The following is a 57,671-nucleotide window of genomic DNA, read 5'->3' on the forward strand; positions in this document are numbered from 1 at the left end:
AAGGTTCTTGTGTCGGACAAGAGTTAACATTACCAGAAACACCATTAATTAAACTAATTTTTTTACCATTACTAGTCGCTGTCCAGCCTTTTAATACTGCATCAAAAGTTTCTGGAATACGATTCATTAAATCATCATCACTAAAACCTATTACATCTTGTGCAGAGGTAATTGAACCATTAATAACCTTTGGTTTAACTAACGTTGCTAATACGGTTATTGCACTTTGCCCATCTGCTGGATTCATTGCTAAAGCAGTTTTATTCCCACCTTTATCTACAGCCCAAACTCCAATTTTGCGCATTGAAGGATTAGGCAAAACTTCGAAAGTAACAGAGTTAGATGTCGCCGATTTACCTTTACCATCAGTCACTGTAACAGATAAAGTATATTTACCATTAGTACTGATTGGGTGACGCTGACCGTTTGCATCAACATAATTCGGCGCGACAATCTTCCAATTATTTGTATCAGCAGGAGGCGTCATCCAACTAGAAGCTGTACATATTCCAACAGTAGAGCATAGAAAGCCGCCTCCAGCATCAATTTCCATCATGTCACCAGACCATGAAAGGCTATTTAAACCTTTAGCATTATGTACACCAATAGTAACGCCGTAAGACTCACCTTCAAGTAACTGAAGTGCTTCAAGTCCTAGATCGACACTCATTTTTTTATCTTTATATTCAAGCACAATATAGTTATTACGATCGACAAGATCATAACGGCTACCTTTAACTGAACGAGCAGCCTGAACCATATCAGGATCCAACTGATCTTTTAAAGGTGTACCAATACGATAGTTCATCGTCAATTCAGCTTTCGTTGCTTTTTTATTATCTTGACCGCGTTTATGTTCAGCTTTGATCGTAAAAAGCGGAACTGGCGTATAATCAATACTAGCCGTGATTGCTCTTGGGTCTTTTTGCAAATTATCTTTGCCAAACAATGCGACTTTATCACCATAGTATTGTTCATACATTAAAGAACCACCAAGATGTGGATATTGAGGTAAATAGCCTTGGAAACGGATATCAAATCCCCTAGCTGCTCGTTCTAAATAATCATCAAAGTCTTTAGATTCTTTCCAATCTGATAATGGATGATAATAGTTAACAGCAAACTTCATGTAATCGGTCCAAGCTTCAGCACCTACCCCTAAACGGTTATGAGATCGTTGAAAATCATGGTCGAAAAATACGTTATAACCCAATAACCACTTTTTATCTGCTACATCCCAACGTTGACCTATACCAAAGTTACCAATACGCCGATTATGTTCATATTCTTGAAACGAAAGTTGAGTAAATATCAACGTATCTTCTGTATCCAACCAAGGGCTAAACAATTTAAGATTGACGTTATTAAACGTACCTTTATCGCTTAAATCGAATTGCAATTGCGCAGTACCAAAACGACCTAAAAAGTCTTGTGCTGCACTTTTGATTGGATCAACAACTTGGTTTCTAACACCACCGCGGACATAATCCTCAGCATAATCTTTAGCTTTACTCTTTATATGACCTGACAAACCGCCATTATCTGGAGAGGTTATTTGTTTCCAATCTTGACTGGCTAAAGTTTGAATTGTTGATGCAACTTGGCTGGCTAAAGCACTTTTATCCACTTTAGGATCATATGTATCATCGGATCCTAATTTAGGCAGATTAGCATATTTATTTTGGCTATCAGGATCCACTTTCTTTATTGCTGGTAATAATGGCGAATTTTCAGGAAGAACCAATCGTTCGCCAATCTCAACCACATCTTTCTTGTCATAACGACCAGCATTCATTGCTCTTAATTCAGCAATAGATATACTACTTAGTAAAGCAATTTGATATAAGCTTCGTTGTTGGTTATTCACCATTTCACGAACTTTAGTACCATCTTTTAACTCAATTATCTTATTGCTATCAACAGCAGTTACTGGGCTAGAAGTGTTACTACCCGTAGCCCATGTTGTTTGACAACCTAGAGCTATAACAATTAGTGCAGAGATAACTTTTAAATTAAGATTGTTTCTCATCTTAATTATTCCTTATATTTCACCGGCAACATTGCTACAAAGTAACAAGTTATTTTTATTCTAAATAAGCATAGTTATAATTAAACCTTGTACACTTACGGTTCAAATTTATTGTTTTTCTATACTTAAATTTATTTAAAGATTGTGGATTTTTTTACAAAACCTCTTATTGGGTAGGATCATATTACAAAACTGTCATTTATCAAAATGATTTTATAATTTTTTTTTGATTTTTTTTTGTAAAAATATTAAATATTGTTTTTTTTCAGGTAATTAATATTATTTAATTATTAAAAGGCTCTTTTACATAAAATTATAATTAATTGATTTATATGAATATTATTTTTATGACTTTTTTGTTATTGAAAAAAATCGAGAGGGAATAATAGAAAATAAATAAAAAAAACAGACAAATTAGCAAAAATTTATCTGTTTTTGAGATGTCTTCAACTGATCAATTATACGATTGATCTTCATTATAAATTTCTAAATTTTCCGATTCCTTTTGGCAAAACACTTTTTTATCATCGTTGCGTTTTTTTTCTAAAAGTGACAAATAAGTATCATTTATACCTTGAGTAATATACTTGCCATCAAAGACCGAACATTCAAAATGAGTAATGTTAGGATTTAATTCTCGTATCGCAGCAATTAAATCATTAAGGTTTTGGAAAATAAGTTTATCTGCACCAATATCTTTAGCGATTTGATCAACGTTACGATTATAAGCAATAAGTTCTCTGGCAACAGGCATATCGATGCCATAAACATTAGGGTGTCTTATTTCTGGTGCAGCCGAAGCCAAATACACTTTTTTAGCACCACAAGAGCGTACCATTTGAAGTATCTTTTCTGACGTAGTGCCTCGTACAATTGAATCATCTACCAGAAGAACATTTTTTCCTTCAAATTCTATACGATTGGCGTTGAGCTTTCTTCTTACTGAAAGTTTACGTGCACTTTGCCCTGGCATAATAAATGTACGACCAATATAACGATTTTTAACAAATCCTTGTCGATAAGGTTTATTTAAAATGCGTGCAATTTCGAGCGCAGCATCACATGAGGTTTCAGGAATGGGAATAACGACATCAATATCGATATCTTTCCATTCTCTCGCTACTTTTTGACCTAACTTTTGCCCCATTAAAATGCGAGATTGATAAACAGATACCCCATTCATTAGCGAATCAGGTCGGGCAAAATAGACATATTCAAAAATACATGGATAATATTGGGGGTTATCTGCACATTGTTGTGCATAAAATTGGCCATCTTGGGTAATGTAAATAGCTTCCCCTGGTTCAACATCACGCATCAATTCAAAATCAAGAATATCTAATGCAACGCTTTCTGAAGCAACCATATATTCAGTTTTACCATTATCAAGTACGCGTTTTCCTATCACTAAAGGACGAATACCATATGGATCACGAAAAGCAACAAGTCCATGTCCAATAATCATAGCAACACAGGCATAAGCACCCTGAATAATATTATGTACTTGATGAACAGCCTGAAAGATATTATCAGCCGTTAACGGGTAAGTTGGAAATTTATCCAGTTCATTAGCTAAAATATTTAATAAGACTTCTGAATCCGAATTAGTATTGATATGGCGGCGTGCAAGTTCAAATACTTTATGGCGTAATTGGTCGGTATTAGTCAAATTTCCATTGTGCGCAAGCGCAATACCGTAAGGTGAATTAACATAAAAGGGTTGAGCTTCGGATGGACTAGAACTACCTGCTGTAGGGTAACGAATATGACCTATACCCAGTTTGCCTTGAAGTCGTTGCATATGATGTTCTTGAAAAACATCTTTAACCAAACCATTAGCCTTACGTAGACGAAAGCGATTTTGCTCATCAATAGTAACGATTCCGGCCGCGTCTTGCCCTCGATGTTGTAACACCGTTAGAGCATCATAAATTGATTGATTAACTGTACTACATCCTACAATACCAACTACACCACACATATAACAATTACCTCAAATCTAATGCGCTAAAAAAGAAGACGAATTTTGGATATAATCAAAAAACCAACGAATAATAAAATGAAAATGTGGAATAAGCTGAGACTGAGTCCAATATTGAGATTGTGATAAAGGAGTAAAAGTATCAATAAAGAAAAGTACTGCAGCAACGACTAAAATACCACGTAACACACCAAAACAAATTCCTAAAACGCGGTCTGTACCTGATAACCCCGTTTTTTGAACCAACTGACCAATAATATAAGACACTATAGTACAAACTAATAATGTAGCAATAAACAAAATAGCAATAGCAACCGCAATTTTAACCACATCACTATCAAAATAGGTCAAATACTGGGTAATATGAGAATAAAATCGGCTAGCAATAAAAAAAGCAAGTATCCAACTGATAAGGGATAACGCTTCTCGAACAAAACCTCGAACAATGCTAATTAATGCAGAAAAAACAATGACCCCAATAATCGTAAAATCAACCCAATTCATCATCATAATCACTCACAATCTTATGTTAAGAATTTATTTTATTATAGTTACTGTATTTAATTAGCCACTATAATACCTTTAAGTTTTGTCAAAGTATCTAGATCAACAATAACTTGTTCTGCTTGTTCTCTTTTAGCGTAAGGCCCAATCTGCAATTTAATAAGCTGGTTGGGTTCAGGATTTTTGGGAATTAGCCTAACGTTATAGTTATTTAATCGTAATAAAGCTACAAGCTCTTCTATTTTTTGTCTATTTTTTAACGCAGTAAGTTGAATCATGTAAGGTTTAGTTTCTTGACTTGATACAACTGACTTATTATTTACTGATGAAACACTATCATCACTTGTTGAAATATTATTTGAAGATAACGTATTTGAATTTTGGTCATCTTCCGGAATATAAGGAATATCAGCAACCTCATTATTTGGATTACCAAGTTGGCTTCCAGATTCAGTTGGTGATGTCATAACTTGATTTTGCTGGTTAACAATTTCAGGTTGTAAAATAGGCGTTGAAGAAATGGGTAAATTGGATTTATCGGTTAAAATCGATGGCGCTACTGCTGCTAAAATTAACAATAAAGTAGCAAAACCGACCCATCGATTTCGAACCCTATTTGGAGTGCTATTATTTTTTTTATTTTCCATAAAATTAATCATCAATTTCAGCTAAGACTGCAGATACCGTATGAAAAGATCCACATACCACAATAATATCATTTTTTTGAGCATCTTGAAGTGCTGCTCGGTAAGCATCACAAACATGATCAAATGTTAAAACGTTTTGGGCATTATTCTCGACTAAATATTGTTTTAATACATCACAACCACATCCTCGATCGCCATAAAGTGATGCACAATACCAAGCATCTCCATTTAATAACGACAATGTACCTTTGATATCCTTATCTTTCAACATGCCAATTACAAACAGGACTCGACCAATATCCTTATTTTCGGTTTTTAAAGAATTTAACTGATTAGCTAAATAATGAGCTGCATGAGGATTATGTGCAACGTCTAAAATAACAAGTGGATGAGTTTTTACAATTTGAAATCGTCCCGTTAGGCTTGCTTTACCTAATCCTTCATTTATTTGTTGCTCAGCAATCTTAAATGATGAATAATTTAGGGCTGCAATAGCAGTGGCTGCATTTGCTAACGGCACATGAGGAGTCGCTAAAGATGAATATTGACATTTATCAGAACAAAATTCCCAAACATTTTTATCTTTTTGCTCATAAGACCAATTTTGGTTTACCGCATATAAAGGACAATCGACAGCATTTGCCACATCAAAAATTGATTGAGGAATGTCTGGCTCCCCAACAATAGCAATACTTTTAGGCTTAAATATACCTGCTTTTTCTCGACCAATGCTTTCACGAGTATTACCTAAATAATCGACATGATCTATAGCTATCGAAGTAATAATAGCCACATCAGCATCAACAATATTAGTCGCATCAAAACGCCCACCTAACCCGACTTCTAAAATAACAACATCTAAATTGGCTTGCTTAAATTGATATAAAGCCGCAAGTGTTGCAAATTCAAAATAAGTCAGTGATATATCACCTCGAGCATTTTCAATTTCAATAAATGCATTTATTGTTTCTGCCTCGGTCGATTCTTGATTATTGATTCGTACGCGTTCAGTAAAACGTAAAAGGTGAGGAGAACTATACACACCTACTTGCATATCTGCTGCAAGCAATATCATTTCAAGTGTTTTACACGTTGTGCCTTTACCATTTGTTCCTGCAACAGTAAATACATAAGGAGCTGGTTGTAATAAGTTAAGCCTTTGAGCAACGGCTCTAACACGATCTAACCCCAAATCAATGGTCAATGGGTGTAGTTGCTCTAAATAACTAAGCCATGATTGTAAATCAGACTTAGCATTAGGTTTCGTATATTGTATGCTCACTTAATTTGTCTCGTTATTGGTGACATCATAAAAAGGGCTTGGTAATTTCATTAATTTAGCTAATAAACTGGCAATTTTAGAACGCATGTCTTTACGATGAATGATCATATCTAACGCGCCTTTTTCAAGTAAAAATTCGCTACGCTGAAAACCTTCAGGTAAGGTTTCACGTACAGTTTGCTGAATGACTCTGGGACCAGCAAAGCCAATTAATGCCTTAGGTTCAGCAATATTAATATCACCTAGCATAGCTAAACTTGCTGATACGCCGCCCATAGTAGGATCGGTCATCACCGAAATATAAGGTAAACCTTCATCTTGCATTTTAGCTAAAATTGCACTTGTTTTTGCCATTTGCATGAGTGAAAAAAGTGCTTCTTGCATGCGAGCACCACCACTAGTTGAAAAACAAATTAATGGGCATTTATCAGCAATGGCTTGTTCTGCTGCACGTGTAAATAAAGCTCCTACAACAGAAGACATTGACCCACCAATAAAAGCAAATTCAAAACAAGCTACCACAACAGGAATTCCCAATAAAGTGCCTTTCATTACAACCATAGCTTCTTTTTCGTGCGTTTCTTTTTGAGCCGCTAATAAGCGATCTTTATACTTTTTAGTATCTTTAAATTTTAGAATATCTTTAGGCGCTAATTCAGATCCAATTTCAACATCAGAACCTTCATCTAAAAACCGATATAATCTTACACGTGCAGGAATATGCATATGATGATCGCATTTAGGACATACCTCTAAGTTACGATCTAATTCAGCTTGATAAATAATTTGCTCACAGTTACTACATTTGGTCCAAACACCACCAGGAATATTCGCTTTTTTATGATCTGACGATATATTATTTTTACTTAGAATTTTCTCAATCCAGCTCATTATGATTCTCTCATTTGATACGCTTTTAGAAATATCGGGGTATTGTATAATATTTTGGAATAATTCTTAATAGTTGTTTTAACTTTTATCTTTTTAATCAATTTTTTTCGAAAATTATCTGCATTTAAATATAAAAATAATCAAAATAAAAGCTATAAAAGATAAATATATCTATAACAGCATAATGACGAAATAAAATCACCATACCATCGTGATAACATTAAAAATATAATTAATATGATCTTGAAAAATTATTAGTATATAATTGCCTTTAATATATTTTTCCATTTTTTTGAAATAAGGGGTTACAGATGGACAAGGAAAAAGCAAGCGCACCATCGTTTCAAGATGTTTTAGAGTACATTCGTCTATCACGTCGATTAAATAAATTAAAACGTGAAATAGCAGACAACGAGAAAAAGATTCGTGACAACCAAAAACGCGTTCTATTACTTGAAAACTTAAGTGAATATATTAAGCCTGATATGACATACGAAGAGCTTCAAGCGATTATTGCTAACATGAAAAGTGACTATGATGATCGTGTTGATGATTATATTATCAAAAATGCTGAAATTTCTAAAGAACGCCGTGATATTAGCAAAAAAATGCGAACATATCGCTCAAATTAATTGCAATTAAATAACTCCCACAATGGGAGTTATTTTTTTAGCTAATAACGTTAACCACCTGCTAGTTTTACCTTAAAACCTTTTTCTTCTAACAATGTTTTCAGTAAATCTCGTTTATCACCTTGAATCTCGATGATTTCATCTTTGATAGACCCACCACAACCACAGCGTTTTTTAAGTTCTGCTGCTAACTTTGATAATTGGGCATCATCCAAATCAAAACCCGAAATCACACAAACACCCTTGCCTTTACGCCCCGAAGTTTGCCGTTGAATACGAATAATACCATCACCTTTATCACGAGATAATTGTGTCTCTTTCGGTTTTATTCGACCTTTATCGGTTGAATATACAACTAGATTATCAGACATGCTTTGCTTAGCTCTTAGTTAAATCAAGTGTAGTTAAAATAGACTGTAATGCCTTAGCAGGATCTTCAGCTTGAGTAATTGGTCGACCAATGACAAGATAATCAGCACCTGCAGCTTGAGCTCGTTGAGGCGTCATGATACGACGTTGATCATCTGGCGTCGAACCGGCTGGACGAATACCTGGAGTAACTAATTTAAAATCACTGCCAAGCCGAGTTCTAAAACTTTGAACTTCTTTCGCCGAACATACGACGCCATCAAGCCCACAATTCTTAGCTAGTATAGCTAATTTTGTCGCCTGTTCTAAAGGTGAAACATGAATACCAATTTCTTGAAGATCAGAAGACTCCATACTCGTCAATACTGTCACTGCAATTAATATTGGTGCTTGTTTACCATAAGGATAAAGTGCATCTTTTGCTGCTTGCATCATGCGAGCACCACCACTTGCGTGTACATTAGTCATCCAAACCCCTAAATCGGCAGCGGCAGAGACGGCTTTAGCTACCGTATTTGGAATATCATGAAATTTAAGATCTAAAAAAATATCAAAGCCTTTATTCATAATTTGTTTAATAAATTCAGGCCCGGCATGGGTAAATAACTCTTTGCCAATTTTAAGACGGCAATCTTTTGGATCAACACGATCAATAAAATTCCATGCTGATTTAACATCAGCAAAATCAACAGCAACAATAATTGGAGATGACATAACTTAGTTATTCCTTTTTAGTCTTAAATTTTGTCTATTTTTTTTGTACAAAGTCATTCAAATCAGCATAAAACATTCGAGCACTCTCTTTATAACCTTGTAATGTTTGATGAACTAAATCTGCACGAGCCAGTCCCCGCTGTCGCCACTCTTTAACTGCAAATTTACCCCCCATTGCCAGTTGCCAATCCCAAAATAATGTCTTTTCGGATTTAGCGACTTGTCTTTGAATATTTTTAATTGTTGAAAAAGATTTCGGGGTATCTTTTTCATTCGCCATGGTATCTGGAGGTGACATTAATAAAATCGTTGCATCAGGCAAAGATTTACGAATTTGTCTTATACTATTCACTAAATTTTTGCGATAAGCAGTAGGATCTAACGTTTCATCAAAACTCTCATTTGTTCCATATTCAAGAATCACTAAATCAGTTTTTGATAAAGCTAATTCTTTAAACCAATTAGGGCTCCATTTTTGCCATATGGTTTGCTTAGCGCCATTAGTGGCTATAGCCGATACAACTACGCCAGGTTGTTGATAACGCGTTAACCATATTCCACCGAGTTCAACATCATTTTGCCCTTTTATCATTAAAGGCATTTTCGACACAATAGAAGCCGTTTGCCACACATTCGCTTGAGGCACATAATTAAAATTAATCTTTTTATTATTAACATCATAAATTCCAAATACATTAGGCGTATTTTTTGATGTTTTAAAAGTGAATTTTACTTGCCAATCTTTATTGGCTAATGATTTTGGTGAAATTTGTATTACAGCAGAATCCTTCAACGGTTTGGCAATAAACCCCCCCATAGGAAAATCTAAATTGCTTAGTGTTCTACTACTTAATACATCCCAATTTTTATTTTTCCAGGTAACCGCTGCATGGCTTTGTCCTTTAATTGCAACAGGCGTTATCCAGCCAATACCCGCATCACCATATTTTCCTTGCATTAACGTTCTAAATTCACCAGTGAAAAAATCTGCTGCGGTATGCGAATCACCAAATTGGGTTATATTAACAACATCATCGCTATTTCTGTTCGCTGCTAACGATTTTAACCGTGTTGCAAATTGTTTAGCGTTGGGATCGCCAAAATCAATAATCCCCGATACAGTTGTTGTGGTCGTACTTTCTGCTACACTACATCCAACAGTGAATGTCACCGCAATAATAGCTAGAATATACTTTAAAAACTTAATCACTATGGGTACCCTCTAATTCTTTAAAAATTATTTTTTCCATAATGGCCTTTGCCAGAATTTTTTGGCCAGTTGGTGTAAAATGAACCCCATCATCCACCCTTACTTTTATTTTTTCATTATTTGTTTCAATAAAACTATTGAATTTTTCGTATGTACAACCAAGTAACTCATTGGTTGTTAAAAAATGCTGTTGCGTTTTGTCAATCTCAGATTTATATAATGTATTAAGGTAAACCATGCCATCATTTAATTTAGGTTTACGCATACATGGTGCAGCTAGCCAAAGCACTTGTATATGATGTTCACGAGCATTACTCAAAATATTGGCTATACGTAAACGGTATTGTTCTTCCCATAATTCAGATTTGAATTTCGCGTATTTAGCGTATCCTTTAACGGGAAAATCCCAAGGGTCATTAGGCCCTAAAAAAACCACAAGCAGCTTTATTGTAGGATCGTCGGCTAGTGTATCACTAATAGTTTTTGGCCAATCAAAAGCATTGGGATAAGCAAGTCCGGTGCTTTGTTTACTCAAATCTATACTTTCTATTTTATACTGTTTGAATAACATTTTTTTAACATATGGTGCAACACCTTGCATTAATGAGTCACCCGCAAAAAAAACCTTATCATTTTCAGTTAAAACAATTGGCAACGGTTGATGAATCAACGGGACATCATGTATTTGAACTTTTGGTAATTCATCTTTTTCTTTTGCTGGTAATAACGTTGGCGCTTTGTTAGATTTTTCAAGTGGTTTTTTAATACTACTTTCAACCTGTTTATTTTTATCTGATAATGATTTATCTTTTGGTAAGATTTCATCTTTAATCTTATCTTTACTTAATCGTTTAATCGCATCAGGTTGAATAATTATAGGTTTAACAGTATGGCTTTGCTCTATTGGATTTACATTTTTATTAACTTGTGGTTCATGTTTACTATCTTTTGTTATAGTTGAATCTTGGGTTTGAGCTATAGCATCTTCACTCGATTCTTCACCTTGTTCTTCTGGAAAAGAGTCTTGTATTAAAGTATTAGAATGAAATAGATCAGAATGGTAAGTTTGCTGCCAATAAATCAGTATTGATTTATAATAAAGCACCATTAAAGCTATTCCAGTTACAAACAATAAAATAAAAATATATCTTGCTGATAAACAAGTATTGATATTTACCGCAACATCTCTCTTTTTATAAGACTTATTAGCTACTTCTTTTTTATTGATCGTATTATGACGTCGCCGTTTCACATTCGATCTGTTTTTTTTCTTATTTTTAGAAAACGATTTCTTATATAGCATAATGAGTTAACATCATAATTAAAAGTTAGCATAAATAAAGTTTGGCACACCTGATGGTGCAATATATATAGTAACCCACAATATCAAAATAAAAATGAAAGGCAAATACCATGGTTTTATTTTACCTAATTGCAAAGTAAACCAATCAGGAATATTTTTAAACAATGGATAAGTAAAAAATATAATACATATAAATAAAAAAGCACCAATATAATTGGGTTCAATAAAGAAGTTATGTGTTAATGCAGTTAAATAATCGATGGCATCAGGCAAACTTTCACTATTAAAAAATAGCCATGTAAAGCAGACATAATGCCAAGTAATTAACCTTGCTATTATTGGTGAACGTGCAGTTATCCAATTTCGACCGAAATAACGATCACCAATATTAAGGACAATAATACCTATGCCATGACACGCACCCCAAATGATAAAGTTAATGCCTGCTCCATGCCATAACCCAGATAATAACATCGCTAACAAGACATTTATTTGTGTACGAATAAATCCTTTTCGACTACCACCTAGTGGTATATAAATATAATCACGAATCCAATGTGATAAACTGATGTGCCAACGATCCCAAAATTCACGTAAATTCAGAGCTAAATAAGGAAAGTTGAAGTTGATTGGTAAACGAAAACCTAATAATAAAGCTATTGCTGTCACTAAATCGGTATAACCAGAAAAATTCAAATAGATTTGCATTGCATAACCATAAAGGCCCACTAACAAATCAATAACATTAAATTCCAATGGATTAGCAAAAATTGGTTTTACCCAGTTTTCACTAACTAAACCACCTAAACAATACACTTTAATCACGGCTAAAATTATTAAAGTAAAAGCTCGAAACGGTTGTAATATTTCACGAGGTTGACTCACCGCAATTTGAGGCAGGAAATCTTTAGCACGATTAATTGGACCGGCAATAATACTAGGAAAAAAAGACAAAAACAGAGCAAAATCCCAAAATTTAGCTACAGGTAACGCTTTTTTTTGCACCGATACTAAGTAACTTACAGAATGAAAAGTATAAAATGAAATTCCGATTGGAATCAGTACGGTGATAACGGGTAATAAAATAGGTAAATGGCAAAAATTCAGTAATGCTTGTAATTCATATCGGAAAAAATCAAAATATTTAAATAAAGCTAAATTAATTATCGATACACACAAAGCCAAAATTAGCCATCGCTTTGCATGACGTTGTGATGAGGCAATAGCAAGTGAAAATAGATAAATAATGCAGGTGTAAACAAGCAAAATTAGCGCGAACTGCCAACTATAACTAGCAACAATCAAATAGCTTGCTATTAATAGTAATTTATTTTGTAAATTAGGTGAAAAACAGCATCCCCAATACAAAGCAAAGAAAGCAATAAAAAGTAGGCCAAATTCAATAGATAAATAACTCACAGTTATCCTTTTAACTTAAACATACATCAAACTAAAATGTAGTTACAAAATATAATTAGCTTATCATTGACTAATTAATTCCGATTGAGCAAGCACATTATAAACCATTAATTCTTTATTCAAACCTGTAACCGATAATAATAATATTCTTGCCTGCAACCATAAATCATAAAGAGCTAGAATTTTTTCATTATCCATTCTCGCCAATAACCTTACCAATGGCACCTGATCGCGATTAATAATAAAACGTCCCGCTTTTTGCTGTGCTTTTAAAGCATCACTTAACAAACTTGAAAACCAGATTATATATTCAATCACTTGCTCATTATTAAGTGTTTTGGCCAATTGCCAATAATCATTTTGTGGTAAAACGTTTAATAACTGCTCACAAAAAAGTTTTCGTTGTTGCCATTTTTCAGGCGCTAATAACGCTTCAGCTGTTATTGGTGCATTTTCGCTCAATAACAATGCACAGGCAAGTTCATTATCATTATACGGCTGAATGTGTTGTTTTTTTAACCACAAAACAGATTGTTCTAATTCAGGAACAGGTAAAAAATAACGAAAACACCGACTATGTATAGTCGGTAATAAATGACTATTATGCTCACTACTTAAAATAAAATAAGTATTTTCAGGGGGTTCTTCTAGCGTTTTTAATAATGCATTTGCTGCGGCCTCTGTCATTAATGCCGCATTCTCAATCCAAATAACTTTATTACCACCCTGTTGCGATTTTTCATAAATTTTAGTGGTAAGCGTTCGTATTTGATCGATACCGATGGATTGCTTCCCTTGCTCATTAGTGACTATATAAAAATCAGGATGATGCTGCGATAAAAATAATCGACAACTGTGACAGTTTAAACATGGCTCTAACTGATGTGACGATTGACACAACAAACGATTAGCAAGCAAACTAACAAACTTATCTTCGCCACTGCCTTGTACATAATTGATTAACCAAGCATGATGAGCTCGCTGATGTAAAATACTATCAGCTAATTGTTGATAAGGTAAAGAAAGCCAAGGATAATCATTAAAAATCATATATACATCAAACCTGTGTTGACAGCCATTGAGTTAATACTGTTTCAATCTGTTTAGTGACTACTTCAATTGATTGCGAAGCATCAATTGTTACAATAGTATTATCTTGTGCCGCAAGTGTTAAATAACGCTCGCGTATTCTATCAAAAAAAGATAAAGACTGTTGTTCAATCCGATCGAGTTCACCTCTTGATCTTGCGCGTAATAAACCAATTTTAGGTTCAATATCCAAATATAATGTCAAATCCGGTTTAAAATTGCCAAGCACCTGATCTTTTAATGTTTTAATAAAAACATCATCTAATTGACGACCACCACCTTGATAGGCTTGCGTCGACAAATCATGTCGATCACCTATCACCCAATTTCCCAATTTAAGTGCAGGCTTAATCACATTTTCAATCAGTTGAATGCGCGCAGCATATAACATCAATAATTCAGCTTTATCTGTCAAAGGTTCATTATCTAAACCATTTTTAATAATATTACGTAGTGCTTCTGCAATTGGCGTTCCACCAGGTTCACGAGTAAATTGAATATCGCCAACGTTATGCTGACTTAAAATATGAGCAACAGTATCAATTGCAGTGGTTTTACCAGCCCCTTCCAGTCCCTCGATGACAATAAATTTACCTGTCATATTCATTTCCTACTATATTAATGAACGTTTATTGAATAATGACTATTGTACGCTATTTTTTAATTTTCGTTGAATTCAATTATGATCGGTATCGGGTATGGCATCTGCAATATCCAGATCAGTTGTAATTCCCAACTGTGATTGCTCAATAAGTTGTTTTAACGTTTCACAGTCTGATTCATACTCGTTAGCAATCATTGGCACAAATTCAACTAATGTTAATGTTGGATCGATATCAAACATTTCAGCATCAGAGGTAAATTTCATTTTAATAAAAGAGTAAATAGCCAGCATTGGGCGATTGATAAAATTGACATCAACATTTCGTAATGTACGTTCAACAATAACGTATAAACTATCTCCTCGTTGATCTTTTATTGAAGGATAGCGTGATGACAAATTAACTAAATTTTGTTGCTCCATTCTAGTTGCAATTAATTGTACATATTGTTCAACGTGCATGTCGACTTTAAAACCAATATTTAAATCGATACGAAAAACTTTATATGGCACTAAAACTTCAACTTGATACTCAAATTTATAGGGTTCATCCATGCGATTAATTGAAACAAACCAATATGTATCAGCGCGTTTAGGTTTCCGTTCAAATAACGAGTAAGTGATTTTACTTTCAACTGCATGTAACCCTTGTGCTCGGGTTAAGTAAAAAAGATGGGTTGCGGTTTTATCAATAGTTTTATCATGGCTAATTGCTACAATTTTAGCTAAATATTCAGCATCTAATTTGACAAATGAATTATGCTCACGTTTCAAACGACGCCCGGTAAACCATGAGTACATAATAATAAATATAAAACCAGCAATTAAAATAGAGGCAAACCCACCATGGAAGAATTTTTGGATATTAGCGACAAAAAAACCAATTTCAATTACCATAAAAAATAATGTCAATGGGACACTATACCAAAGTGGCTTATTATTTTTCATAAAATAGAAGAATAACAATACAGTGGTCATCAACATGCTAAGAGTAATGGCTAATCCATAAGCCGCTTCTAAATTAATTGAGGATTGGAAGCTTATTACCATCAATGCAGAAAGGGTAAACAATATATAATTAATTGATCTTATATACATCTGGCCTTTAATCAGAGTTGGATATTTTACCCGAACATTTGGCCATAAATCCAATGAAATAGCTTCGCTAATTATGGTAAAGGCACCGCTGATTAAAGCTTGACACGCAATAAACGCAGCCAATGCCGACATAATAATTCCCGTTAATCTAAACCACTCTGGCATCATCATAAAAAATGGATTGACTTCAGGACCAATTATTTGCGGATGAGAAATCACCCACGCCGCTTGCCCCAAATAATTGATAATCAAGCAGCTCTTTACATATCCCCAAGAAATACGAATATTTTTCAGTCCGCAATGGCCTAAATCAGAATAAAGTGCTTCAGCCCCTGTTGTGCACATAAAAATAGCACCTAAGATAACTAGTGCATCGGGCGCTTCAATAATAAATCTTATCGCATACATAGGATTAAAAGCGGCTAACACATTCAAATGCGGCAATAATCGATACAGTCCTAAAATACCCAATGTTGAAAACCAAATCAGCATGCCAACGCCAAAAAATCGTCCTAAGGAGCCCGTGCCAAAAGGTTGGATAAAAAATAGTACTGCAATTAAAAGTAAGGTGACTGGAATGATTGGAATACTAGAATAAATAACATTTAGTCCTTCAATTGCAGTGATAATGGTAATAGCAGGTGTGATAGCGCCATCGGCTAGTAACGCTGCTGCCCCAATAATTGCAATAATAAATGTCCACTGGTAACGCCGCCGAATTAAAGCATATAAGGATAAAATTCCTCCTTCACCTTTATTATCGGCTCGCAATGTGATAATCACATATTTTAAGGTAGTTTGAATAGTCAATGTCCAAATTACACAAGACACGGCGCCCAAAATATAGAAAGGGTTTGCCCATTGATTATTAGGTAAACCATGAATGATAGACTTTAGCACATATAGTGGCGATGTACCGATATCCCCATAGACAATACCAATGGCACTAATAATACCCACAATTCCGACCGGAATTTTATGACTTGAGTTGTTCATTTTCGTTTAAATCAAAACATCCTTGTTATAACTAGCATAATATCGAGGATGCAAATAATATCGCGTTAGTAAGTTTTGTTGCTATATTATTCAATTATCCAAAAAATACAAATAATAATTAACCGTTGCATAAAATTTGTGACAGTTAATACTAAATTACATCTATCCTTAAAATAATTAACTATATCTTTATGAAAATATTTGATATTTTCTAAATTATTAATTCTAATAATCATCATTAATACAGATATTTTATTGGTGCAACTATATGAATAATAATGGTTGTTGTTTTTTTACTTCCATTATATCTTTTTAGGAAAAAATTAAGTAAATCGAAATAGTTTAGTATTCTGCTCTGTGTCATCTGACAAGATGTTTTCCATCTAGCTTTTATCAAATGAATAAAAGAATCTGTGTTTTTAATAACACAAGGTAAACGCACGATTCAATAACTTGTATTTGCGGCACGATATGCCAAGCCTAATCATAGTGAAAATCGCTATGATAAATAAGCTTAAATTAACGACATGAATTGGATTTACGATTATAATGAATAATCCAACTTCAAATTACACCAACATAATAAATTACCTAGTTTAAAATAGGCAATGTAAAGAAATTTATGAATAAAAAAAATAACAATCAATATCCTATAGAAAATTATCTTAATAATCTATCACCAAAACCGAATTGGCTATTATCTATCATACAAAAATTGGTCCCCTTTTCTATGATTTGGGTAAGTCTTGTATTAATGTACGGGGTCATTTGTATGTACACCAATATGATGGGGCAAGATGAGTTTTATCGTTTTATCTTTTTTTTACAAAGTCCTTTTGTGATTGTACTTAATTGTATTGCCTTGCTAGGAGCAATTTACCATTCAATACACTGGTTTAATTTAGCCCCAAATGTAGTTTTTTCGGCTAATTCAACTAAAACAACCAAATGTTACCTACTTACAGCAGGTTTATGGTTCGTTTCGATCATCATTTCAATTTGCTTACTGTTATTTATTTTAAGATAAACGGTCTTTACATCATGAAAAATCAACAAATCCAAACACAGCACTTAGAACAAAAAAAGCAAGGAAAGGTAGCAAAAGGATTGTTTGCTTTAGGAGGAATATGGGCAGCAATTTTTTCGCCAGTGATTATTATCATAATGGCTTATATTATTCCTTTTGGTGATGCAACAACGCGTTCTTATATCTTAAAAATAGCAAATACAGAAGTAGGGAAACTATTCTTATTTTTGATGATATCTCTACCTATTTGGTGTGGATTACAACAGATATTAACGATATTACATCAATTTAATATTTACCCAAAACGTGAAAAAATACTAACTTATGGGCTAGCTCTTGCCTGGACTTTACATGCAATTTATATTCTTTTTATACGAATATAAATCAAATAAAATTTTTATAATTAATAAAAAGGGTTATTTAATAAATAACCCTCAGTTAGAACGGTAAAGATCAGTAATAACTAATTTGCCTACTAATTTGAGTTTGTTTATCACTTTGATCGACTTTCACTTTACTGGCTGTAAGCCAATCGTTTTTATCATTAAACGTTAAAAAATGAGTCATATAATTTGCAACATTCTTACCACTTGACCAATAAGAAGTTTGTATTGAGCTTAAACGGTGATTATTATCAAACTGATATAAAAAATCATTTTCATTTTTCATATTGTTACTAAATTGATACAAAACTTTAGCCAATTGCTGTTGCTGGTAAGCAAAAGTATAAGATGAACCACCATTTTGATCTACACCAGTAAATTTTCCTTTTTCATCAACACCTTTAACTTTCCATTGTACATTTTTACTAATTAGACAATTATTCGCATCATACTGATAGCTGTCAGTTTCAATAAAGATAAAATCAACTGCTTTTTTGGCTTGTTGCGATTCAACAATTTTACCTTGGCTATCGGTTTTAAATTGAATGATACTATTTGTTCTATCTTCCACATCTTCAATAATATTTTCCCATCCAACATTGGTTTTTTGCAGATGTTCTGAATAAACGCGTTGATTTTCGTTTGAAAACAGCTCATATTGACTCTGTGTTATCAGTCCATTCGAGTCATAATCTAAGGTATGCTTAGCAGTAGAACTGATACTATTTCCCTTATCAAGTTTAGTTGCTATAGTGCGTATTTCTTGCTTAATACCTTTGGTTGGCAAATCAATATAATCTAAAATTTGAAAAATATAGTTATTGGCTGAAACCAAATTCTCAGCAGGATTATCGTTACAAGTCAAAGCGGTGGCATTTAACGAAATCAACGATAAGCATGGTGTGAATAAAAAAGGTAAAATATATTTATGCATGATTATCCTATAAAATGAATTAATTTATTAATCGTGTTATCAACTTGAAGTAATTTAATTATCGACATAGCGATGACTTTTTCCCATTAATAAAGCATCGGTCCAATCGACTTGTTCTTCTACTTTTGCCTCATTTTTATCTTTATTATTTACCATATCTGCATGAATAAATGTTTTATTTTTAGGTTTAAGTGGTTTATCTAAAAACGAAAGTAACGTTTTGGTATATTCATTTTGCGCAGAATAAAAGATCTTCTCTCGCGAGCCTTGCTCGACAATTTTACCCTCTTTCATCACAACCACTTGATGACACATTGAATAAACTAAGGCTAAATCATGACTAATAAATAGATAACTAAGCTGGTGCTTTTGCTGTAATGATTTGAGTAAATGAATTATTTGTTTTTGAATCGTATGATCTAAAGATGACGTAGGCTCATCTAGAATTAACAATTCAGGTTTTAAGATTAAAGCTCGCGCAATCGCTATTCGTTGACGTTGTCCCCCAGAAAACTCCGTTGGATAGCGGTATCGCATATTAGGATCAAGCCCGACTTCTTGCATTATATCGATTAATGCCTGCTCTTGTTCTGCTTTAGTCAATTTTTTATGAGTCGTTAAACCTTCACAAATAATCTGTTCTATATTAAAACGAGGATTGAGTGACGAAAATGGATCTTGGAATACCACTTGGATTCTGCTACGAAATGGCAGTAATTTTTTTCCCGTCAAATGTTGTATTGGATAACTATCAAATAAGATATCACCGTGTGATTTTATCAAACGCAACACCGCTAATGCGGTAGTTGTTTTACCCGAACCTGACTCCCCAACAATGCCAACTGTTTCACCTTGATGCACAGTAAAACCAACATTGTCGACAATTTTCTTTTTCTGGCTACTTAAAAGTCGTTTTTTAGTAGTCACTTCAACATCAAGATGATTAACATTCAATAATATTCCGGGTGTATCAGGTAATGGAACAGGATCGCCACTCGGTTCTGAATTAAGTAATGTTTGCGTATATGCATGTTCCGGCCGTAAAAAAATACGCTGCTTATTATTATATTCAACAATGTCACCTTGCTGCATAACAGCAACTTTATCGGCTAATTTTTTGACAATACCTAAATTATGAGAAATGAATAACATACTCATGTTTAACTCATTTTTTAGCTCTTTAAGTAACTGAATGATCTGTGCTTGTACTGATACATCTAATGCGGTTGTAGGTTCATCAGCAATCAATAATTTAGGATGAGTCAAAATTGCCATCGCAATCATCACTCGCTGCCGTTCGCCGCCAGACAATTGGTGGGGAAGAGCTGACAATTTATTTTTTGGATCTTTTATTCCAACTCGATCAAGGTATTGTAAAATTTCGCTTCGAGCAGCATTAGCGCGCATACCCCGGTGCAAAGATAATACTTCGTACAACTGTTTTTCTACCGTGTGTAGTGGGTTAAGCGATACCATGGGTTCTTGGAAAATCATACTGATTTGATTGCCGCGAATCTGACGAAGTACTTTATCAGGTGCATGTAGTAAAGATTGATCTTCAAACACAATATCACCGGTAGGGTAAGACACTAAGCTTTTAGGTAGCAAACGCAAAATAGACAAAGCGGTCACACTTTTACCCGAACCTGACTCACCGACTAATGCTAGCGTTTCTTGCTCGTCAATATCAAAACTTATATTATTTACCACTTGCAATAATGTGTTACTTTCATGTTTAAAAGCAATACTTAAATCCTCAACAGATAGTAAAGGAGAACTCATCGATACCCTCCTTTGTTAGGATCGAATGCATCTCTAACTGCTTCTCCAATAAAAATAAGCAGCGAAAGCAAAGTAGCAATAATCAAAAATGAACTAATACCAAGCCATGGAGCCTGCAAGTTATTTTTTCCTTGTAACAATAAACGCCCAAGTGAAGGGGAATCAATAGGCAAACCAAATCCCAAAAAATCAAGCGAGGTTAAAGTAGTAATTGAACCACATAAAATAAAAGGTAAAAATGTCAATGTTGCTACCATTGCATTCGGTAGAATATGACGAAACATAATTTTAACATCACCGACTCCCATGGCTTTAGCTGCACGTACATAGTCAAAATTACGTGTTCGTAAAAATTCAGTTCGTACAATACCCGATAAAGCCATCCAACCAAATAGTACCGTGATGGCCAATAACCACCAAAAATCAAGGGGCAAAATACTGGCAAGAAGAATAATGACAAACAACTCTGGTAATCCACACCAAATTTCAATAAAGCGTTGTCCGATTAAATCAATTTTACCACCGTAATAACCTTGTATAGCCCCAATAATTACCGCAATAATTGTGGTAAAAACGGTCAGTAAAATGGCAAAAAACATCGAAATACGAAAACCATATAAAATATTAGCAAGCACATCAAAACCTGCATCAGTTGTCCCTAACCAATGCGACGCTGAAGGTGGGGTTGGAAACGTCGTTGGCGTATCATAAATTAACGTATTATAACTATAGCGAAAAGGTGCCCATAAAATCCAACCATTAGATTCTATTTTTTGTTGTACTTTTGGATCTAAATAATTTGTTTGAGTGCTAAATTGTCCACCAAATTCAGTTTCGGGATAAAAGTGAAAAATAGGCGAATAATAGTTATCTTGGTATTTGATAAAAATCGGTCTATCATTGGCGATAAAATCAGAAAACAAGCTAATAACAAACAACAAAGAAAACAGCCAAAGCGAATAGTATCCACGTCGATTATGTTTAAATCGTTGCCAACGTTGCTGATTAATAGAATAATGGCTGTTCATCAGTTGCGTGCCTCAAAGTCAATGCGTGGATCGATTATCATATAAGATAAATCAGATAACAGTTTGGCAATTAGCCCAATTAACGTAAATATATATAGTGATCCAAAAATGACTGGGTAATCACGTTGAATAATGGCTTCATAGCCTAATAGCCCAAGCCCATTGAGTGAAAAAATAATTTCGATCAATAACGAACCGGTAAATAAAATGCCAACAAAGGCAGCAGGAAAACCTGACACAATTAATAGTGTCGCATTACGAAACACATGTTTATATAAAATTTGTCGTTCACTTAAACCTTTTGCTCTTGCGGTAATCACATATTGTTTACGAATTTCATCTAAAAATGAATTCTTAGTTAGCATAGTCAGTGAAGCAAAACCACTAATAACCATCGCAATAGTCGGTAGGCAAATATGCCATGCGTAATCTTTTACTTTTCCCCAAAAATCGAGTTGCTCAAAATGCGTTGAAACTAACCCACGCAATGGAAAAATATCCCAATAACTACCGCCCGCAAATAATATTATTAACAATACAGCGAGTAAAAAAGCAGGTATTGCATATCCTATAATGATTAATGTACTTGACCAAAAATCAAATACCGAGCCATCTTTAACAGCTTTTTTGATACCTAAAGGAATTGAAATAAGGTAAACAATCAATGTGCTCCAAAGACCAAGCGAAATCGAAACCGGTAAACTTTTAGCAATTAAACCTAATACCGATTCACTTTTAAAAAAGCTGTCACCAAAATCAAATAACACGTATTTTTTTAAAGTATCAAAATAACGTTCAATAATGGGTTTATCAAAGCCATACTGTTTTTCAATCATTGCAACAATTTGTGGATCAAGCCCGCGCGCCCCACGATAATTAGACTCATTTTTATGCTGTGATAATTTTACCGCTGCATTATCACCCCCCGGTAATAATGCTTGACCAGAATCTGGACCATTTTCAATCATCGCTAGTGCTTGATCGACCGGACCACCAGGTGCAATTTGTACAATAAAAAAGTTGATCGTTAAAATCACAAACAACGTTGGAATAATCAATAATAAACGACGAATAAGATAATTGAGCATATTAATGTTTCCGATTCTTTGTCAGGTTAGCTGCTTTGTCAGCATCGTACCACCAACTATCGACACCAATAGCGTAAGTTGGCTGAATCGCTGGCTGCCCAAATTTGTTCCAATAAGCATAATAGGTTTTACTGTTATACCACATTGGAATCATAGGATACTCTTGCGTTAAGATGCGATCTAGCGCTCGACCAAGCGAAATTAACTCAGCTTGATTACCAACATTCTTAGTTATTTCATCAATAATACTATCGATTGCTTGGTTATGTAGTCCTGAACCATTCCATGATGAATTGAGATACTCACTACCCCATAAAATCATCAAATCTGATGTTGGATAATTAAACGCATTATAAGTCCGTGGCATCATATCGTAATCGCGTTCACGTAAGCGACGAGTCACTTGAGTGTAATCAAGTGAAACAATCTTCATGGTAATACCTAAACGGGCTAAATTTTGCTGAAAAGGAATAGCATATTTAATATCATCGCCAAGATAGGTAACCAATTCAAACTCAAAAGGCTGATTGGTTGTTGTATTCACTAGTTGACCATTTTTGATAATCCATCCCGCTTGTTTTAATAATTCAGCTGCAGTTAATAAATTATTGCGATTAAAACCCTGACCATCACTTTTAGGCACATAATAAGCATCACCAAACACAGCATCGGGAATAATGTTTTTATACGGCATTAACCACTTTAATTCTTGTTCGCTTGGCTTACCAATCGCTGCATAAATGGTATTTTCGAAAAAACTATAAGGCCTTTTATAACTATCGTAATAAAAAGCGTGATTTAACCATTCAAAATCAAATGCCAGCGTAATGGCTTTACGTACATTAATATCTTTAAACAGATCTTTTTGCAAGTTAAACGCTAACCATTTGCTATCGGTTGCTGTTTGTACAGATTTTTCTTGTTTGATAATATCCTTGGCATCAAAATACTGCCCCTGATATTGGGTAAACCAATTTTTGGGTTGGCCTTCTCCACGAAAATCATACTCACCGGCTTTAAATGCTTCTAACGAAACACTGCTATCCATATAATACTCAATACGTTTTTCATCAAAATTATTCATTCCCCTATTTACCGGTAAATCCACAGCCCAATAATTAGGGTTACGTTTATACACAACAAATTGTCCCATTTTATAATCGCTAATAAAATAAGGACCACTGCCAACTGGAGGAATAGTTAATGGTTCTGAAAAATTACGATCTTGCCAAAAATGTTTTGGAATAACCGGCAGATTACCAACGAAGGATAGCAATTTTTCACGATCGCTTGCTGGTAGCTCAACGCGCAAATGATAATTATCAATAGCGTTAACACTAATGCCCTGATTATATACTCGATACTGTGGAACACCTTCTGTCATAAATTTATGAAAGGTAAATTCAACATCTTGTGCGGTTATAGGTTTTCCATCTTGAAAACGTGCCTTGGGGTTAATTGAAACTTCAGCCCAACGATATTTGTCGGAATAAGTAATCGAGGTAGCAATAAGCGGATAAAAACTTGTAATATCATCAGCTAAATTTGTGAACAAAGTATCATATAATGATCCTGAGTTTTTTTCGGGGGCTCCTCGACTAGCATAACGATTAAAATTATCAAAAGTACCAATTTCTGCTAATTTAATTATGCCACCTTTTGGCGCATAAGGATTAACGTAATTAACATATTGAAAACCATCGTGATATTTAGGTTCACCTAATAGCGAAAAAACAGTTTGGTGATAAATTTTTTCAGTTACTGGCTTTGGACCAACAAAATCTATTAAGTTATTGTCATTAGATTCATTTATTGAAAGTACATTCGGTGCAGCGTTGCTTTGGGGTATATTTTGTTGATTTTCTTGAGCATTAACCGCTAACGAACACATGACCAACCCACTCATACAACTTGATACAAGTATTGTAGATAATTTTTGTTTGATTTGGTTGATCATCCTAATGCTATTCCTATTCAATTAGCTTAATAAATAGTTTTAAGCTTAACACTTTTATCAAAATTATAGAGTTAATAGACTATTGATAATAATGTTATCTATTTTGCCAAACTTCCATTAAATGAGCAAAATTAAATTATTCAATTTAATCATAAATGCCGACAATAACATCAATCAATTTTCGTTATCATGATAACGTCGCTATATTAAGTTTATTTAGTAAACACTAAAATTAAATAGGGTGTTATATCTTGTGCTATAGCAGTATTTAAATCTCATTATCCATGATCAACCGTAATAATTGATAAAGTTAGCCATAGTACATAATAATTAAAATAACATTTGAAATTAAATAATATTATGGATACAGGTGAAAAGAGTATGTATTTGCCGGAGTCTATGTAGATTGTTAACAATATCAATTGAAATATGTTAATAAGAATAGACGAATCTTTAGTGCGCAAATAACAATAACATTTTGTGCAGTTATTTAACACTAATTTAGTGAGCAACCACAACAATGATAAAAATGATAAGATATTCTATGTAGCTAAATGCGTTATACAATTTAACAATATGATCAAATACTCAATATAAAAAATTTCGATATCAAAAAATTTCGCGTAAGTTAATATAATTAAAGATTAAAAAATTAGATTTATTAAATTTTATCTACATTATATTAACTTAGCGACCAACCAATAAAATGAACCGGTAATATTATTAATAAAGACTTAAATCAGATTGCCAAAGAATATAAGGATCATAATCATCATCACCATTCGGTAAAGCACCTGTCAGTGGCGTTTGTAAAAAGTCAGTTTCATTTAATTGATTATTATCAATATATTCAATCTTCCATATCAGTAAATCTTTTCTATTTTCGGGTTTATCTAAATTACTTGTGATATGAGATAAAGCGTTGTGATAAATGATTTGCCGCCAACACTCATCAGTATTTTTAATACAATATTTAATACTAATTGGTTGGTATTTTTTACCCTCTTTGATTAAAACAGGAACCGCTTTTTGTTCTTGATCATCAACAAAAAAAGACAAAAATAAATCATTAGCTAATTGAGCTTTATATTCAGTAAATTTAGGATTACTGGAGGATGAAGGCTGTTTTTTAAAACTTTCTTGTAGTGAATCAGCATAACTATAACTAATACATGTCATAAACAAGAAAAATACTGATATGAATTTTTTCATAAGATATTCCTTTTGTTAGATTAGTAAAATAATTGAATATTAATAGACGGAGTATCTGACAAAATTACAATATAGTTGCCGTTAAGCTATATAAAAATAGTAATTGAAATGGTAACTCACGAACTAAAATAATAATCAAAGAAAAGCAGTTATAAGCTTTGTAAGCTTTATATACCCAAAATCAATATTAAAATTTTATTAAATATTGAATTGGTGGAGCCAAGGGGGATCGAACCCCTGACCTCAACGCTGCCAGCGTTGCGCTCTCCCAGCTGAGCTATGGCCCCATATAGAAAGGGATAAAAACTGGTGGTAATGATATGCAACTAGACCATAGGTGTCAATCTATTTGATGTTAATTGTTAAAAAAACAATCAAATAAAGCCCTTTCACTATGTGAAAGAGCTTTATATAACTAACGTAAAATCGATGGTTGATCTGCGCCTTCAACTTCCACTTTTGGTGGCATAAAATGTTCGCGTTTTATACCTAATTTAAGTGACATATAAGCAGCAACATAAATTGATGAAATTGTCCCTAAAATAATACCAACGCCTAATGTTTCAGAAAAACCTTTTAACATTGAACCGCCAAAAATATACAGGATAATCACAACTGCAAGCGTTGTTCCTGAAGTCATCAGAGTGCGGTGTAAAGTCTGGGTTAACGAAATATTAATGACATCATAAGGAGAAGCTCGACGAATTTTTCTAAAGTTTTCACGAATTCGGTCAAATACAACAATGGTATCGTTAAGAGAATAGCCAATGATGGATAACATTGCAGCAATAATCGTTAGATCTAATTCACGTTGAAATAACGATAAATAACCAGCAGTTATCACAACATCATGCGCTAATGCAACTACTGCACCCGTACCAAATCGCCATTCAAAACGAAACGCGATATAGATCAAGATACAAATTAACGCAGCGCAAATCGCTAAGATACCATCTTGTGCTAATTCAGCACCAACAGTCGGACCTACAAATTCAATACGTTTAATCTGCGCATCAGCATCAATATCTTTATGGATTAAATTAGAAATTTTACTGCCTAACGCATTATCAATAACAGATGATACCGTACCGTTTTCTTGTTTAGCCGCAGCCAATCGAATGATAATATCTTTACTGCTACCATAGTATTGCACGACGGGCTCATGATAACCGGCGTCCCGTAAACTATTACGCAGATCATCAAGATTAACTGCTTTTGTCACCGTAATTTCAACGGTTGTACCGCCGGTGAAATCTTGTCCAAGATTAAAACCCTTAACAAAGATAACGACAACTGATGCGACTACGAGTAGCATTGAAATCACAAAAGCGATAAAACCAAATTTTAAAAAGTCGAGCACTCTGCGTCCATGATTTAGTTCTCTAACATCATGATTTTCTTTTTTATCAACAGTCACAATAAACCTCTAAATTGATAACTTATTAACGCGACGACCGCCATAAATCAAATTAGCTAATGCACGAGTACCTACGATCGATGTAAACATCGATGTTACAATACCGATACCCAAGGTGATAGCAAATCCTTTAATCGAGCCAGTACCCACAGCATAAAGAATAACCGCGGTAATTAATGTCGTAATATTCGCATCGAAAATACTACTCCAAGCCCCAGCATAACCTTCATTAATGGCATGTTGTACACCGCGACCATTACTGAGCTCTTCTTTAATTCGTTCATTGATAAGAACGTTAGCATCAACGGCCATACCTACTGTTAATACAATCCCTGCAATACCTGGCATACTTAATGTTGCGCCTGGTAATAATGACATAGCGCCCACAATTAGTATTAAGTTGGCAACCAACGCAAGGCTAGCAAACACACCAAATAGACGATAAACAATGAGCATAAAGAAGACAGAAATGAGTAGTCCCCAAACACAAGACTCTAAACCTTGTGTGATATTCTCTTGTCCCATTGATGGTCCAACTGTACGCTCTTCGATAATTTGAATCGGTGCAATTAAGGCGCCAGCTCGTAATAGTAGGGATAGATTTTTAGCTTCATCAACACTACTTATCCCTGTCACCTGAAAACGATCACTAAAAATACCTTGAATTGTCGCAACATTGATTACCCGCTCTTGTTTTTCAAGAATAGGTTTATCATTTTCGTCACGTTTTCCTGTATCTTTATATTCGACAAATAACGTTGCCATCGATTTTTTGAGATTTTTCTGAGTAAAATCTAGCATCGTTTTACCACCAGAACTATCAAGCGTAATAGCAACTTCTGGTTGGCTATATTCATTGACTCGGAATGAAGAATCAGTAATGTGATCACCAGTTAGTACTACACGTTTATAGAGCAAAACAGGGCGCCCGTTTTCCATATATTTGATTTCAGAACCATATGGTACGCGCATATCGCCTTTGATAATAGCGGGTAAATTAGGGGTGTTATCTTCATTTACTTGTCTAAACTCAAGGGTGGCTGTTGCCCCCAAAATACGTTTAGCTAAAGCAGTGTCTTGAATACCCGGTAATTCCACCACAATGCGATCTGAACCTTGACGCTGCACAATAGGCTCGGCAACACCTAATTGATTTACACGATTACGTAAAATAGTGGTATTTTGTTGAACAGCATCATTTTTGGCTTGTTGTAAACGCTGTTCACTGATATTGATAGTAATACTATTTTCAGTTTGTGAGGTAAGTTTGTAATCTGGTAAACCATTAATTTTAGTGATAGCTTTATTACGATCTTCAATATTCGCAAATTGCACAACAATTTGTTGATTGCCCTCTTTATTGATGGCTGCATAATTTAATTTGCTATTTGTTAACTCAAATTTCAAATTTTCAGTCGATTGTTCAATGAGCTTACTGAGTGCTGTTGTCATATCAACTTCCATTAAGAAGTGAACACCACCACGTAAATCAAGACCAAGTTTCATTGGTTCGGCACCTAAAGCCGTTAACCAAGCTGGAGTTGCTGGTGCTAAATTGAGTGCAACAATATAATCATTCCCTAACTCTTGTGATATTAACTCTTTGGCTTTGAGCTGAGTATCATTATCACCTACACGAATTAAAATAGATTTATTTTCAAAGACAAATGATTTAGGTTCTATATGATTATCAGTCAAGAGTTTTTTAATTTTATCTTGGGTAGCAACATTAATTTCAGCAGTATTTGAACCGGAAATTTGTATAGCGGGATCTTCACCATAAATATTTGGAAGTGCATAAAGTAGGCCGGCAAGAATAACGACGACCAACATAATGTACTTCCACAAAGGATAGCGATTTAACACGACATATTCTCTTGTGGAATTAGCTAATTAACACAATGAACTATAACAGCTTTTGCTATTATAGTGACTTCATTGTCCCTTTTGGTAAAACAGATGTGATAAAGTCACGTTTGATAACAACCTCTGTTGTATCATTTAACTCTAACGCAATATAACCATTGTCGTTAACTTTAGATACACGACCAATAAGTCCACCATTGGTTAACACTTCGTCACCTTTTGAAATCGAAGCCATAAGTTCACGATGGGCTTTAGCACGTTTTTGTTGTGGGCGCATAATCATAAAATAGAAAAACAGACCAAACACAACCAACATGATAGGTAAAAAATAAGGATTGCTTTCAGCCGCAGCCCCTTCAGTTGCATAAGCATTAGAAATTAAAAAGTCCATATAGGTCCTCTTGATTCAAATAAAATATTAAAGGTCGGAATTATAACACAATAACTAAATCTATTATTAACTATTTCTTGTCAAAATGTTTAAGGTAACAGATATTTTCTAATATAAAAAAGACCCAAGTACATTGTTCAAATCAATTTCAATCTAACTGTAAAAACTTTTTAAGGCGAAAAACGCTTATTAAGTCGTCAGATATTGCGCCATACTCACTAAATTAAATAGCCATTTAGGATAAATACCACAAATGAGAATTAATAAGGCAGACAACGCAATAATGAGTTCGCTTATTTTAATATCCTGCCATTTTAGTTTGATAATAGCACTATTTAATATCTGATCGTCTCGACAAGAAGGCCTAATATAAAGATTAATAATTAAGCGTGCATAAAAATATAAACCTAGAGCGCTACCAATTACCACTGCAGCAATTAACCACCATAATTCAGCAGTTACCCCCAACAGTACTAATAGAAAACGACCAACAAACCCTGCTGTAAGGGGGACTCCAGCTAACGATAATAATCCAACGGCCATCGTTAATGCTAAGATAGGTCTACGCCAGAATAATCCCGATAAATCCACTTCGTTTTCATGATCTTGCAATTCATCAGAATGTGATTCTAAACTAATCACGCCTAATATGCAGATATTGGCTAAAATATAGCTAATTAAGTATACCCCAATTGTTTCTAAAGCTAATACTTGATATTGCACAGCAATTAAGGCAATGAGTAAATAACCAAAATGTGCAATGGAGGAATACGCTAATAGCCGTTTTAGACTACTTTGCATTAAAGCAATTAAATTTCCCCATAGTATTGATAATAGTGCCATGATAACAAGTATCATTCGAATGGTTTCATTATTAACAATCGGTGCCAATAAAAACAACCTTGCAATAGCACAAAATAGTGCGACCTTTCCTACTGTTGATAATAATAGAGCAACAACTGTCGGTGCACCTTGATAAACATCGGGCAACCATAACTGAAAAGGCACTAATGAAAGTTTAAAACCAATCCCAACTAACATTAAACAAACGCCCATTAGTAATAAATTACTTGGGTAAGACATAGTTGAAAGTTGGTAACTTAACCCGCTAAAAGTTAGCTCGCCAGTTGTTGCATAATAAAAGGCAATGCCCATCAATAAAAACACACTAGCCACAGCGGATAAAATCATATATTTAACGGCAGCTTCTAAGGAGTGAGTTTGTATATATTGATAGCCAATTAACCCAACAAATGGAATTGAAAGTAATTCAATGCCAACAAAAAAAGAGATCAAATGGCTAGCATAGACTAGTGTAACGCCGCCTAATGTCATAAAGAGTAAAATAACATAAAACAAACCATGAGCAATTCTTTCATGGACAAACCAACGATAGGCTAAGCAAGATACTGTAATTGCAATGATTAAAATTAAACTGGTATAAAGCAATCCATAACCATCACAAGTAAATAAGGCAGTAATTTGATGCGCTTTCCATTCTTCCATTGATGGATCTGTGTTCGATTTATCTTCAATATTTTCATTATTAGTATCTGAGGTTGTGTTGGAATTAACATCAGTTTGATTGTTTTGTTGAGCGTTATCATCAGCCTTTGTTTCGGGCTCAGTGGGCACAGCATCAACAGCAATTGTTTCCTCATTATTTGGTACAGAGTCTGCTTTGGTTGTTACATCCGAATTTAAAGATATTTGCATATTATCGCTGCTTATATCTGTTATCATCTGGGTATTAAACGATATTTTGTAACCAATCATGGAAGAACATAGCAATGCACAAACTAAACCACACACGGTTAAAAAAGCGCACCCTTTTGTGTTCATTTTCAGAAAAAATAGGGCAATAAGCAAAACAATGATAGTAAAGCTTAAAACAAATATCGGCGATAAGGCTATCATAAGTTATTACTCTCCCGCGCGCTCTGCTGTAATGTATTGTTGGGTTTGGTTGACAACAGAATATGACATATCCAACACTATTTGTGGGTATAAGCCAATAAAAACTAATACCATTAATACACTAGTTAATAATGAAATATCTTTTCTACTAAGGTGATATTTAGCTGAATGATTTCTTTCTACAACACCATAAAAAATTGGTTGCATGCGAATAATCAATGAAATTGACAATAAGAGTAAACCAATCACTAACAAAATAGTGTAATAAGAGAATGATGTATAGCTACCAAGTAACATCATATAGTTGCCAACAAAATTAGCAGTACCTGGAATACCTAAAATAGCCAAAATAAAAAATAAGGTAAATGTAGAAAGATAACGAACTTTCTGTTTAAGACCTGTAAATTGATTAATATTACGCGTTGAGTAACATTCAACTAACAGTCCACTAATTATAAACATGCCAACGATAACTAAATTAATGGCAATCATTTGTATCACAATACCTTGATAAGCAATCACTGAACCACTGTAGATAATTGCTGTCATATAGCCCATCAAAGCAATATGTACATAAGCAATTAACTTTTTGATATCAGTTTGATTAAACGCTAATAGCGCTGCATAAACCAAAGTAAATAATGCTAATATTAAGATTAATGGCATAATCATAACTGAAGCATTTGGAAACAGAGGAATCACAATTCTAAATAGCCCAAAGGTAGCTGTTGTCAGAAGCAAACCACTAATCATCATTGATCCCGAAGTGGATGATTCAATATGGGCATCAATAAACCAGCGATGAAATGGTACAAAAGGGATGCGTACAATAAAAGCGGCTAAAAAACCGAGCATTAGTAAAAATTCAGTATAGCTAGAAATGGGGGTTTTGGTTAAAACTTGATAATCAAAAGTCCAATGACCCGTTAAATTCCAATTAATTAACGCTAATGACACAATGGATATTAACATTAACAAACTACTAATTTGAGTATAAATCAAAAATTTGCTCGCACCATTAAAACGCAATTGGGAACTTGAGTCGCGACGCCCCCATAAAGAAATGATAAAATAAATAGGAATTGCTACCGCTTCCCAAAAAAAGAACATCAAAAACAGATCGGTGATAACAAATAACATCATAATAGCTGATGTCATAAATAAAATGCATAAATAAAACAAACCAAAATTATTCAAACTTTCTTTACTGGAATAAACAATTGTCAGTAATACAATAAAAAGTGTGGAAGCAATTATCACCAACGATAAGCCATCTAATACCAAATGGAAATGAATATTTAGCAAAGGAATCCATTCAATATTCACTTCTTCAAGCCAGTTATTACCTTGTTGTAATACCGTTAATCCATCTAACCATAAGATTAAAGCAAGCATTAACGTAATTAAAATTGTCAGAAATGCAATGACCATTGGTAACTTATACCAACGCGATGGTAGATAAGAAGTTCTAACAATTCGCAATAAAAAAACATGGCATAACCAACTAATAAATCCGCCTATTACAGGTAAGAATACAAGCGATAACAACATGAAAGATTACACCTTTATTAAATAAAAACGAGTAACATTAATATAATAATGCTTCCCATGACAATTGAAACCATATACCACCTTATATGCCCATTTTCTAAGCTGACAATATATGAGTTAACTTTCTTTATCCCTAACATTATCCAATTATCCCATAATGCTAAAGGATCTTGTTTAAGTAGGTTAGCTAAAAATAGATAAGGTTTAACAAATAAGTAACTGACAACATAATCAAAGCGCCAATCGCCATTACATAATCGCGCAAAGAATTTAATCATTGGTGTATTAAGTATTTCTTGCACTTCACTATTCGGATGTGCGTACAAAATATAGGCGATAAGAAAACTCAATAATGTTACAGCAGCGAGTAGTAATTGAAACGATAACTGACCGTTAGTATCAAGTTCAGCAATAGGAATAAGCCCTTGAACAGGTAGCGGGAAATAGATAAAAATTGCTGTTGTAAAAATCAATAGGATAAAGGCTGGACAATAACTTATCCACATTGTTCTATTAAAGTCAAAAATCTTTGGTTTATGATAAAATGCGGTAAAAATTAGTCGCCAAATACTTAAGCTTGATAACAAAATACCTAATAAACCGATAGTACCAGCCATGAGATGATCTTTAGCCATTAGCCCCCAAATAATATCACCTTTGATATAAAAAGAGGCGGAGATCCAAGGCATGGCACTTAATGACAACATAACAAGCAAAAATATGGCATACAACATTGGGAATGATTTGACTAATCCACCAAGCTTGTTGATATCACGCTCACCATGACATTTTTTAATTAAAATCGCAGAGGCAAAAATGAGTAAAGAGCTGGTTACCGCATAATTGATTAAACAATTGAGTGATAAATTCCAACTTTGTGTGGAAAACGCATAAAATAAGTAACTAAGCTGAGCAAGGTTAGTAAAAGTGATTATACGCTTAATATCACTTTGAACTAGAGCAATTGAACTAGCAAATAATACGGTTAACGAAGAAATAATTGTCATAATGGCTAACGTATCACTCGACATCATAAACAAATTACTTAAACGTAGAACCAAATATACCCCTGCTAAAATAACCGTAGATGATTGCAGCAAAGCCACTGCTGGCATAGGTGCTAATGTTGTTTCAACAAACCATGAGTGCATAGGGAATAGTGCAGATTTACTTATTGCCCCTAAAAATAACATCAATGTTATCCAAAAAATAACATCTGAATCGATAGCTAGATTATCATGAGCTTGAGTTAAAATGTCACGAATATTTAACGTATCTAAAGTTTGATACAGTAAAAAAATACCAATAATAAGAAAGATATCGGTTAAATGCATGATAACAAAGGCTTTAACAGCAGCATAACCATTACGCACCTGCTTATAATAAATACCAATAAGTAAGTAAGTACTTAAACTTACCCCCTCCCAACCAATTAACATAACTAAGAGATTATCAACTAGTACAATAGTTAGCATACTAGCAATTAATAAATTACTATACGCATAAAAATTATAAATATCTTTTTTTGAGGTTAAATAACAGGCTGCAAAAAAATAAATTAATAGACCAAAAAAGGCAATTAACACCAGAAAAGTAAGCGATAAACCATCTAGCGTTAAAGATAAAGGAACAACAAAATCACCGACTGAAAACCAATTCCAAAGTGGTCGGCTATAGACTAACGTCATATCAGGTACAGTATTTTTACTAAAATCAATACATGAAAATAGCGTAATAAGAGCAACAATTAGCATTGTGCTAAAGCCAATAATCATGACATTAATTGACCGAATATGTCTCCCTAGACAAACTAATAATAAAAAAGAGACTAAAGGAACAATAATAGTTAAATAAAGTAAGTTCATCCTTTCATTTCACTCAATGAGTCAATATTAAATATTTTACGGCGGTATATTAATTTCATCAGCAACGCAAGCCCAACACACGCTTGCGCTAATACAGTAATGACAGCTAAAATAGCCAGAATTTGTCCTTCTGGCTGTTGCCAATAACTACTAGCAGCAACCACAGCGACGATAGCGCCATTATTCATAATCATAAGGCTTAATAGTAGAAAGTAAAAATTACGTCGAATCATCACCCCTAATAAGCCAATTACAAATAATACAGACGCAAGAATAAGACAATGCATTAAAGGAATCATATTATTTCTCCGACAATAGCCGATGCATAAAATGATAAGCAATAACAACTGCACCTAACAACAAAAAAACAGCCAATTCAGACATTAAAATGTAAGCATATACTGACATTTCATGCATTAACTCATGTGACTCTTTAATCTGAGAATAGTCAGTACTCACTACTCCATAAATCAGTACGACTAATAAAATAAAAGCTAAAACTAATGGGCCTAGCCAAATTTTAGGACTGATGCCTCGCTTTTTATTCTCAACATTGTCGACACGAATTCGTAGAATAGTTGCAACAGATAAAAATAACATCACTGTGCCACCAATAAATAAAATAATGTATAAAACAGCAGAAAAATACGTATCGAGTAAAATAAATATTAAAGCTGAAGCGAAAAGCGCAATAATAAGGTATAAAATGGCTTTATCAACACGTAAGCAACTAATCACTTTTATACTGGCAATAACAGTAATAATCGACGCAATATAGAAAACAATAAGCATCAAATAACAATCCAATATACATTAATCATTGCCTTAGTATATACCCAAATCCTATTAAGATACAGTTTACAGACAATCTGTTAACAGAAAACAAGCATTTAAAAACATAATCTGACTAAAAAATACGCTTAATTAATTTTTTTATCTATTTAGATAATGATGAGAATATAATTAAAACAATTAAAACAATAAAGAATATAAAATTTTATGATTTAAATTCAATGTGGTATTGTTATAAAGTATATATCTTAAACAAATTAGCAATGACTTATATCTTAGCCTTTAAATTGTAATAATCGTTTTACAGTTTAAAGTTTAGTTAGCCATAATTATGAAAATGAGAACAGAATGAACAGTGAATATTCCTCAATGAGAAGCAACGTCAATATGCTAGGGACTTTACTCGGTGATGCAATTAAACGCGCCACTGGTAATGAAACATTTGATTTAGTGGAAGAAATAAGACAATTATCGAAATCAGCACAGCAAGGTAATAAACAAGCCCATAATGAATTACTTAAATTGATTGAAAATTTAAATGATGAAGATTTGTTACATGTTGCTCGAGCATTTAATCAATTTTTAAATTTGGTTAATACTGCCGCCGAATATTATGGTATTTCTCCTCATGGCGAAGCATCGAGCAGCCCTAAAAAAATGACGGAATTATTTAGTACATTAAAAAAACTCAATTTTTCAAATCAAACCATAACACAAGCTATTAATGATCTTTCGATTGAACTTGTATTAACTGCTCATCCAACCGAAATTAACCGCAGAACAATGATCAATACCTATACGGCTATTAATAATTGTTTATCTCAATTAGATCATAGTGATTTAGCTGATTACGAAATAGAACGGATCATGCGCCGTCTTAAACAACTTGTCTGCCAAGCATGGTACACCGATGAAATCCGTAAAAAACGCCCTACACCGCTTGATGAAGCAAAATGGGGATTTTCAGTCATTGAAGATAGTTTATGGGAAGGGGTGCCACTGTTTTTACGTGAATTTAATGATCAATTAGTTGATGCATTTAACGAACAATTATCGGTTGATCATGTTCCAATTAAATTTACCTCATGGATGGGGGGCGACCGTGATGGAAACCCAAATGTAACAGCTAAAGTGACAGAAAAGGTCATGTTACAAGCTAGGTTAAAAGCAATTGAGTTATTTTTAGCTGACATTCAAATACTGGTTCGTGAATTATCGATGAGTGAATGTAGCCAAGCGGTTATCAACTTGTTAGATGAAAATAATAAATCTGCCTCTGAACCTTATCGAGCAGTGATGAAACAGTTACGAGCTCGACTAGTGAAAACCCATAGTTATATTGTTTCATTACTGAATAATGAACAAGTCATCCCCCCTACAGATATCTTAATTAAAAATGAACAACTGTGGACACCACTTTATACCTGCTATGAATCATTAATTGAAAATGGCATGTCAACAATAGCACATGGTCCACTACTTGATACGTTACGACGTATAAAAAGCTTCGGTTTACAATTAGTCAGGTTAGATATTCGCCAAGATAGCGCTGTCCATACTGAAGCACTAGATGCATTAACTAAAGAGCTGAACCTAGGCAGTTATGCCCAGTGGTCTGAAGATGAAAAACAGGCATTTTTATTAACAGAATTGCAATCAAATCGCCCTTTATTACCTTACCGCTGGCAACCACCAGAAATGGTACAAGAAGTTTTAGATACTTGCCGTGTTATCAAAAAGGCAGGACAAGAATCGATTGCATCTTATGTTATATCAATGGCCAAAGCGCCTTCAGATATTTTAGCGGTTTACCTACTCTTAAAAATGGTCGACTGTCAAAAAAATATCCCTGTTGCTCCATTATTTGAAACCTTAGATGATTTAAATAATGCCAAATCTGTCATGCAAAAACTTCTGGATATTCCTTGGTACCGTGAAAAGATTCAAGGTAAACAGATGGTCATGATTGGTTATTCTGACTCTGCTAAAGATGCAGGTACGCTCGCTGCATCGTGGGCACAATATCGTTCACAAGAAGAGTTGGTTCACCTATTTGAAAAATATAATATCAATCTTGTGCTCTTTCATGGGCGAGGTGGATCGATAGGTCGAGGCGGTGCACCCGCACATGCGGCATTACTTTCACAACCACCAGGATCGTTAAAAGGTGGTCTTCGCGTGACAGAACAAGGTGAAATGATCCGCTTTAAACTGGGTTTACCGGAAGTAGCTCTAAGCAGTTTGATGCTATATGCATCAGCCATTTTACAAGCTAACTTATTACCTCCACCAGAGCCTAAACAAGCATGGCGTGATATTATGGATGAAATGTCTGATATATCATGTCGTTGCTATCGAAGTTATGTACGTGAACGTGCCGAATTTGTCGATTATTTTAGAGCAGTAACGCCAGAAGCAGAACTTGGACGATTACCACTTGGTTCTCGTCCACAAAAACGACGAACAGGTGGCGGTATTGAAAGTTTACGCGCCATTCCGTGGATTTTTGCTTGGACACAAAACCGTTTGATGGTGCCATCTTGGTTAGGTGCCGGTAGTGCACTTAAACAAGTGATTGAAGAAGGAAAAAAAGATTTACTTAAAGACATGTATCATAATTGGCCGTTTTTTAATGCACGTTTAGGTATGTTAGAAATGGTTTACGCTAAAGCAGCACCAAATATTCATGAATATTACGAGCAAAGACTTGTCGATCCGATTTTATGGCCGTTAGGTGAAGAATTAAGAAATTTATTAACTCAAGACATTAACACCGTACTAACTATCACCGATGATATTAGCTTAATGGCTGACTTGCCTTGGATTGCTGAATCGGTTGCATTACGTAATACATATATCGAACCGTTAAACTTATTACAAGCTGAATTATTGAGACGTTCGCGTAATCGCAGTGAAGAAGAAAATACAACGGTTGAACAAGGATTAATGATTACTATATCCGGAATTGCTGCTGGTATGCGTAATTCAGGGTAACGGATCATCAAAAAATAAAAAGAGCAATTTGCTCTTTTTATTTTCCCGATAATAACTGATCTAAATAAGCTTTAGCATCTTTGTCACCTTGCTCGCTTGCTTTAGTAAACCAATAAATCGCCCGATTGGTATTTTTTTCAGTCCCTTCGCCTTCAAGGTACTTTATACCTAAATTATATTGCGCATCAACACTACCTTGTTCTGCGGCTTTAATGTACCATTCTACAGCCTTCTTGGTATCTTTTGGTACGCCGCCACCAACTTCATACATCACGCCAATATTGTATTGTGCATCAGCATTACCCGCTTCAGCCGCTTTAGTAAACCAGTATGCAGCTTTGGAATTATCAGATTTTGTGCCAGTTCCTGTTGCATACATAATGCCCAAGTTATACATCGCTAGTACATGCCCTCGTTCTGCGGCTTGAGTATAAAAATAAGTAGCAGCGACATAATCTTTAGTTAAACCATCACCATGTTCTGACATCAAACCTAAATAGTATTGCGCTTCTGGATTATTATTTTTAGCGGCCTTACTAAACCAATCTGCCGCAACCATTTTATCTTCTTTTACACCATCGCCAAAAAAATACATGATACCTAAATTAAGGTAAGCATCTAAAACGCCTTGCTCGCCAGCTTGAGTAAAATAATCAATTGCACTTAACGTATTTTTAGTTGTCCCTTCACCATTTTTATACATTAACGCCAAATTATATTTAGCTAAGGCATAATTTTGGTCTGCTGCGCGTTTATAATATTGAAATGCCTGCACAAGATCAGCTGTGGTACCCAAACCATTTTGATACATATAAGCCAGATTATTTTGCGCTTTAGCTAATCCTTGATCCGCTGCTTTTTTATACCAAAAAAAAGCTCGAATATCACTAACATCAACGCCTAAGCCTTGCTTGTAAATAGTTCCCAATGAGAATTGAGCTTGGGCATCACCTTTTTCAGCTGAAACCCGTAAAGAAGGGATTAATGAACCAGGATCTGCAACCTTCAGTTCAGTATCTGCCTGAGTTTTCGTTTCACTTGCCAAGACACCATAAGAAAACCAAAACATAAGCGCCAATAAAATTCGAAATTTTTTCATAATTATTTAATTGCCATAACATGGGTAATAATTATACATAAATGCATAAAAAGGTGATAGTTTTTGTTTATTTTAAGTAAATTTATGTAAAAGATATTGTTTATCAAACATTGTTATCAACTGGCTACACGCCAAGTTTATCCCAAATCTCATCAATATAAGCAACGACCTTAGGATCTTTTTTAATTATTTTGCCCCACTCTCGGTTAGTTTCTCCTGGCCATTTATTTGTGGCATCCAATCCCATTTTAGATCCTAAGCCCGAAACCGGAGAAGCAAAATCTAAATAATCAATCGGAGTATTATCAATGAATGTGGTGTCTCGATGAGGATCCATACGTGTTGAAATCGCCCACATAACATCTTTCCAATCGCGTGCATTAATATCATCATCACAAACAATGACAAACTTGGTATACATAAACTGTCGTAAGTAGGACCAAACCCCCATCATGATACGTTTAGCATGCCCAGGGTACTGCTTTTTGATAGTCACAACAGCTATTCGATATGAACATCCTTCTGGCGGTAAATAAAAGTCTACAATCTCGGGAAACTGCTTTTGTAAAATAGGAATAAATACCTCATTTAACGCGAGTCCCATAATAGCCGGTTCATCGGGTGGCCGTCCAGTATAAGTTGAATGATAAATAGCATCTTTGCGATGAGTTAAATGGGTCACAGTAAAAACAGCAAAATGTTCAACTTCATTATAATAACCGGTATGATCACCATAAGGTCCTTCCGGTACCACTTCATTCGGATCAATATAACCTTCTAAAATAATTTCTGCTGTGGCTGGTAAATCTAAGTCATTAGACAATGCTTTAACTACCTCGGTTCGACCTTGCCTTAATAACCCTGCAAATGCGTATTCTGGTAAAGTATCGGGTACGGGTGTAACTGCGGCTAAAATTGTTGCAGGATCTGCACCAATAGCCACTGCCACTGGAAATTTTTCGTGAGGATGAGCTTGTTGCCATTCGGCAAAATCAAGCGCACCACCTCGATGTGATAACCAGCGCATCACTAATTTATTTTTAGCTAATAATTGCAATCGATAAATACCCACATTTTGCCTTTCTTTATAAGGACCTTTAGTAATAGTTAATCCCCAAGAAAGTAACGGAGCTACATCCTCTGGCCAGCAATGCATAATAGGCAATTGTGTTAAATCAACGTGTTCATCTTTTAATACTACTTCTTGACAAGGGGCCGATGATCGGCGCTTGACCGGCATATTCAATATCTGCTTATATTTCGGTAAAACATTAAAAAATTGTCGAATACCTTTTGGCGGTTCAGGTTCACGTAAAAAAGCTAAAAGCTGCCCAATTTCACGTAATGCCGAGGGATCGTCTTGCCCCATTGCCATTGCAACTCGTTTTGTTGTACCAAATAAATTACATAGTACAGGCATCGTATAACCAATAGGGTTTTCAAATAATAATGCGGGACCTTGTGCACGTAAAACTCTATCGGCAATTTCGGTCATTTCAAGATAAGGACTAACAGGATAAGTAATGCGTTTTAATTCACCTTGTTGCTCAAGATAAGTTAAAAAATCACGAAAATTAGAAAAATTCATTCACTATTACTCCCTGTTACTTTGATACCCAATCCAAAGGGGTTTTGTTTATTAAATGAGGTTTGGCTTCTGTCTTGGATTAATCTTCATCAAAATTTTCACTATAAATGGGCGTTTGTTTATTCTGATTGCATTCAATAATTTTAGGTAATAAGGTTTGAAATTGTTTTTGATCAACTTCTATAAACTTTTCTGGTTCAACTTGAAAGAATAAATATTGCGTCGTGTTATCGTCAAATTGAAAAGAAGCTAACCAGTAATTTCGATTTTCACTATTATCATTAGCAAATATTTTAATAATACTACTTGCTCGTTTTTCAGGTTGATCATGTAATTTATAATCAATTATCTTCTCTGCAATTTGAGTATCATATTCATCAAAAATCATGTATTGATTTTGGTTAATCTGACACTTTGGTATGTTTATTTCAGCATAACTGTTTAGGGTAAAAAAAGATAAACAAATTGACATAATATAACGATTTAATTTCATGCCTGACCTCTTAACTGAATTTTAATAATTTACAATCTTCTTGATTGCCTCTCGATTATTAGGCGATAAGGTCAAATTAGCCGCATCTTGAATTGACATCCATTGATAGGCTAAATGTTCACTCAACATAGGTTTTACCTCTGTGGTCAGAGGCAGATAAAACCAATGTTCTTTATTTATCTTAACCTGTGGTGCATATCGATGTCTAAACTGTGGAAAAATTTCAAATTCAACAACATGTTTAGCATCGACTAACGACAAATTACTACCAACAATATCAATACCTGTTTCTTCATACACTTCACGAATTGCCGTTTCAATTGGCAATTCGTTATTCTCTAAACTGCCTGTTACTGACTGCCAAAAATTAGGATCATCTTTGCGTTGCATCATCAAACAACGCAAAGTGGTTTGGCAGTAAATAACAACTAACACCGATTCAGGTTTTTTAAATGTTTGCATTTAACATTTCGCTATTTTTTGCAAACTTCGATTCCTAGTTCTACTAATGCTGCTGGATTTGCCGGGCTCGGTGCATCAGTCAATAAACAGGTAGCAGCTGTGGTTTTCGGAAATGCAATCACATCTCGAATATTATCCGTGCCTGTTAATAGCATAGTTAAGCGATCTAATCCGAATGCCAGTCCAGCATGAGGCGGGGTTCCATATTTTAAGGCATCAAGTAAAAAACCAAATTTTTCACGTTGATCATGTTCATTAATACCTAAAATTGAAAATACCGCTTGTTGCATTTCACTGCGATGAATACGCACTGAGCCGCCCCCTACTTCATAACCATTAATGACCATATCATAGGCATTAGCAACCGCTGTTTCAGGACTGTCCATTAGCTGCTGAGGGGTAAAATCTTTTGGAGAGGTGAATGGATGGTGCATGGCACTAAGTCCTTCATCTGTTTCTTCAAACATTGGAAAATCCACAACCCAAAGAACAGCCCATCTATTTTCATCGGTTAAGGCTAAATCCTTACCAACTTTTAAGCGTAATGCGCCTAGCGCATCACTAACAACTTTGTAGCTATCAGCACCAAATAATAATATATCGCCATCTTTAGCATTAGCTCGATTAAGTAATGCTTCCATTTGTGTCTGATTAAAGAATTTTGCAACAGGGCTTTGTACACCATCTAGTCCTTTGCTACGTTCATTAACTTTGATCCAAGCCATACCTTTGGCACCATAAACTGAAATAAATTGCGTATAATCATCGAGCTGTTTTCGGGTTAATTGCGCGCCATTAGGCACACAAAGTAATGCAACACGCCCTTTTGGATCATTAGCAGGCGTTGAAAATACTTTGAAATCGACATCTTTAACCAAATCTGCAACATCAATAATTTCAAGCGGGTTACGTAAATCCGGCTTATCACTACCAAAACGTCGCATTGCTTCTGCAAAGGTCATAACAGGGAACTTGCCTAAATCAACATTTTTAACATGCAACCAAAGTTCACGAATCATTTGCTCCATGATTTCACGCACTTGCTCTGCTGTCATAAATGAAGTTTCAACATCAATTTGGGTAAATTCAGGTTGGCGATCTGCGCGTAAATCCTCATCACGAAAGCATTTAACAATTTGATAATATCGGTCAAATCCTGACATCATTAAGAGTTGTTTAAATAGTTGTGGAGACTGAGGTAAAGCATAAAATTCACCGTTATGAATTCGGCTAGGCACTAAATAATCACGCGCACCTTCTGGTGTGGCTTTAGTTAACATAGGTGTTTCGATGTCTAAAAAACCATGTTTATTCATAAACGAACGCACAAAAGCAGTCACTTTAGCGCGTGTTTTGAAAATTGCCGTCATCTCCTGACGACGAAGATCAATGTATCGATATTTTAAACGCTGCTCTTCACTATTATTTTGATTAAAGTCTAATGGTAAAACATCACTTCGATTAAAAATAACAAGTTCAGTTGCTAAAACTTCAACTTCACCAGTTGCCATATCTTTATTGATTTGGCCTTCTGGTCTAGCCCTTACTTTACCTTTAATTTGAATACAAAACTCATTGCGTAGTTCACCCGCTAACTGATACGCCTGCAAATAATCAGGATCAAAAAAGACCTGTACAATTCCTTCGCGATCACGCATATCAATAAAAATCATACCACCTAAATCTCGGCGTTTATTAACCCAACCACATAAGGTAACTTCTTGATTAATATGAGATGAGTTTAACTGACCACAATAAATCGAACGCATAAAATATCCTGTTAAAATTTCAAGCTATAAAAATTGTCTGTATTATAAATCAAATAAAGGGCTTATAAAGGCATTTATTGATATTTATTATTGAATTGTTTTAATCAGCTCATCAAAAAGGTAATCTTAAGTATGATTTCAAATTAACAACAGTTGTTTATTGACGGTAATAATCAAGGTTATGTATATTAAATATGCAATGCAAATACTGACTATGATTCTAGATATCATGGATAGTGATTATTGATAAAAACTATTAGAGGTTTATAAGGATGGAAATTATTAAAGACTATAGAGTGCATTTGTTAGCACTGATAGTCGTTCTGATCTGTGAGTTTATTGGTAAACAATCTATTTGGATTATTACTTTATACCCCATGCTATATGCTATGATTATTGGCGGAATCATAAGCCTTCCTAAGCTCAAAATATTAAACATAAAAAATATGAATCATGCAAGTGCCGTTATGATTGTCACATTAATGCTACTTGTTGCCAAATTGGGCGTTGCCGTTGGTCCTAAAATCGATATGATTTTAAAAGATGCAAAATTGGCACTCATTTTTCAAGAACTCGGTCACTTTGCCGGTACCATTTTATTAGGATTACCTTTAGCAATGATGTTAGGTATGAAACGTGAAGCGGTTGGCGCCACTTACTCAGTTGCACGTGAACCTAATATTGCCATTGTTGCAGATAAATACGGTTTAGATTCAGCCGAAGGACGCGGCGTGATGGCTATGTACGTTTGCGGCACACTTTATGGTGCGATTTGGATGAGCATCTTAGCGAGTATTATGGCTAAATTAGATATTCTTCACCCCTATGCTTTAGCGATGGGCGCGGGTGTTGGTAGCGGAAGTATGATGGCTGCGTCACTAGCACCAATTAGCGATCTGTATCCAGATCTGGCAAGTGAAATTAAAGCCTATGCAACAACAGCAAATCTAATGTCCAGTATAGTTGGTATCTACATTTATACACTATTTTCATTACCTTTTGCTTCTTTTTTATATAACACTTTTGCTCGTTTTCGTCGTAATTAAGGAAGGATTGTTGTAATGAAAAGTTTAGAAACGCTATTTTTACTCATTTTAGTCGCTATCATTATGGCAGCAGGTAACACTGTCGGCTATAAAGTTGATTTTATGTTATCGTTACAAGCATTAGCCATTTTAGTGGTTATATCAATTGTTGGATACTTTGTTGGCAAAGTACCTTTACTCAATAAATTTCCAGTAATTTTATGGGTGTCAGTAGTTGCAGCCGTTGCCTCATCCCCTATATTTCCTTTCCACGAACAAGTTGTTTCAATTACGGACAATGTATCATTACTTGCAGTTTGTACACCGGTACTTGCCTACGCAGGGCTTGCTATTGGCAAAGATTTAGCATTATTTAAAAGTATCTCTTGGCGAATTATCCCTGTTTCGCTAGCGGTGTTTTCAGGTACGTTTATTTTTGCCGCAATCATTGCACAAATTACGTTACATTGGGAAGGTGTTATTTAACTGGATTAGGAATTAACTCATGAATAAAGAAGAACTTAAACAACAGGTTTGCCTTGCTATTGCAAACCGAAAAGCGGACATAAAAGCCATTGCTGAAGCTATTTGGGCTGAACCCGAACTTGGTTACAAAGAACACAAAACCGCAAAAAAAGTAGAGCAAACATTTGAAAAATTGGGCGTACCCTATAAAAATAAATTAGCGTTAACCGGTGTTAAAGGCCGGTTAAAAGGCGGAAAAGGCAGTAAATATAGCATCGCAGTTATTGGTGAACTTGATGCCATAATTTGTGCAGATCACCCTGCTGCTGATGAAACCTCTGGCGCAGCTCATTGCTGTGGACATAATGCACAAATTGCGAATATGATGGCTGTGACGATGGGACTAATCGATTCTGGCGCAATGCAATATTTAGCGGGTGATGTGGTTCCTTTTGCAGTTCCAGCTGAAGAATATGTGGAAATCACTTATCGAAATCGGCTTATTGAAGAAGGTAAAATCAAATATATCGGGGGTAAGCCTGAACTCATTTCCCGAGGTGAATTTGATGATGTCGATATGGCGCTGCAAATCCACTTAACTAGTGTACCAAATGAACGTAAAGACGGTTTTATTGAAATATCAACAACCAGCAATGGATTTATTGGAAAACTAATCAAATATAAAGGTGAAGCAGCTCACGCAGCAGCAGCCCCACATGCAGGCGTTAACGCATTAAATGCAGCGATGATGGGATTGATGGGTGTTAATGCAATTCGTGACACATTTCAAGAAAAAGATTATATCCGATTCCACCCAATAATTACTCAAGGTGGCGATTTGGTCAACGTCGTACCCAGTGATGTAAGAATGGAAAGTTATGTGCGCGCAGGTAACGTTCCTGCAATGATTAAAGCCAATGAACGGATTAATCAAGCCTTACAAGCGGGAGCGATGGCTGTTGGGGCTAGTTGTGAAATCAAAGATTTACCAGGTTATTTACCTTTACATAATAATGCCACGTTAAATGAACTTTTGAAGCAAAACGCTGAAAAATTAATTGGTGAAGAAAATGTTTCAGTTGCGCCACATATGACTGGTAGTACTGATACAGGTGATTTGTCGCACATTATGCCAGTAAGTCACCCATGGATCGGATCTGTGAGAGGCGTGTTGCATGGAAAAGATTATGTCGTATTTGATGAAGAAATGGCTTATATTCGCCCTGCACAAATGATGGCGTGTACAATTATCGATTTACTTTTTGATGATGCAAAATCAGCACAAACCCTCATATCAAATTACAAACCACTCATGACCAAAGAAGAATATCTCACCTTTTTATCTGGTTTTGACAAATAATCTTAACAGCTTGGCGCCGTAAGGCGTCAAGTGTCTGCTATAATATAGCAATTTACGATGAACAATTATCTATTATGCAAGCGCTAACTGATCAAGAATTATTTCGTTACGATAGGCAAATAACTTTGCATGGTTTTGATATTGAAAAACAGCAAGTGTTAAAAAATAGTGCGGCACTAATTATTGGTTTAGGCGGACTTGGCTGTGCAGCTTCGCTTTACCTCACAGCGGCTGGCGTTGGAAAGTTAACCTTAGTTGATTTTGATACCGTGACAAAATCAAATTTAAACCGGCAAATTTTATATACAGAAAAAACAATCAATCAATATAAAGTTGAAGTTGCAAAACACACGCTAAGTAAACGCAATGCAGATACTATCATTAATACAGTGAATCAAAAACTGGATGATAGTCGCTTACTTTCACTTATCAAACATCATCAAATTGTGATTGATTGTAGCGACAATCTAACCACTCGAGAACAAATTAATCGTTGCTGTTTTCAAACTAAAACACCACTAGTCTCTGGTGCAGCCATTCGTATGGAAGGTTTATTAACTGTATTTACTTATCAGCATGATGAACCTTGTTACCATTGCCTGAGTCGTTTATTTGGCGACGATCAATTGAGTTGCGTTGAAACTGGGGTAATGGCCCCTTTAGTGGGAATGTTTGGCTCAATGCAAGCATTAGAAGCAATAAAAGTGCTTACTCATTATGGCACACCGTTATCGGGTCGACTACTAATGGTTGATACAATGAGCATGCAATTTAATCAAGTTAAGCTGACAAAACAACCTAACTGCTCAATCTGTGGTAATGAACAAAATAAGCAGGCACGACAATGAAATTCAATCGTATCATCTTAGCACCGATGGAAGGCGTGTTAGATTATAATGTGAGAAAAATCTTAACTCAAATTAATCAATTTGATTATTGTGTGACAGAATTTGTCAGAGTGACTCATCATAAATTATCTAACCGAACATTTTACCGTCTATGCCCTGAACTTTACCATGATGGAAAAACAGCGTCCGGTACGCCTGTGCGTGTGCAAATTTTAGGGCAATCACCACAATGGATGGCAGAAAATGCGGTTAAAGCTATTGAGTTGGGTTCGTATGGAATAGATATCAATTTTGGTTGTCCTGCTAAAACAGTCGTGGGCAGCCACGGCGGCGCTTACTTATTACAATACCCAGAACAAATATTTAATATTGTTGAACAAACAAGACTCGCTATTGGCACAACGGCAAAACTATCAGCCAAAATTCGTTTAGGGTGGACAGACAAATCTTACTGTTTAGACATTGCTAACGCGATTGAACAGGCAGGAGCAAATGAAATTGTCATTCATGGAAGGACAAAAACTGACGGTTATCAAGCTGACAAAATCGATTGGCAAACAATAGGAAAAATTAAACAAAAATTAAATATTCCAGTTATTGCTAACGGCGAGATTTTTTCCGTTAAAGATGCGCAAAACTGTCTTATCCAAAGTCAAAGCCAAGATATTATGCTTGGACGTGGTATTTTAACGATCCCAAACTTAGCCAATATGATTCGTTTTAATGATGCAGAGTTACAGTGGCAACAAATTTTAGAAATTTTAATCAATTACGCTACAACAACTATCGAAGAGGTTAAACCGCTTTATCATTCAGCGCGCATCAAACAATGGCTAGCTTACTTAAAATCGCACTATTTTCAAGCGGCACAAGTATTACAAAATATTCGAACATTAAAAACACAACAGCAAATTGCCGATTCACTTAAGCAACAACAAACAACACTATTATAACGTTAAGCTATACCCAGTGTTTCGATAAAAATAGTACTGGGTAACTTTACGCACAATCAAACAAGATAAAATAAACGAGATAGTTGCTAGTGCTATTTTTAATACTAACGCAGTGTAATCATGTAAAGTGATTTGGCTAACAGTCAAGTCAAATAAGCTTTCAGCAATGCTAAAAAGAGTAAAATTAAACACAAAAATAAACAGATTCGAATAAACCACACTTTTCACAATTCTATCAATCTGTAATACCATAAATACTTGAGTAAACATGTTTTTGCAAACAACTATAACAACACAGAAAGTCAACACATAACAGATAAAAGGGAAGGCAATATGGCGGCCAATCGAAATAAGATAGTGATCTTGTTGGATCAAAATATCTAAAATAAAAGACGGGAAACCAATCAAAGTAAAAAAGAAAAAGACTAAAAATAAAATAAAATGAATTTTACAGCTATTAAGCGTATTAAGTTCAAAAACTAACGCACTCTTTTCAAACTGATTATTTAATCCCCTAATGCAATAATAAGTCAGTAAACCTGCACACAAATAAAATAGACTATCAGGAATAATACTTAGCACTAAAATAAATAACCATGAATCAACATCGATATAATTGATGAATATTTCATCAAACATTAAATCGGCTATAACACTTAATAAATAACCAATAGCACAAACAATCAGTACATTTATTATAATAAGAATAATATTTTTTAAGGTCACTAAATGAACGTTAATTCGATAAAATGCAATTGCAGATACCCCAAATAACAATAGACATTCGGGAATTGAACGTAGCAATTGATAAGGGGTAAGTTTATACAGTGAAGACCATAAATTTTTATAGTCATGAAAAGTAGCAAGAAAAGTTATACCAAATCTAATGTTGAAAATAAAAGCACTTGAAATAAGAAATAGTGTTATAAAAATAAAGGGCAACTTAAAAAAGGATAATTTGTACATTAGTCTATCTAAAACCTGTTAATTCTCTATTTTTTTATAAAAATTTTAATGATAACAAATAGATGGTAAGTTAATTTAACAGATTAATTTGCACGTTAAACAAGCAATGATATCAAATTTGCAAAATCACCAAAATATTTGCACAAAATACCACAAGGTGGCGCTATTACCAACTAGAATATCATTCATCACAAGGTGAATCACAAAAATAAAATGAGAAAAGTGATTAAACCATAATTTAATATAGTTTCATTTTTTCAATAGGTTATATTTTAAAAAAATGCCTCACCACCCAAAAGGTGATGAGTTAAACATAAAATATCAATAGCGTTTTGATTTTAATCAAGTGAAGAAAAAAGCGGGAAATTAGCCTGCTGAGCAATAGCCTTTAATCGTTGCTGAGCTAGGATGATATTATCTTTCCAATGATCATCATTAGCCCACATTTCGATAACCAGTGGCGCACAATAATTCATTAATTTCAATGTGTTAAATACTGCGGCAAAATCAACTTCTCCTTCACCAATAACTAAATCCCTAAATTGCCCGGCATAATTGGGTTTAACTTTATAGGTATCTTTTAGGTGTATTTGAACAATATGATTGCGACTGAGTAAAAGCTCAGTACTAATATCAAAGTTCCATCCCGATATATTACCCACATCAGGATAAGCCATAAAATAAGGTGAGTTGATTTCTGTCTTTAGGATTTCAAATTTACTTAACGAGTTAAGATAATTAGTATCCATAATTTCTACAGCTAACATCACGCCTGCTTTTTCTGCTTGTTTCGCGCACCATTGCATACCCGCAATAAATCGTTGATGGGTTTGTAAGTCAGCAGGTTCATAATACACATCATAACCCGCTAATTGAATTACTCTTACACCTAATTTATAAGCAAATGAAATTGCTTTAAGCATAATCATTTTGGCTTGTTCGCGGATCGTTGGATCCGCTGATCCAAACGGATACTTACGATGTGCACTTAGGCATATCGAATGAAAAAAAATGCCATTTTTTTCACATAAATGTCGTAAGGCATAAATGTCATCGTCACACCAATCTAGCCTTGCTTGACGCTCTTGAGATTCATCAATAGACAGTTCAATAAAATCAAAACCTAAAGACTTTGCTTCAGTCATTTTTTGTTGCCATGAAAGTTGATTAGGCAACGCTTTTTCATAAATACCAATACCAGGCGCGTGTTTAACAAAATTTATTGTTTGTTCAGTCATAATTTATGATCCAATAACATGAGGAAAAACAAAAACAGTCGATTACTCGACTGCAATGTAAAATTACCAATATTTAGCAATTTGCTCCCTCAACGCTTGGGCTGTTTGCTGTCCATTTTCATTGGCTAACGCACGACCAGCAATAAAAGCTTTAGTTTTTATTCCAGCAAACAGATGAATATCTTCAGGAACAATGCCGCCAGTGATGGAAAGTTCTAAACCTAAATCAGAAAGTTGACGCATTTTAATCAAATCTTCTTCACCCCAACCAACTCCAGCTAATTCGGCATCACGAGAACGATGATAGATAGCTTGTTTAATACCTAATTTACGCCATGCTTTAGCATCATCGAAAGTCCAATGACCATATAGTTCAATTTGAATTTCACCCCCAAATTCATCAGCCACTTTTTTACACGCCTCAATGGTGGCAATATGCGCTGCTGCCGATACTGTCAGCCAATCGGCGCCTGCTGAAAACGCCATCTTAGCTAAAATTGCACCGCCATCAGTGGTTTTTAAATCACACACTAAGATATGATTTGGATGCTTCTCTCGTAAAGTTTTTACCCCGTTAATTCCGGCACCAAAAGCCAAGATGGTACCCACTTCAATGATATCAACAAATCCAGCAACATTATTGGCGACAGCTAAAGCGGGTTGCAATTCAGTTTGATCTAATGCGATTTGTAGTTTTGGTTTTGTCATTTTATTTTCCTCTTATAAGAACTATTTTTGCCCATAATAAGCATTTGCACCATGCTTACGGAAATAGTGTTTATCTGACAACGCTTGTTGAATTTTAATTGTTTTATTGAGTTGACGAGTGGCAATAGCCATCATGGCGACTTCTTCAAGGACAACCGCATTATGTACAGCATCAAAAGCATTTTTACCCCAACAAAATGGAGCATGACCTGAAATCACAGCACCAGGCATTGCCATTGGATCGAGTCCTCGACGTTTAAACTCTTCAATAATAACCAGACCGGTATTTTTTTCGTAATCAGAGGTAATTTCGCTATCAGTAAGTCGACGGGTACACGGAACATCACCATAAAAGTAATCAGCATGAGTGGTCCCTAACGCTGGCACATCTAACTCAGCTTGAGCCCAGACGGTGGCATAACGAGAATGGGTATGGACAATACCACCAATATGTTCAAACGCTTTGTAAAGCTCAATATGTGTTGCAGTATCACTAGAAGGATTTAACTTACCTTCCACTGTTTCACCGGTTAATGACACCACCACAATATCCTCAACTGTCATATTGTGATATTCAACCCCAGAAGGTTTAATAGCAATGACACCTTTTGCTCGATCAATTTCTGAAACATTACCCCAAGTAAAGGTCACCAAATGATATTTGGGTAATGCTAAATTGGCCTGTAATACTCTCTCTTTTAAAGCTTGATACATAGAATTAACCCCCCAATAAAGCTTTATCAATCACAGCATAAACATCTTCTTTATTGTTACATGCTCGTAACTTATCTAGATCGATGCCGGTAGGGCTATTTTCATCTTCTAAAATTTGGGTGACCTCCATTAAGCCTTGCATATGTTCATCAGAAGTACTGCCTGCTAAGGTCACTAATACATCGACAGGTTCTTCTTCCCCTTGAAAATAGACTGGTTTATTTAGTGTGACTAATGCAAAAGCAGTTCGGTTAACGCCATCTTCAGGTCTGGCATGAGGCATAGCAAAATTAGGGGCAATAATGATGTAAGGTCCCATAGTGTTCACACAGCGAATAATCGCATCATAATAAGAGGGTTGAATTGCTTTAGATGCGACCAACATATCAGTACCTAATTTAACAGCTTCTTGCCAGGTTGCGGCATTTGCGTTAAGTAAAATAGAGTTGTTTTCTATCAATGATTCTTTCAAAGCCATGTTGTACTCCCTTTTTATTCAATAAATTATTTAGCAAGCACTTTGTTAATCAGTTCAATAAGTTCATCACCAAATGTTTGCGGATTTAACATATTTTGTACCCCCAAAGCGTGCTGACCTTCATTAACCTCAATTTCATTAATTAAGTGTTTAGAAGCCACAATAATGTCAACATTCGGTAATCGTGATTTGTAATCAGTCACCGCACACGAATCCATAACATTAGCAATGCCTTTTTTATCAAGATAATTGGCAATTTTCATTTTCATCATCATCGATGAACCTTGACCACTACCACATACCGCAAGAATACGTATTGGACGTCCTTCGCTAATTGCTACCTCATCCATTTTTTCAACGACTTGTTCATTAAAATCTTGCTGGGTATCATTCGTGTCGGCTTGTATTTTTTGATTGGCTTCATCGCGTCGTAATTGTTTAGCGGCAAAGAACATATACACTAAAGCCAAAGCAATAATGAGATAGATAAATAAGTGAGAAATTGATAGACCTTGTAAAATAGGTGGGAATAAAATTGCCCAGTCAGCCATGCCCATCCAAGAATCGATTGGTGTGCCATTTTGTGCAAAAATATGAATAACCCAAGCTGAACCAAATACTTCAACCATGCCCATGGCAAAACAAATCTTCATTACCGCTTTCCAACCGCCAAAGTGGTTTGCAAACACCCCAATAGTGGCATTAGAAAAGAACATCGGAATAAAACCTGGAATAATCATAATCGGCGATTTAAATACCAGTAATAAAGCAATTGCTAAAAATTGCCCTAATGCACCCCAAATAAAACCAAACACCATTGCATTAGGTGAAAAAGCATAAATTGCTGCACAATCGATCGCTAATACTGCATTAGGAATAAGTTTTTCAGATATACCTTTAAACGCTTCAGACAATTCAGCAACAAACATTCTTACGCCACCAACAATCACTTGGATTGCTACCGCGAATTTAAGCCCTGTTTCTAAAATATAGATTGTCCAATGCGTTGAACCGGCCATGGTTTGTAAGTTATCTAAACCAAATGACAGTAAAATAATGCCAAAAAAGAAGGTCATCACAATAGCTGTAGCCGCGATACTATCGTGAAAAATATGTAACCATTTTGGTAATTTTAAATTATCAACAGAATCATTTTTATCCCCAAGCTTAGGGGCTAATTTAACGGCAATCCAAGAGCCTAACTGTTGCTGATGACCAATAGAAAACCCTGCCCCACCTGTTACTGCTTCAGTTGGCTTAAACATCATGTTGGAAAATATTCCCCAATATAAAGCGGTAATAATTGCGGAGTAGATGATGGTTTCCCACATACCGTAACCAAACAGAAAATAAAATAAGGTAATAAGTCCTACTTGTTGGAACATAATATGACCGGTTAACATAATGGTTCGAATACCGGTAATACGTCGAAAAATAACTAAAAGGATATTGATAGCCAGTGCCAGTAATACCGCATATCCGACCCAAGAGTAATGTTCTCCCATACCATTTTCAACAGCAACCATCGAAGCATAAGTATCAATAATCGATCCTTTAATGCCATGATATTCCGCTAACTTGGCAATAACGGGTTTAAATGTTGAAACCAATACCCCCGAACCGACTTGCAATAACATAAAGCCGACAATTGTTTTGATGGTTCCTTTTAAAATTGTGGTAACGTCTTTACCTAATAGGCAGTACCCCAGCATCGTTACTAACCCTAGTAATAAAGGTGCTTTGGTCATGACTTGACTATAAAAAATATAAAATACGTTATAGATTACTTCCATATGCCCCTCTCATTGATTATGGGCATTTTTTAAATTGAAAGTTGATACTACGCTTACAATTTATAGATAAACTTTATCCTAATGCCCTTTATATGGTTGTTCACTATTAAGTGAATCTTTGAGCTTAATTAATACGGTATGTTGTTAATCAAATTTATTTAATTAACGCTTGCTATATTCCATAATCATAATGAATCACACAATGATTATTTATGATTATTTTGATTGAGATCACTTTTCCCAATAACCAACAGCAATATCTGTGATCAACTTCACATTACAATGAAAAATAATGACAATAAATTAAATCTATATTTATACTTACCAATATTAAATTTAGATTTAAACAAATAAATCAATGAAGATAATTGACAAGTTTTGCAATGATAATTATTATCAAAGTAATCAAATTTGATCAAATCATTAAGGAACATAAATGAATGAAATAACGCGACATAACGAAATCGTCGCTTTAGTTAATGAAAAAGGTGAAGTGAAAGTGACAGAATTAATTGATCACTTCGGTATATCACCGGCCACAGCTAGACGAGATATCACCAAGTTAGATCAGGAAGGTCGAGTTAAAAAAGTACGTAATGGTATTATGCGTTTAGAGGAGCAAAAGCCTATCTGGGCACCAATAGCCAACAACAATACTGATCATTATCACGAAAAAGCGCGAATTGCTATTCGAGCAGCCAAATTATGTGGTAACGATGAAAATGTCGTGATTAATTGTGGTTCAACCGCATTTTTATTAGGTCGGGAATTATGTGGAAAAAATGTCTCTATCATCACGAATTACTTTCCACTCGCTTGTTACTTAATAGAACATGATCATGAAAACGTCATTATTATGGGCGGTTTATATAACAAAACCCAAAACATTATTCTTAATCCAATCGCAAGCATTACCGATTCTTATGCAGCTAAATGGATGTTTACTAGCGGTAAAACATTAACACCCACCGGTCTTTACAAAAATGAAATTTTAAGTGCAGTAGCCGAGCAACAAATATTAGAAAAAGCCGAAAAATTAGTGGTTGTCGTTGATAGTTCAAAAATCGATACCAAAGCAAACTCTGGCATGCTTTTTTGCCCAGTAAACAAGATTGATATTTTAATTACAGGCACACAAGCGAATAAGGAAGTGATTGAATGCATTAAGAAGCAAGGAGTTGAAGTGATATTAGTCTAACTATTAAATAAGGAACATAGTATGAGTAAAGTAAACGAAATTACCCGTGACTCTTGGATTTTAAATACCTTCCCTGAATGGGGAACTTGGCTCAATGAAGAGATCGAAGCGACCGAAGTTAAGCCCAATACCTTTACCATGTGGTGGCTTGCCTGTACAGGAATTTGGTTAAAATCAGCAGGTAATACCAATATTTGTATCGATTTTTGGTGCGGTACGGGTAAAAAAACCCATGCTAATCCATTGATGAATAAGCAACATCAAATGATGCGAATGGGGGGAGTACGTGAATTACAACCTAACTTAAGAACCAGCCCATTTGTGTTGGATCCTTTTGCAATTAAAGAAATCGATGCAGTTATGGCAACGCATGATCATGCTGATCATATTGATGTTAATGTTGCAGCAGCCGTGATTCAAAATTGCTCACCTAAAGTTAAATTTATTGGGCCTAAAGCTTGTGTTGAGTTATGGAAAAGCTGGGGCGTGCCAGAAGATCGTTGTATTGTGGCTAAAGTGGGTGACACAATCACTGTAGGTGACATCACCATTAAAATACTAGATTCTTTTGATAGAACTTCACTTGTTACTCTTCCTAAGGGTGTTTCATCAACAGATAAAGCCATTTTAGATGGTATGAACGATCGCGCAGTTAACTACCTATTTGAAACATCAGGGGGCTCACTTTATCACTCTGGTGATTCACACTACTCTAACTATTATGCTAAACATGGTAATGATCATAAAATTGATGTTGCCTTACTCTCGTATGGTGAAAATCCTCGTGGTGTTACTGATAAGATGACATCTGCTGATATTTTACGTGCAGCAGAATCGCTTAACACCAAAGTTGTGATTCCTTTTCATCATGATATTTGGTCAAACTTCCAAAGTGATCCGCGAGAAATTGAAGTGCTTTGGCAAATGAAAAAAGATCGACTTGAATATCAATTTACACCATTCTTTTGGCAAGTTGGTGGTAAATATACTTACCCGACCGATAAAAATAAAATGCATTATCAACACTATCGTGGATTTAGGGATATCTTTACTGATGAACCAGAATTACCTTATCGTTCCTTCTTATAAGCAAGGTAATTTAAAATTATAGTTATTACGATTATAACTAAAAAAATTTTTAATTAGTTTTTAGGTTGGACGTTTAGTGATTTATAACTTCTGTTTTGCCACACTGACGTCCAAATTTTTTAAAATTGATTATTCATATTGCTCAAATAACTATTTAGCAAACAAATAAAATCGATATTTAATGCTGTGTATACCTGATTTGTTGTGGTTATTTACTACGTCTAAATTCGTAAAATCTATCCAGATAAAGCCAATTTAATTCCCAGCTTAATTTACTTTGTCATCCTACTGTATAAATAACAATCAAAAGTAAAATTGGCATAAATACGATTAAGAATTTAGCCCAAATCACAACATCATAGGCTAAATTCTAAATAATGATGATGAAAGTATAACGGCATTTAGCTAATGTTCACGCAATATTTAAAGCTAACTTCGCCGATAATAGTTTATGTT

At 34.7% G+C, this 57,671-nt stretch carries 49 protein-coding genes, 1 tRNA gene and 1 pseudogene (1 of these 51 cut by a window edge); 11 read left to right on the plus strand and 40 right to left on the minus strand.

Annotated elements, in window-relative coordinates:
• The 6 genes from J3U56_RS04475 to accD all read right to left on the minus strand — a co-directional run.
• Nucleotides 1-2,029: the 5' portion of an inverse autotransporter beta domain-containing protein gene (locus J3U56_RS04475; RefSeq protein WP_267366839.1), read on the minus strand. It extends 671 nt beyond the left edge of the window; only the first 2,029 of its 2,700 coding nucleotides appear in the window; it begins with the start codon at nt 2,027-2,029; its stop codon lies beyond the left edge, outside the window.
• Between the two features lie 454 nt (nt 2,030-2,483).
• Nucleotides 2,484-4,010, minus strand: coding sequence for an amidophosphoribosyltransferase (gene purF, locus J3U56_RS04480; protein WP_267366841.1), 1,527 nt, complete (start codon nt 4,008-4,010; stop codon nt 2,484-2,486).
• Nucleotides 4,011-4,028: 18 nt separating this feature from the next.
• Nucleotides 4,029-4,514, minus strand: a complete 486-nt coding sequence (locus J3U56_RS04485; protein ID WP_065634277.1) for a CvpA family protein — start codon at nt 4,512-4,514, stop codon at nt 4,029-4,031.
• A 56-nt stretch (nt 4,515-4,570) separates the two neighbouring features.
• The gene (locus J3U56_RS04490) at nt 4,571-5,161 is read right to left on the minus strand and encodes an SPOR domain-containing protein (RefSeq protein ID WP_267366843.1); all 591 of its coding nucleotides are present in this window, start codon (nt 5,159-5,161) and stop codon (nt 4,571-4,573) included.
• Nucleotides 5,162-5,165: 4 nt separating this feature from the next.
• Nucleotides 5,166-6,443 carry a bifunctional tetrahydrofolate synthase/dihydrofolate synthase gene (folC, locus tag J3U56_RS04495; protein WP_267366845.1) on the minus strand — a complete coding sequence of 426 codons (1,278 nt, stop codon included), beginning with the start codon at nt 6,441-6,443 and terminating at the stop codon, nt 5,166-5,168.
• Nucleotides 6,444-7,334 carry an acetyl-CoA carboxylase, carboxyltransferase subunit beta gene (gene accD, locus J3U56_RS04500; RefSeq protein WP_065634214.1) on the minus strand — a complete coding sequence of 297 codons (891 nt, stop codon included), beginning with the start codon at nt 7,332-7,334 and terminating at the stop codon, nt 6,444-6,446.
• A gap of 311 nt (nt 7,335-7,645) precedes the next feature.
• On the opposite strand from accD, the gene tmaR reads away from it, so the two are divergent.
• Nucleotides 7,646-7,966 carry a PTS system regulator TmaR gene (tmaR, locus tag J3U56_RS04505; RefSeq protein ID WP_065634215.1) on the plus strand — a complete coding sequence of 107 codons (321 nt, stop codon included), beginning with the start codon at nt 7,646-7,648 and terminating at the stop codon, nt 7,964-7,966.
• Between the two features lie 50 nt (nt 7,967-8,016).
• On the opposite strand, the gene yciH is transcribed toward tmaR, so the two are convergent.
• The 8 genes from yciH to J3U56_RS04545 all read right to left on the minus strand — a co-directional run bounded on the left by yciH (nt 8,017) and on the right by J3U56_RS04545 (nt 16,765).
• A complete protein-coding gene (gene yciH / locus J3U56_RS04510) occupies nt 8,017-8,337 on the minus strand; it encodes a stress response translation initiation inhibitor YciH (RefSeq protein WP_267347534.1) in 321 nt (106 codons plus the stop codon).
• A 7-nt stretch (nt 8,338-8,344) separates the two neighbouring features.
• A complete protein-coding gene (gene pyrF / locus J3U56_RS04515) occupies nt 8,345-9,049 on the minus strand; it encodes an orotidine-5'-phosphate decarboxylase (RefSeq protein WP_065634217.1) in 705 nt (234 codons plus the stop codon).
• A 34-nt stretch (nt 9,050-9,083) separates the two neighbouring features.
• Entirely contained in the window at nt 9,084-10,259 is a 1,176-nt protein-coding gene (locus J3U56_RS04520; RefSeq protein ID WP_267333627.1) for a GDSL-type esterase/lipase family protein, read from the minus strand.
• Entirely contained in the window at nt 10,252-11,562 is a 1,311-nt protein-coding gene (locus tag J3U56_RS04525) for a DUF459 domain-containing protein (protein ID WP_267366847.1), read from the minus strand. Before J3U56_RS04525 ends, J3U56_RS04520 begins: the two co-directional genes overlap by 8 nt.
• 18 nt (nt 11,563-11,580) lie before the next feature.
• Nucleotides 11,581-12,981 (minus strand): MBOAT family O-acyltransferase, encoded by a 1,401-nt coding sequence (locus J3U56_RS04530; protein ID WP_267343994.1) that lies wholly within the window; start codon nt 12,979-12,981, stop codon nt 11,581-11,583.
• Between the two features lie 63 nt (nt 12,982-13,044).
• On the minus strand, nt 13,045-14,031 hold the full coding sequence (gene holB, locus J3U56_RS04535; protein WP_267343995.1) for a DNA polymerase III subunit delta': 987 nt from the start codon (nt 14,029-14,031) through the stop codon (nt 13,045-13,047).
• A gap of 7 nt (nt 14,032-14,038) precedes the next feature.
• The gene (tmk, locus tag J3U56_RS04540; protein ID WP_065634222.1) at nt 14,039-14,671 is read right to left on the minus strand and encodes a dTMP kinase; all 633 of its coding nucleotides are present in this window, start codon (nt 14,669-14,671) and stop codon (nt 14,039-14,041) included.
• A gap of 75 nt (nt 14,672-14,746) precedes the next feature.
• Nucleotides 14,747-16,765 (minus strand): KUP/HAK/KT family potassium transporter, encoded by a 2,019-nt coding sequence (locus J3U56_RS04545; RefSeq protein WP_267347531.1) that lies wholly within the window; start codon nt 16,763-16,765, stop codon nt 14,747-14,749.
• 622 nt (nt 16,766-17,387) lie between these two features.
• Here J3U56_RS04545 and J3U56_RS04550 point away from each other — a divergent pair.
• Together J3U56_RS04550 and frdD are read left to right on the plus strand one after the other, a co-directional pair.
• Nucleotides 17,388-17,792: a hypothetical protein gene (locus J3U56_RS04550; protein ID WP_267343997.1), complete on the plus strand. Its 405-nt coding sequence runs from the start codon at nt 17,388-17,390 to the stop codon at nt 17,790-17,792.
• A 14-nt stretch (nt 17,793-17,806) separates the two neighbouring features.
• Complete coding sequence (gene frdD / locus J3U56_RS04555; protein WP_267333633.1) at nt 17,807-18,175, plus strand: fumarate reductase subunit FrdD; 369 nt, start codon at nt 17,807-17,809, stop codon at nt 18,173-18,175.
• 70 nt (nt 18,176-18,245) lie between these two features.
• Here the strand turns inward: frdD and J3U56_RS04560 are convergent, their stop codons facing one another.
• The 15 genes and pseudogenes from J3U56_RS04560 to J3U56_RS04630 all read right to left on the minus strand — a co-directional run bounded on the left by J3U56_RS04560 (nt 18,246) and on the right by J3U56_RS04630 (nt 35,975).
• On the minus strand, nt 18,246-19,109 hold the full coding sequence (locus J3U56_RS04560; RefSeq protein WP_267343999.1) for a hypothetical protein: 864 nt from the start codon (nt 19,107-19,109) through the stop codon (nt 18,246-18,248).
• A 207-nt stretch (nt 19,110-19,316) separates the two neighbouring features.
• Nucleotides 19,317-20,891: pseudogene (yejF, locus tag J3U56_RS04565) on the minus strand (microcin C ABC transporter ATP-binding protein YejF); the annotation flags it as partial.
• Nucleotides 20,888-21,919: an ABC transporter permease gene (locus tag J3U56_RS04570; protein ID WP_267333636.1), complete on the minus strand. Its 1,032-nt coding sequence runs from the start codon at nt 21,917-21,919 to the stop codon at nt 20,888-20,890. The gene J3U56_RS04570 and the pseudogene yejF, both read right to left, overlap by 4 nt.
• Nucleotides 21,919-23,007, minus strand: coding sequence for a microcin C ABC transporter permease YejB (locus tag J3U56_RS04575; RefSeq protein ID WP_267347529.1), 1,089 nt, complete (start codon nt 23,005-23,007; stop codon nt 21,919-21,921). Before J3U56_RS04575 ends, J3U56_RS04570 begins: the two co-directional genes overlap by 1 nt.
• Nucleotide 23,008: 1 nt before the next feature.
• Nucleotides 23,009-24,964 (minus strand): extracellular solute-binding protein, encoded by a 1,956-nt coding sequence (locus J3U56_RS04580; protein WP_267333638.1) that lies wholly within the window; start codon nt 24,962-24,964, stop codon nt 23,009-23,011.
• 723 nt (nt 24,965-25,687) lie between these two features.
• Nucleotides 25,688-26,176, minus strand: coding sequence for a hypothetical protein (locus J3U56_RS04585; protein WP_267344001.1), 489 nt, complete (start codon nt 26,174-26,176; stop codon nt 25,688-25,690).
• A gap of 211 nt (nt 26,177-26,387) precedes the next feature.
• Nucleotides 26,388-26,463 (minus strand) — tRNA-Ala (locus J3U56_RS04590).
• 128 nt (nt 26,464-26,591) lie between these two features.
• Entirely contained in the window at nt 26,592-27,593 is a 1,002-nt protein-coding gene (gene secF, locus J3U56_RS04595; RefSeq protein ID WP_267334435.1) for a protein translocase subunit SecF, read from the minus strand.
• Nucleotides 27,594-27,602: 9 nt separating this feature from the next.
• Complete coding sequence (gene secD / locus J3U56_RS04600; protein ID WP_267334437.1) at nt 27,603-29,459, minus strand: protein translocase subunit SecD; 1,857 nt, start codon at nt 29,457-29,459, stop codon at nt 27,603-27,605.
• Between the two features lie 58 nt (nt 29,460-29,517).
• Nucleotides 29,518-29,850 (minus strand): preprotein translocase subunit YajC, encoded by a 333-nt coding sequence (gene yajC, locus J3U56_RS04605; RefSeq protein WP_267334439.1) that lies wholly within the window; start codon nt 29,848-29,850, stop codon nt 29,518-29,520.
• A 189-nt stretch (nt 29,851-30,039) separates the two neighbouring features.
• A complete protein-coding gene (locus tag J3U56_RS04610) occupies nt 30,040-31,566 on the minus strand; it encodes an NADH-quinone oxidoreductase subunit N (protein WP_267366851.1) in 1,527 nt (508 codons plus the stop codon).
• A gap of 207 nt (nt 31,567-31,773) precedes the next feature.
• Entirely contained in the window at nt 31,774-33,318 is a 1,545-nt protein-coding gene (locus J3U56_RS04615; RefSeq protein ID WP_267334443.1) for a complex I subunit 4 family protein, read from the minus strand.
• A 17-nt stretch (nt 33,319-33,335) separates the two neighbouring features.
• Nucleotides 33,336-35,183: an NADH-quinone oxidoreductase subunit L gene (locus J3U56_RS04620; protein ID WP_267334445.1), complete on the minus strand. Its 1,848-nt coding sequence runs from the start codon at nt 35,181-35,183 to the stop codon at nt 33,336-33,338.
• A complete protein-coding gene (gene nuoK, locus J3U56_RS04625; protein WP_267344003.1) occupies nt 35,180-35,482 on the minus strand; it encodes an NADH-quinone oxidoreductase subunit NuoK in 303 nt (100 codons plus the stop codon). Before nuoK ends, J3U56_RS04620 begins: the two co-directional genes overlap by 4 nt.
• A gap of 1 nt (nt 35,483) precedes the next feature.
• On the minus strand, nt 35,484-35,975 hold the full coding sequence (locus tag J3U56_RS04630) for an NADH-quinone oxidoreductase subunit J (protein ID WP_267334449.1): 492 nt from the start codon (nt 35,973-35,975) through the stop codon (nt 35,484-35,486).
• A 348-nt stretch (nt 35,976-36,323) separates the two neighbouring features.
• On the opposite strand from J3U56_RS04630, the gene ppc reads away from it, so the two are divergent.
• On the plus strand, nt 36,324-38,969 hold the full coding sequence (ppc, locus tag J3U56_RS04635) for a phosphoenolpyruvate carboxylase (RefSeq protein ID WP_267344004.1): 2,646 nt from the start codon (nt 36,324-36,326) through the stop codon (nt 38,967-38,969).
• A gap of 37 nt (nt 38,970-39,006) precedes the next feature.
• Here ppc and J3U56_RS04640 read toward each other — a convergent pair whose 3' ends face one another.
• The 5 genes from J3U56_RS04640 to aspS form a co-directional block, all read right to left on the minus strand.
• A complete protein-coding gene (locus J3U56_RS04640) occupies nt 39,007-40,068 on the minus strand; it encodes an SEL1-like repeat protein (protein ID WP_267334453.1) in 1,062 nt (353 codons plus the stop codon).
• Nucleotides 40,069-40,192: 124 nt separating this feature from the next.
• Nucleotides 40,193-41,656, minus strand: coding sequence for a 4-hydroxy-3-polyprenylbenzoate decarboxylase (gene ubiD / locus J3U56_RS04645; RefSeq protein ID WP_267334455.1), 1,464 nt, complete (start codon nt 41,654-41,656; stop codon nt 40,193-40,195).
• 79 nt (nt 41,657-41,735) lie between these two features.
• Nucleotides 41,736-42,149, minus strand: coding sequence for a hypothetical protein (locus J3U56_RS04650; protein ID WP_267334457.1), 414 nt, complete (start codon nt 42,147-42,149; stop codon nt 41,736-41,738).
• A 21-nt stretch (nt 42,150-42,170) separates the two neighbouring features.
• Nucleotides 42,171-42,611, minus strand: coding sequence for a dihydroneopterin triphosphate diphosphatase (gene nudB / locus J3U56_RS04655; RefSeq protein WP_267334459.1), 441 nt, complete (start codon nt 42,609-42,611; stop codon nt 42,171-42,173).
• Nucleotides 42,612-42,622: 11 nt separating this feature from the next.
• Nucleotides 42,623-44,380, minus strand: coding sequence for an aspartate--tRNA ligase (gene aspS, locus J3U56_RS04660; protein ID WP_267366852.1), 1,758 nt, complete (start codon nt 44,378-44,380; stop codon nt 42,623-42,625).
• A 272-nt stretch (nt 44,381-44,652) separates the two neighbouring features.
• On the opposite strand from aspS, the gene J3U56_RS04665 reads away from it, so the two are divergent.
• The 5 genes from J3U56_RS04665 to dusC all read left to right on the plus strand — a co-directional run bounded on the left by J3U56_RS04665 (nt 44,653) and on the right by dusC (nt 49,031).
• Nucleotides 44,653-45,426 carry a DUF3100 domain-containing protein gene (locus tag J3U56_RS04665; RefSeq protein ID WP_267334463.1) on the plus strand — a complete coding sequence of 258 codons (774 nt, stop codon included), beginning with the start codon at nt 44,653-44,655 and terminating at the stop codon, nt 45,424-45,426.
• Nucleotides 45,427-45,441: 15 nt separating this feature from the next.
• Nucleotides 45,442-45,891 carry a hypothetical protein gene (locus J3U56_RS04670; protein ID WP_267334465.1) on the plus strand — a complete coding sequence of 150 codons (450 nt, stop codon included), beginning with the start codon at nt 45,442-45,444 and terminating at the stop codon, nt 45,889-45,891.
• A gap of 19 nt (nt 45,892-45,910) precedes the next feature.
• Nucleotides 45,911-47,230 carry an amidohydrolase gene (locus J3U56_RS04675; RefSeq protein WP_267366855.1) on the plus strand — a complete coding sequence of 440 codons (1,320 nt, stop codon included), beginning with the start codon at nt 45,911-45,913 and terminating at the stop codon, nt 47,228-47,230.
• Between the two features lie 74 nt (nt 47,231-47,304).
• Complete coding sequence (locus tag J3U56_RS04680; RefSeq protein ID WP_267334469.1) at nt 47,305-48,078, plus strand: molybdopterin-synthase adenylyltransferase MoeB; 774 nt, start codon at nt 47,305-47,307, stop codon at nt 48,076-48,078.
• On the plus strand, nt 48,075-49,031 hold the full coding sequence (dusC, locus tag J3U56_RS04685) for a tRNA dihydrouridine(16) synthase DusC (RefSeq protein WP_267366857.1): 957 nt from the start codon (nt 48,075-48,077) through the stop codon (nt 49,029-49,031). The genes J3U56_RS04680 and dusC overlap by 4 nt, the downstream gene beginning before the upstream one ends.
• Here dusC and J3U56_RS04690 read toward each other — a convergent pair.
• The 6 genes from J3U56_RS04690 to J3U56_RS04715 all read right to left on the minus strand — a co-directional run bounded on the left by J3U56_RS04690 (nt 49,026) and on the right by J3U56_RS04715 (nt 54,928).
• Nucleotides 49,026-49,997 (minus strand): hypothetical protein, encoded by a 972-nt coding sequence (locus tag J3U56_RS04690; protein WP_267347513.1) that lies wholly within the window; start codon nt 49,995-49,997, stop codon nt 49,026-49,028. The genes dusC and J3U56_RS04690 overlap by 6 nt on opposite strands.
• A 338-nt stretch (nt 49,998-50,335) precedes the next feature.
• Nucleotides 50,336-51,235 carry an L-ribulose-5-phosphate 3-epimerase gene (locus tag J3U56_RS04695; RefSeq protein WP_267366860.1) on the minus strand — a complete coding sequence of 300 codons (900 nt, stop codon included), beginning with the start codon at nt 51,233-51,235 and terminating at the stop codon, nt 50,336-50,338.
• Between the two features lie 63 nt (nt 51,236-51,298).
• On the minus strand, nt 51,299-51,943 hold the full coding sequence (locus tag J3U56_RS04700; protein ID WP_267334477.1) for a 3-keto-L-gulonate-6-phosphate decarboxylase UlaD: 645 nt from the start codon (nt 51,941-51,943) through the stop codon (nt 51,299-51,301).
• A gap of 21 nt (nt 51,944-51,964) precedes the next feature.
• Nucleotides 51,965-52,657 (minus strand): L-ribulose-5-phosphate 4-epimerase, encoded by a 693-nt coding sequence (locus tag J3U56_RS04705; RefSeq protein WP_267334479.1) that lies wholly within the window; start codon nt 52,655-52,657, stop codon nt 51,965-51,967.
• Between the two features lie 4 nt (nt 52,658-52,661).
• Nucleotides 52,662-53,135, minus strand: coding sequence for a PTS sugar transporter subunit IIA (locus tag J3U56_RS04710; protein WP_267334481.1), 474 nt, complete (start codon nt 53,133-53,135; stop codon nt 52,662-52,664).
• A 26-nt stretch (nt 53,136-53,161) separates the two neighbouring features.
• On the minus strand, nt 53,162-54,928 hold the full coding sequence (locus J3U56_RS04715) for a PTS ascorbate-specific subunit IIBC (protein WP_267347509.1): 1,767 nt from the start codon (nt 54,926-54,928) through the stop codon (nt 53,162-53,164).
• Nucleotides 54,929-55,364: 436 nt separating this feature from the next.
• On the opposite strand from J3U56_RS04715, the gene ulaR reads away from it, so the two are divergent.
• Together ulaR and ulaG are read left to right on the plus strand one after the other, a co-directional pair.
• Nucleotides 55,365-56,126 (plus strand): HTH-type transcriptional regulator UlaR, encoded by a 762-nt coding sequence (gene ulaR, locus J3U56_RS04720; RefSeq protein WP_267334485.1) that lies wholly within the window; start codon nt 55,365-55,367, stop codon nt 56,124-56,126.
• A gap of 21 nt (nt 56,127-56,147) precedes the next feature.
• Nucleotides 56,148-57,215 (plus strand): L-ascorbate 6-phosphate lactonase, encoded by a 1,068-nt coding sequence (gene ulaG / locus J3U56_RS04725; RefSeq protein ID WP_065634263.1) that lies wholly within the window; start codon nt 56,148-56,150, stop codon nt 57,213-57,215.
• The last annotated feature ends 456 nt before the right edge of the window (nt 57,216-57,671 follow it).

The sequence above is a fragment of the Gilliamella sp. B2824 genome (genome assembly GCF_026536245.1).
Taxonomy (GTDB): domain Bacteria; phylum Pseudomonadota; class Gammaproteobacteria; order Enterobacterales; family Orbaceae; genus Gilliamella.

What these genes read in the sequence shown, in the direction of transcription:
- purF (WP_267366841.1), bottom strand. Translation starts at nt 4,010, where the DNA reads ATGTGTGGTGTAGTTGGTATTGTAGGATGTAGTACAGTTAATCAATCA.
- J3U56_RS04485 (WP_065634277.1), bottom strand. Translation starts at nt 4,514, where the DNA reads ATGAATTGGGTTGATTTTACGATTATTGGGGTCATTGTTTTTTCTGCA.
- J3U56_RS04490 (WP_267366843.1), bottom strand. Translation starts at nt 5,161, where the DNA reads ATGGAAAATAAAAAAAATAATAGCACTCCAAATAGGGTTCGAAATCGA.
- accD (WP_065634214.1), bottom strand. Translation starts at nt 7,334, where the DNA reads ATGAGCTGGATTGAGAAAATTCTAAGTAAAAATAATATATCGTCAGAT.
- tmaR (WP_065634215.1), top strand. Translation starts at nt 7,646, where the DNA reads ATGGACAAGGAAAAAGCAAGCGCACCATCGTTTCAAGATGTTTTAGAG.
- yciH (WP_267347534.1), bottom strand. Translation starts at nt 8,337, where the DNA reads ATGTCTGATAATCTAGTTGTATATTCAACCGATAAAGGTCGAATAAAA.
- pyrF (WP_065634217.1), bottom strand. Translation starts at nt 9,049, where the DNA reads ATGTCATCTCCAATTATTGTTGCTGTTGATTTTGCTGATGTTAAATCA.
- J3U56_RS04525 (WP_267366847.1), bottom strand. Translation starts at nt 11,562, where the DNA reads ATGCTATATAAGAAATCGTTTTCTAAAAATAAGAAAAAAAACAGATCG.
- holB (WP_267343995.1), bottom strand. Translation starts at nt 14,031, where the DNA reads ATGATTTTTAATGATTATCCTTGGCTTTCTTTACCTTATCAACAATTA.
- tmk (WP_065634222.1), bottom strand. Translation starts at nt 14,671, where the DNA reads ATGACAGGTAAATTTATTGTCATCGAGGGACTGGAAGGGGCTGGTAAA.
- J3U56_RS04545 (WP_267347531.1), bottom strand. Translation starts at nt 16,765, where the DNA reads ATGAACAACTCAAGTCATAAAATTCCGGTCGGAATTGTGGGTATTATT.
- J3U56_RS04550 (WP_267343997.1), top strand. Translation starts at nt 17,388, where the DNA reads ATGAATAAAAAAAATAACAATCAATATCCTATAGAAAATTATCTTAAT.
- frdD (WP_267333633.1), top strand. Translation starts at nt 17,807, where the DNA reads ATGAAAAATCAACAAATCCAAACACAGCACTTAGAACAAAAAAAGCAA.
- J3U56_RS04560 (WP_267343999.1), bottom strand. Translation starts at nt 19,109, where the DNA reads ATGCATAAATATATTTTACCTTTTTTATTCACACCATGCTTATCGTTG.
- J3U56_RS04570 (WP_267333636.1), bottom strand. Translation starts at nt 21,919, where the DNA reads ATGAACAGCCATTATTCTATTAATCAGCAACGTTGGCAACGATTTAAA.
- J3U56_RS04575 (WP_267347529.1), bottom strand. Translation starts at nt 23,007, where the DNA reads ATGCTCAATTATCTTATTCGTCGTTTATTATTGATTATTCCAACGTTG.
- J3U56_RS04580 (WP_267333638.1), bottom strand. Translation starts at nt 24,964, where the DNA reads ATGATCAACCAAATCAAACAAAAATTATCTACAATACTTGTATCAAGT.
- J3U56_RS04585 (WP_267344001.1), bottom strand. Translation starts at nt 26,176, where the DNA reads ATGAAAAAATTCATATCAGTATTTTTCTTGTTTATGACATGTATTAGT.
- yajC (WP_267334439.1), bottom strand. Translation starts at nt 29,850, where the DNA reads ATGGACTTTTTAATTTCTAATGCTTATGCAACTGAAGGGGCTGCGGCT.
- J3U56_RS04610 (WP_267366851.1), bottom strand. Translation starts at nt 31,566, where the DNA reads ATGCAAATATCTTTAAATTCGGATGTAACAACCAAAGCAGACTCTGTA.
- J3U56_RS04615 (WP_267334443.1), bottom strand. Translation starts at nt 33,318, where the DNA reads ATGTTGTTATCGCTTGTATTCTTACCTGTAATAGGCGGATTTATTAGT.
- J3U56_RS04620 (WP_267334445.1), bottom strand. Translation starts at nt 35,183, where the DNA reads ATGAACTTACTTTATTTAACTATTATTGTTCCTTTAGTCTCTTTTTTA.
- nuoK (WP_267344003.1), bottom strand. Translation starts at nt 35,482, where the DNA reads ATGATTCCTTTAATGCATTGTCTTATTCTTGCGTCTGTATTATTTGTA.
- J3U56_RS04630 (WP_267334449.1), bottom strand. Translation starts at nt 35,975, where the DNA reads ATGCTTATTGTTTTCTATATTGCGTCGATTATTACTGTTATTGCCAGT.
- ppc (WP_267344004.1), top strand. Translation starts at nt 36,324, where the DNA reads ATGAACAGTGAATATTCCTCAATGAGAAGCAACGTCAATATGCTAGGG.
- J3U56_RS04640 (WP_267334453.1), bottom strand. Translation starts at nt 40,068, where the DNA reads ATGAAAAAATTTCGAATTTTATTGGCGCTTATGTTTTGGTTTTCTTAT.
- ubiD (WP_267334455.1), bottom strand. Translation starts at nt 41,656, where the DNA reads ATGAATTTTTCTAATTTTCGTGATTTTTTAACTTATCTTGAGCAACAA.
- J3U56_RS04650 (WP_267334457.1), bottom strand. Translation starts at nt 42,149, where the DNA reads ATGAAATTAAATCGTTATATTATGTCAATTTGTTTATCTTTTTTTACC.
- nudB (WP_267334459.1), bottom strand. Translation starts at nt 42,611, where the DNA reads ATGCAAACATTTAAAAAACCTGAATCGGTGTTAGTTGTTATTTACTGC.
- aspS (WP_267366852.1), bottom strand. Translation starts at nt 44,380, where the DNA reads ATGCGTTCGATTTATTGTGGTCAGTTAAACTCATCTCATATTAATCAA.
- J3U56_RS04665 (WP_267334463.1), top strand. Translation starts at nt 44,653, where the DNA reads ATGGAAATTATTAAAGACTATAGAGTGCATTTGTTAGCACTGATAGTC.
- J3U56_RS04670 (WP_267334465.1), top strand. Translation starts at nt 45,442, where the DNA reads ATGAAAAGTTTAGAAACGCTATTTTTACTCATTTTAGTCGCTATCATT.
- J3U56_RS04675 (WP_267366855.1), top strand. Translation starts at nt 45,911, where the DNA reads ATGAATAAAGAAGAACTTAAACAACAGGTTTGCCTTGCTATTGCAAAC.
- J3U56_RS04680 (WP_267334469.1), top strand. Translation starts at nt 47,305, where the DNA reads ATGCAAGCGCTAACTGATCAAGAATTATTTCGTTACGATAGGCAAATA.
- dusC (WP_267366857.1), top strand. Translation starts at nt 48,075, where the DNA reads ATGAAATTCAATCGTATCATCTTAGCACCGATGGAAGGCGTGTTAGAT.
- J3U56_RS04690 (WP_267347513.1), bottom strand. Translation starts at nt 49,997, where the DNA reads ATGTACAAATTATCCTTTTTTAAGTTGCCCTTTATTTTTATAACACTA.
- J3U56_RS04695 (WP_267366860.1), bottom strand. Translation starts at nt 51,235, where the DNA reads ATGACTGAACAAACAATAAATTTTGTTAAACACGCGCCTGGTATTGGT.
- J3U56_RS04700 (WP_267334477.1), bottom strand. Translation starts at nt 51,943, where the DNA reads ATGACAAAACCAAAACTACAAATCGCATTAGATCAAACTGAATTGCAA.
- J3U56_RS04705 (WP_267334479.1), bottom strand. Translation starts at nt 52,657, where the DNA reads ATGTATCAAGCTTTAAAAGAGAGAGTATTACAGGCCAATTTAGCATTA.
- J3U56_RS04710 (WP_267334481.1), bottom strand. Translation starts at nt 53,135, where the DNA reads ATGGCTTTGAAAGAATCATTGATAGAAAACAACTCTATTTTACTTAAC.
- J3U56_RS04715 (WP_267347509.1), bottom strand. Translation starts at nt 54,928, where the DNA reads ATGGAAGTAATCTATAACGTATTTTATATTTTTTATAGTCAAGTCATG.
- ulaR (WP_267334485.1), top strand. Translation starts at nt 55,365, where the DNA reads ATGAATGAAATAACGCGACATAACGAAATCGTCGCTTTAGTTAATGAA.
- ulaG (WP_065634263.1), top strand. Translation starts at nt 56,148, where the DNA reads ATGAGTAAAGTAAACGAAATTACCCGTGACTCTTGGATTTTAAATACC.